Here is a 56,954-nt window from a genome sequence, read left to right on the forward strand (position 1 = left end):
TGGTGGTTGAAGGCGATGTTCATCTCCTCGCCCTCGTAGTCGACCGGCAGCACCTCGACGGCCTGCGCCTCGTCGCCGCTGCCCGCCTCGAGCACGACCTCTCCGCCCCTGAACGCGAGCCGTACGGGAGTGTTGCGCTCGGCGACCAGGGCCACGCGCTTGACCGCCTCGACGAACGGCCCTGTGGACAAGTCGGCGCGCGCGGAGAACTCCGTGGGCAGCAGCGAGCGGTACTTGGGGAACTCGGGGTCGAGCAGCCGCGTGGTCGTGCGCCGCCCGGCGCTGGAGAAGCCGATCATCCCCTCGCCGGTGCCGCCGGCGGAGCTGAGCGCGATCTCGACCTCGGCGCCGGTCGCGCCCAGCGCCTTGGCCGTGTCGGCCAGCGTCTTGCCCGGAATCATCGCGATCGCGGAGAAGTCGGACTGGTCGGGCTGCCACTTCAGCTCGCGTACGGCCAGGCGGTAGCGGTCGGTCGCGGCGAGGGTCACGGTCTCGCCCTCGATCTCCATCCGCACGCCGGTGAGCATCGGCAGCGTGTCGTCACGGCCGGCGGCGACGGCGACCTGGCCGACGGCGGAGGCGAAGACGTCGCTGCCCACGCGTCCGGCGGCCGGGGGCATGGCCGGCAGCGTCGGGTAGTCCTCCACAGGCATGGTCAGCAGGGTGAAGCGGGCACTGCCACAGGTGACGACCGCCTTGGCGCCTTCGAGGACGAAGTCCACAGGCTGTGCGGGAAGGGCGCGGGTGATCTCGGCCAGCAGCTTGCCGGAGACGAGGACGACACCGGGCTCACCGGTGTGGAGTTCGAGCGTGACCTCGGCCGAGACCTCGTAGTCGAACCCGGACAGCTTCAGCCGCTGCTCGTCGGTGACCTCCAGGCGCATGCCGGCCAGGACGGGCACGGACGGACGGGCGGGGAGGCTGCGTGCCGTCCATGCCACCGCCTCAGCGAGGACGTCTCGCTCGATTCGGAACATCACGGTCATCAGCCTCCTGAGTTCGTCGTTGATTCAAGTGTTGCCTCTCCCGCACCTGAGATCCGGGAGAACCCCTCTATGGGTCTTGAGTTTCTTAGTAAGAGAGATGTGTGGTCTTCACAGTAGGGGCTGTGGATACCGTGGATAACCTGTGTTTCCACTGGTCAGGGCCCCTGTTTTTGTCCACCGAGGGTGTGGGTGACGCCTGGGGGTAACTTCGCGGCCTGGGGATGACGCGTCGCTGTGCACAGGCTGTCCCCAGATCTTGGTGTCTTCGTCCACCGGTTATCCACGGGGTTTCCACAGGTTATCCACCGAGTAAACGACCTCTCCAGGGGCGCCAAAAAGACTATGCACAGGCTGTCCCCAGGTCATCCACCGGTTGTCCCCAAGTTCTCCTCAGGTTGTCCCCACCTTTATCCCCAGGCCAGCCGCGGGATTTTCCGGGCCAAGGTGGGGCGTTCTGCGGCCGGCTACGGACGTTTCCCCTGATCCACAGTGTTATCCACAGGCTGTGCATAAGAGTCAGGCTCCGCGCGATGTCTGCTTGATGCGCATTGTCAGCTCGTTGACCTGGTTGTACATCGACCTGCGCTCCGCGATGAGCGAGCGGATCTTGCGCTCGGCGTGCATCACGGTGGTGTGGTCGCGACCGCCGAACTGCTGACCGATCTTCGGCAGCGACAGCTCGGTCAGCTCCCGCGCGAGGTACATCGCGATCTGCCTGGCGTTGACCAGCGCCCTGCTACGCGAGCTGCCGCAGAGGTCGTCGATGCTGATGCCGAAGTATTCGGAGGTCTTGGCCATGATCGTGGCGATCGTGATCTCCTCGCCCGACTCCGAGGTGATCAGGTCCTTCAGCACGACCTCGGCCAGTTGGAGATCCACACCCTGCCGGTTGAGGCTGGCGAACGCGGTGACCCTGATCAGGGCGCCTTCGAGCTCGCGGATGTTGGTGGAGATGCGGCTGGCGATGTACTCGAGCACCTCGGGCGGTGCGGCCAGGCCCTCCTGTATGGCCTTCTTGCGGAGGATCGCGATGCGGGTCTCCAGCTCGGGCGGCTGGACGTCGGTGATCAGGCCCCACTCGAACCGGTTGCGCAGCCGGTCCTCCAGGGTGATCAGCTGCTTGGGCGCCCGGTCGCTGGAGATCACGATCTGCTTGTTGGCGTTGTGGAGCGTGTTGAAGGTGTGGAAGAACTCCTCCTGCGTCTGCTCCTTGCCCTCCAGGAACTGGATGTCGTCCACGAGCAGGATGTCGATCGCGCGGTAACGACCGCGGAACCCGTCGGCCTTGTGGTCGCGGATGCTGTTGATGAAGTCGTTGGTGAACTCCTCGGAGCTCACGTATCTCACCCGCGCGCCGTCGTACAGGCTCTGCGCGTAGTGGCCGATCGCGTGGAGCAGGTGCGTCTTGCCCAAACCCGAGTCGCCGTAGATGAACAGCGGGTTGTACGCCTTCGCGGGGGATTCGGCCACCGCCACGGCCGCCGCGTGCGCGAAGCGGTTGCTGGCGCCGATGACGAATGTCTCGAAGGTGTATTTCTGATTGAGCCGGGCGGGTTCGCTTGGTTTGTTGCTCTTCGCTTCCCACCGGTTCGGGGCCGGCTCCGGCGCCTTCTCCACAGGCGGTGTGTACGACGGGGGCTGTTCAAAAGTGAACGTGGGCTGTGGATAGTCGGTGGACGACTGCGGCGGCTCCGGCTGTGGAGAATAGAACTGCGGAGGCTCGGAGGCCTGGTAGTGCTGGGCCGATGGGGGCTGTGTAAAACGTGGCTGCGGCTCCGGGGTCTGTGGATAACCTTGACCCACAGCCTGTTGATGAAGGTCGGGCACGGGCTGCTCGGGAGCCGTCGTGTCGATCATCACGGCCAGCCGCATGGCCCGGCCGAGCTCCTGGGACAGCGCGTGGGCCACGAGCGGTCGCAGTTTGCCCTCGATGAGGTCCTTGAGGAAGTCGTTGGGGACGCCCAGCACGATCGTGTCGTCGGCCAGGGCGATCGGACGGACCATGGAGAGCCAGGTGCGCTGCTGAACCGGGACGTTCTCGTTGAGGAAGTTGCCCAGGGCCCTCGCCCATACCGTGCCAAGGTCGACACCGTTCATGGTGCGGCTCCCCTCCTTCCTCTCGCGGCCCCCCGCGATCTGTTATCCACAGCGGGCTGTCGCCCCCGACGATTGATCCCACCCGCCCACAGCGTCGCAGCCAGGCTGTATGCCCAGGGCGTCCACAGGAGATCCACAGGATGTCCACAGGCTTCAAACGGGCCCCAGGAGGGCCGACAGTATCTATGTGCACAGCTGTGTTCAAGGCGTTGTCCACAGCCTAGTGGCAGCCGGACGCACATCTGTGGACGCCACCAGGACGGTGGAAAACTCGCCTGTGGATTAGTGGATAACCGCGCGGAGACCGCCGCTGGTTTGACCTGGGACGCCTTTCACCCGTAACGTACGACGGTCGGCATGCTCACGCGACGGCTATTTCGCGTGCCCTCGCTTTCCTGGCAAGCCGGCCATGTGTGTTAAGCGCCCCTGGGCGCATCATCAAGCCTGGAGCCCACCCGTGAGCAAGCGTACTTTCCAGCCGAACAACCGTCGCCGCGCGAAGACCCACGGCTTCCGGCTGCGGATGCGCACCCGGGCCGGTCGCGCCATCCTGGCCGCTCGTCGCCGTAAGGGCCGCGAGAAGCTGTCGGCCTGATCGCCCTGCGCCCGCTAGGTCGCCCGCCGGTGAAGTCCGCCGGCGGGCATTAGGCGTATACGGTGCTACCCCGGCAAACCCGCATGCGGCGCGGGAAAGAGTTCGAAGCGGCGATCAAGCGCGGTAAACGCGCTGGTCGTCCCGCTGTGGTGATACACCTCACCGTTTCTGGGGATGAAACACCTCTAATCGGTTTCGTGGTCAGCCGCGCAGTCGGCGGCGCAGTGGTCCGCAACAAGGTCAAGCGTCGGCTTCGGCACCTGATGCGAGACCGCCTTGACCGGTTGCCGCGAGGTAGCCTGCTTGTGGTACGCGCCAACCCACCGGCCGCGGCCGCGCGATACGAGCAACTTGCCGCCGAGCTCGATCTCGCGTTGGATCGTCTGCTCAGGCGGCGTGAGTCCTCGATGGATGGACAGAGATGACGGAGCAGCCGCAAGGGATGCCGCCGAGCTTCGCCGCTCGGGTGCTGATCATCCCTATTCGGTTCTACCGGGCCTTCATCAGCCCGATGCTCGGTCCGCGCTGTCGTTTCTATCCATCGTGCAGCGCCTACGGGCTCGAGGCGATCACCGTGCACGGAGCGTTGCGCGGCATCTGGCTGACTGTCCGGCGCATCGGGCGGTGCCACCCATTCCATCCCGGCGGTATAGACCCGGTGCCCCCACGCCCGGTTCGGTCCCACGAATTGCAAGGGAGATAGCTCGGTGGAGCTGTCCTGGCTGAGCTGGCTCTATGAAGCCGTAGCCCACGTCATCATCTGGATCCATGGTGGATACAGCACATTCCTCAACCCGGACAGCGGGCTGACATGGGCGCTGACCATCATCACGCTGACCGTGCTGATGCGGATCCTCATCTTCCCGCTGTTCCTCAAGCAGATGCGCTCGTCGCGGAAGATGCAGGAGCTAGCCCCCAAGGTCGCTGAGCTTCGCAAGCGTTACAAGAACGACAAGCAGCGCATGAACCAGGAGGTCATGGCGCTGTACCAGGGGGCGGGTGCCAACCCTCTCGGCGGCTGCCTGCCGATCGTGGCCCAGTTCCCGATCTTCATCTCGATGTTCACCGTGCTGCAGGCCATGGCCAACGGCCGCGCGGTCTACGGCATGAGCCAGGAACTGGTCGACAGCGCCCGGTCCGCGCACATCTTCGGCGCGCCTCTCCCGGCCAACTTCTTCATGTCGGCGAGCGACATCGAGGGCTTCGACGCGACCGTCGTACAGACGAAGATCGTGCTGGCCATCTTCGTGGCGATCAGCTCGCTGACCACGTTCCTCACCGTCCGGCAGAGCGTCACGCGCTCGATGGCCCAGATGCCGGACAACCCCATGGCGCAGCAGCAGAAGATCCTGATGTGGATCTCGCCGCTGTTCGCCTTCTTCAGCCTGAACTTCCCCCTCGGCCTGATCCTCTACTGGGTCACCACCAACGTCTGGACGCTGGCACAGCAGCACTGGTTCTACACCCGCAACCCGATGCCCGAGTTCGACGCCAAGGGCAACGCGATCCCGATGCAGCCCAAGCCGGGCATGCTGGCCAAGCTTCGCAAGACGCCCCCAGAGGAAGCAGCACCTCCCGCGCCGCCGGAGCCTAAGATCATCAGGCAGCAGCCCAGCCGCCAGTCTCGCAGCAAGCGCACCGGCAGCAAGAAGTCGTGAACACGAAGGAGAGGCCGGCGATGACCGAGGCCGAGCAGGAGAAGACTCCTGATGTCAACGCGCTTGAGCAGGAGGGCGAGATCGCGGCCGACTATGTCGAGGGCCTTCTCGACATCGCCGACATCGACGGCGATATCGACATGGACGTCGAGGGCGACCGTGCGCTCGTCTCCGTCGTCGGCGTCCAGGGCAACGAGCTGGTCGGGCCATCGGGCGAGGTTCTCGAGGCCCTGCAGGAGCTCACCCGGCTGGCCGTCCACCGGCAGACGGGGGAGCGGTCGCGGCTGATGCTCGACGTCGCCGGCTACCGCGAGCGGCGGCGCGCCGAGCTCACCAAGCTCGGCACCGAGGTCGCCAACCAGGTGCGGGAGAAGGACGAGCCCAAGTCGCTTCAGCCCATGACGCCGTTCGAGCGGAAGATCGTCCACGATGCTGTGGCGGCCGCCGGGCTCCGCAGCGAGTCGGAAGGGGAGGAGCCCCAGCGGTACGTGGTGGTTCTTCCCGCCTGACCCGTTCTGTGGTTTTTGTGCGGCCGTCAGCCCCTGCGTGGGGACTGGCGGCCGTTCGCATGTCACTCTCCCTCCCGTACGGCTGCCTCCGGAGGGCGGAACGCCTTCCACGGCCCGCCATCTGGGCGGCCCGCTAGTCTTCCTCCGTGATCCCACGCTTAGCCTTGAGACGGACACCGCCCGTGTCCGAGCCGCCGACCAGCCAATGAAAGGGCCACCAACCAGTGAGCGATGAGCTGCCTGCTCCGCCGGACATTGCCAGGGACGTCTTCACCGGCAAGGCCTGGGAGCGGGCGAACTCCTTCGCTGAGCTCCTCGCGGGACCCGGAGTCGTACGTGGGCTGCTGGGGCCGCGGGAGGTGCAGCGGATCTGGGATCGCCACCTGCTCAACTGCGCGGTCGTCGCGGAGGCCGTGCCCGAGGGAGTGCGGTTGGTGGACATCGGCTCGGGCGCCGGACTGCCGGGGTTGGTGCTGGCGATCGTACGGCCGGACATCACGGTCACGCTCCTTGAGCCGTTGCTTCGCCGTACCGTCTTCCTGGAGGAGTGCGTCGAGGCGCTCGAGCTGGAGAACGTCGAGGTGCTGCGCGGGCGGGCGGAGGAACTGGCCGGCAGGCGCGAGTTCGACGTCGCCAGTGCTCGCGCCGTCGCGCCGCTCGATCGGCTGCTGAAGTGGGCCATGCCACTCCTTCGTGAAGGCGGCGAGCTGATCGCCATGAAGGGGGAGCGTGCCGCCGAGGAGCTCGCCGAAGCCGGGCCCCAGTTGCGTGCCAGTGGAGTGAGGACGGCTGAGCTTGTGACCGTCGGGCGCGGTAAGGTCGAGCCGCCTGCAACATTGGTTCGGGTGGTAGCGGGTCGCGCGCCGGAGGTCGGTAGGCGGCGACGAAGGAGGTGACGGTCATGCCAGTCGCAGCATGCGGCCTGGGCTGGCCGGACAGTCCTCCGTCCGAGAGTCTCACAGGGGTTGGCTGGCCCGAAAAGGGCGTGTCGCGACAGCGAATTCCCGGCACCGGCATACCACTGGTTGAAAGGATGGCCATCGTGACCCAGACCCCACTGAACCCCGGCGATTCACCTTTGGTACGAGAGGCGCTCAGCTCTGTGGTTTCACGTGAAACATCCGCGACCCAGGCGGCGGCTCAGGCGGGGGAGGATCTCGGTGGTCGTGACGGCACCTGGCCGCGGCCGGCCAAATGCCGGGTGATCGCCGTGGCGAACCAGAAGGGGGGAGTGGGCAAGACGACGACGTCCGTGAACATTGCCGCCGCGCTCTCCATGCACGGCCAACGCGTGCTCGTCATCGACCTTGACCCCCAGGGCAACGCCTCCACGGCGCTGGCCACCGAGCATCGCGGTGACGTGCCGGATGTGTACCAAGTGCTCGTCGACGATCTGCCCATGGCGGACATCATCAAGCAGGTGCCCGACATGCCGGGCCTCTACTGCGCACCCGCCACCATCGACCTCGCCGGCGCCGAGATCGAGCTCGTCTCGCTCGTAGCCCGCGAAGCCCGCCTCCGCCGGGCGCTTGGCGCCTACACCGGCCTGGAGTTCGACTACATCATCATCGACTGCCCGCCGTCGCTCGGCCTGCTGACGGTCAACGCGCTGGTGGCAGCCGAAGAGGTCATGATCCCCATCCAGTGCGAGTACTACGCGCTGGAGGGCCTGGGCCAGCTGCTGCGCAACGTCGACCTGATCAAGGCTCACCTGAACCCCACGCTCAGCCTCTCCACGATCGTCCTCACCATGTACGACGGCCGCACCCGTCTGGCCTCACAGGTGGCCGACGAGGTTCGCGCCCACTTCGGTGAGACGGTTCTCAACACGTTGATCCCGCGCAGCGTCCGCCTCTCCGAGGCGCCCAGCTATGGCCAGTCGGTCATGACGTACGACCCGGGCTCCAGCGGGGCCATGGCCTACATGGACGCGGCCCGCGAGATCGCCCATCGCGCCGCCGTCTGACCTCCCAGCCCTCGTCCTCCACTTTGCCGGGTTCCGTCACACCAACCTTTCGCCCACTCCCGCCAGCCGGGGCTCTTCGCGCGCGCTGCTGTCTCGATGTGGTCCATGTGGTCCATGCGTCTCATGTGGTCCACAGGACCATGCGTCCCATGCTCGGTCTCATGGCGGTCTCATGCTCGGTCCCATAGCGGTCTCATGGCGGTCTCGTGCGGTCCCATGGCGGTCCCATGCTCGGTCCCATGGCGGTCTCGTGCGGTCCCATGGCGGCACATGCGGTCCCTATGCGATGACCCCATGAGGTCCCATGCCATGCGACCCCATGCGGTCCCATGCGCCATGCGCCATGCGGCGACGGAGACCTGCGTGCGCTCCGAGGCGCTCTAGCGTGAGGCCATGACGGCTTCTCTTCATTTCGTCGCTCACGAACTCATCAACTTCCGCAACGGAAGCTACGCCTGGATCGATGTGAGGCGGTTTCAGCTCGCCGGCTGGTCTGGTGACGATATGGCGGCTCTGGACCTTCTGTTACGCCACGAGCGCTATCGGGATGACTATGCCTCAGGCGATTCCGTCGGTCTCGACAGCCGGAGGCTGCACGGGCCGTTCCTGCTCTCTCGCGTGACCGCGGGTTCGTTCGAGCCTGTTGACGAGGCGTCCGCGCATCAGCTGATCCGGACCTGGGCCAAGGAGATCGGATTCCTCGATCCCGTACCTGAAGAGCTGGCTCCGCGTCTCGAAACGCACGTCTACGACTCCCTCTGTGGGGCGACGGAGCGGTACAAGTTACGTGAGTTGGGAGAGGAAGCCATGCACGACTACGGGTTGGTGCTGTGGGACTTCTGGGAGCTGGTCCTCCTCAACCGTTCGGACGCGTCGCTCACGCTGGTCGTCGGGGCAGTGGATTAGATCTCGTACGTGTCCCTTCACGACCGCATGCTTTTTCAGGAGCAGGAGCTTGATCCCTTGCTGGTCGCTGTGGCCCGCACACGGTCGGATGACGACGGTGGAAGTCTGGGCGGATAGGGGGCCGGGGGCGCAGTTGGGAGGCCGACGGGCGTGTATATGTGTTGATGGTGTAAATCCGGCGCAACCGCGTGTGGCGAGGAGGCGCCGTGTCGCGTTGACGACGGTAACCTCTCCTGGAGTGACCGGAATCAGCCGGGGTGGATGAGGAGACGTAGTGAGCCAGCAGCGGCGGGGATTGGGGAAGGGGCTCGGGGCGCTCATCCCGACCGGTCCCATTGTTGACGGCACCGGCACGGCGGTTGCCACCAACGGTGCGGGAGAGACCAGCCCCCAGCCGATTGCCGGCGCGTACTTCAAGGAGATATCCCTCAGCGCCATCGTGCCCAACCCGCGCCAGCCACGTGAGGTGTTCGACGAGGAGCGCCTCAAGGAGTTGGCGGCGTCCATCTCCGAGGTCGGTCTGCTCCAACCGATCGTCGTGCGATCCGTCGGCGGTGGCCGGTATGAGCTCATCATGGGGGAGCGGCGCTGGCGCGCGTGCCAGCTTGCCGAGCTCGATCCTGTTCCGGCGATCGTCCGCAACACCATGGACAACGATCTCCTCCGTGACGCCCTCATCGAGAACCTGCAGCGGGAGCAACTCAACGCCCTGGAAGAGGCCGCCGCCTACCAGCAACTGCTGGACGACTTCCAGGCCACCCACGACCAACTCGCCCAGAAGGTCGGCCGCTCCCGCTCCCACATCACCAACACCCTGCGCCTGCTGAATCTCCCTCCGGAAGTCCAACTCCGCGTCGCCGCCGGCACCATCAGCGCCGGCCATGCCCGCGCACTCCTCGGCCTCGACAGCCAGGAGGAGCAGATCCAGCTCGCGAAGCGCATCGTCGCCGAGCTTCTTTCCGTCAGAGCGGTCGAAGAGATCGTCGCGCTCGGGAGCTCCAAGGCGGCCCAGAACGCCCCCCGTGAGCGCAAGCCGAACAAGCCCGTCGCTCCTGGTCTGACCCACCTGGCGGATCGGCTCTCCGATCACTTCGAGACCAAGGTCAAGGTCGACCTGGGTCGCCGCAAGGGGCGCATCGTCGTGGAGTTCGCCACGATCGACGACCTTGAGCGCATCATCGGCACCATGGCCCCCGAGGCGGCGCATGCCATGCGGGAGTCCGAAGGCTGACATGTTTCACGTGAAACCGCGCCGTGTTTCACGTGAAACCGTCACGCTCACCTTGCTACCCCTCGGCGTCCCACTACAGGTGTCCGCCATCGGCGCTTGGGCGAGCGCCCCGCGTGACGTTATGCTCGCCCGCCTGTTCCGCGATCACACGCCGGTGAGCATGCGTGGCGCGCTACAGGACGCGATCGCGACGCTGCCGGCCTTCCTGTGTCCCTCTCCGGAAAGCGCGGGTCCTCCTAGGCCACCTGGTCGATCTGCAGCCGGTGCGTTGCTCCAGAAAACCCGTTGCCAGCCGGGATCCGAGCTGCTGTCGTGGCTCCTGCCACTCTTTGATGGACGAACGGAGTACATATCTTGCTGACCGGAGATCTCGTACGGCTGCGCCCCATGGAGCCCTCTGACGCGACGGCCCACCATCGCTGGAACCACGATCCCGACGTGATGCAGTGGTTCGCCCACAGCTATCCGGTAAGCAGGGAGCGGTTCGTCGACGAGTACGCCGACCGCCCGAAGAACTCCTACGAACGCACCGTGCTCGGCATCGAGACTCTCGCCGACGACCGTCTGATCGGTCTGGTGGTGCTCAGTGGCGCAGAGCCGGAGACCGGCGGCGCCGAGCTCGACATCTACATCGGCGAGAAGGACTGCTGGGGCAACGGCTACGGCACCGAAGCCATCCGCCTGATCTGCCGCTACGGCTTCGACGCGATGCGCCTGCACCGGATTGAGCTGTGGGTTGCGGACGAGAACGCGGCAGCCATCCGCGTGTACCAGAAGGTCGGCTTCGTCGAGGAGGGCCGCGCCCGTGACACTCTCCGCAGAAAGGGCCGATGGCATGACATGGTCCTCATGAGCCTGCTGGAGGGCGAGCTCAAGGATTGAACGCGAGCGCAAATCAGCCGGACCACGAGAACGCTCGGCCAGGCTGCCCCAGCCGAGCATTCTCGCTAGCGATCCAGCGTGGAAGACAAGCCACAGCCACCGAGACAGGCGTTCACGATCGGCGCTCTAGTCACCCGCGGCGCGAGCGGCGCAGCGTCGCCGCGCGGCAGGCAGAGCCGCGCAGTATCGCCGCCGCGGTCCCGGGCACCGCCTCCGACGCCGCAGTCCGCCTAGCGAGGATCCGTACGCAGACTGGGGGCAGAGCACGGTGTCCTGGTGCCGCGTTCACAGGTGGTGTGAAGCGGATCGAGGGAGCCGGGGCTGGGTGGACCTACCCGTCGGCTTCAAGAGGGCTGAGCAGGGGGATGCTGCGCGTTGGGCGGGGAGAGACGGGCTGGATCGAGTAGCCAGTCGTGGCCTGGTGCTGCGACCACGATCTTCGGGTTGTTGCAGACGGAGTGGTGCCCGCCGAAATCCGTTTTCGTTTCTGCTGGGCCGCCCCTACTGTGGCGCCGTGATGACTCAGATGATCCTGCTCAATGGCGGTTCCAGCTCAGGGAAGTCCGGGATCGCCCGGTGCCTGCAGGCGGTCCTGCCGGATCCATGGCTGGCCTTCGGGGTCGACACACTGATCCAGGCGATGCCCGCGTCAATGCGCACATCGGATGCGGGGATCGAGTTCGCGCCGGATGGTGAGGTGATCGTCGGGCCTGAGTTCCGGGTGCTGGAAGCGGCCTGGATCGACGGGATCGCCGCGATGGCACGAGCGGGTGCCCATGTCATCGTCGATGAGGTCTTCCTCGGTGGAGCGGCGTCCCAGCAGCGGTGGCAGCAGGCGGTGGGTGAGCTGCACGTGCTGTGGGTCGGCGTCAGGTGTGAGAGTGCGATCGCGGCGGCCCGCGAGATCGCGCGAGGCGACCGGGTTCCTGGGATGGCCGTGTCACAGGCAGATGTGGTTCACCGGGGAGTGTTCTACGACCTGGAGGTGGACACCACGCATAGCGAGTCAATGGAGTGCGCGCGGACCATCGCTGCTCAGATCAAGTGATAGATCGCGCGGCTGCCTTGCGTCGCGTCTGGTGCCGCACCGTCTGGTGCCGCACCGTCTGGTGCCGCACCGTCTGGTGCCGCACCGTCTGACGTCGCACCGTCTGACGTCGCACCGTCTGACGTCGCACCGTCGCGGGTGACGGTGTCAGCCGCAGGAACGTCAACGTCGAGCCGAGTGGCGCCATGGTGGCAAGAGGTTGAGGGAGCGAAAGGGAGGTCGGTGGATCGTGCGTGTTTCACGTGAAACCGCGAGAGAGGTCAGGAGGAAAGCGCCTTGCGGATGTCGGTGAGGAAGTCGTCGATGTGCTCGGGCGTGGTGTCGAAGGCGGTCATCCAGCGGACGATGCCGGCGGCCTCGTCCCAGTGGTGGAAGAGATAGCGCTCCTGAAGCGCCGCTGCCGCCGCTGCGGGAAGTGCGGCGAAGACGGCGTTGGACTGCACCGGGTAGGCGATGGTGACCCCCGGAACGCCGCTCAGGCCCGCGGCCAGCCGACCGGCCATCTGGTTGGCGTGATCGGCGTTGCCGCGCCAGAGGTCGTCGGTGAGGAGAGCCGAGAGCTGAGCCGAGATGAAGCGCATCTTCGAGGCCAACTGGAGGGATTGACGCCGCAGGAACGGCACGGCGTGGGCCAGCGAGCCGTCGAGTACCACCACCGCCTCGGCCGCCAGGGCGCCGTTCTTGGTGCCGCCGAAGCTGAAGACGTCGACCCCGACATCGGTGGTGATCGTGCTCAGGTCACATGAGAGGTACGCGGCGGCGTTGGCCAGGCGGGCACCGTCCACGTGCAGACGCAGGCCAGCGTCGTGGGCGGTCTTGGCCAGGGCCGCGATCTCGTCGGGGGAGTAGCAGGTGCCGAGTTCGGTGACCTGGGAGATGGAGACGACGCTCGGCTGCGACTCGTGGTGGCTGCCCAGCGCGCCCAGGCGGCCGGTGATGTCATGGGGCCGCAGCTTGCCGTTCTCCGTGGGAACGGTGACGAGCTTGGCGCCGAGAAGTCGTTCGGTCGCGCCCGTCTCGTGTGTCGCTATGTGGGCGGTGTCGGCACAGATGATGGCGTCGTACCGGCCGAGCATGAGGGCCAGCCCGACCATGTTGGCGCCCGCGCCGTTGAGCACGGCGAAGCCCTCCGCGCCGGTGCCGAAGGTGTCCTTGATCTGGCTCTCGAAGACGGCGGTCCACCGGTCGTCTCCGTAGGCGAGGGCGTCGCCCTGGTTCGCGGCGGTCATGGCTTGGAGGACGGCAGGGTGTACGCCGGCGTGGTTGTCGCTGGCGAAGCTCTTCGGATATGTCGAATCGATCAGCACACCGAAAGGCTACTTATCCCCGGGACAACCACCCGCGGCACCCGTCAAACCGGCGGCGTCACATCGGAGACGAAGCACCGGCGGCAAAGCACTGCTGGCGTTCCACAGCTGGCGGGCGACGATGCAGCTGACCAGTGCAGGCGAGCAACACAGGTGGCCGATGCAGGCGACCGATGGCGGGCCACCGGGTGGTGAACCGCCGGCGGCGGGGGCAGAGGTCAGGCGCGGGCGCGCGCGGCCGCGTTGTGGAGGAGGATGCGGCACAGGTCGCCGAGGTCCTGCCCGGCGGCCTCGGCCGCCATCGGGAGGAGGCTGGTCTCGGTCATGCCGGGGGCGACGTTGACCTCGAGGAAGTGCGGCTGGCCGGAGGCATCGACGATGAGATCGGTGCGAGAGATGTCGCGCAGGCCGAGCGCCGTGTGCGCGGTGACCGCGGTCTGCGCGCAGGCGGCGGCCGCGTCGGGGGAGAGGCGGGCCGGGGCGAAGAACTCGGTGTGCCCGGCCGTGTAGCGGGCGGCGTAATCGTAGACCCCCTCGTCGGGGACGATCTCGACGGCGGGCAGCGCGATGGGCCCATTGCCGAGGTCGACGACCGACACCGCCACCTCGACACCCTCAACGTAGCGTTCGATCAACGCCGTGTCGCCGTAGGCGAAGCAGCCGACCATCGCGGCGGGCAGCTCCTCGGCGGTGCGCACGATGGAGGCGCCGAGCGCGGAGCCGCCCCGGGCGGGCTTGACGAAGAGGGGCAGGCCGAGCTGCGCCACGATGCGGCCGAGCACCATGGTGGCGCCGAGGTCGTGGAACGTCTCCTTGGGCAGCGTGACCGACTCGGGGGTGACCAGGCCGACCGAGCGGACGACGGCCTTGGCGGTGGGCTTGTCGAACGCGACCCGGCAGGCGTCGGGGTCGGCGCCGACATAGGGGACGTTGAGCAGCTCCAGCACGGAGCGGATCGCGCCGTCCTCGCCCGCGCCGCCGTGCAGGGTGACGAAGACGGCGTCCGGCGGGTCGGCGAGGATCGACGGGACGAGCGACGCGTCGGTGTCGCGGGCCTCGACGTCGACGCCTGCCGCGCGCAGCACCTCGCTCACCCGGCGACCGGAGCGCAGGGACACCTCACGCTCGTACGAGAGGCCGCCGGCCAGCACGAGCACGTGGCCCAGATCGCTCATTGCATCTCCTCCGCTGATGGAACGCTGTCCAACCGTACCGGCGTCGGGGACGGATGGGTGCACACCAGGCGCATTCCCCAGTGTCAGGCCGTCGAAATGTAACGGCCGACGCCCCCCTCGTGGGTGGACGCCGGCCGTACGGAAAAGTCAGGCCAGGTCGGGCCCGGGAGTGTCCACACCGGCGTGGCCGCGGGCGGATCCGGTGCCGAACGTGTCGCGCAGCTGGATCTCCTGCTCGATCACTCCGGCCAGCCGGCGCACCCCTTCGCGGATGCGCTCGGGCTCGGGGAAGCAGAACGACAGCCGCATCTGCCGCGCACCGCTGCCGTCGGAGAAGAACCCGGTGCCCGGGACGAACGCCACCCGCTCGGCCACCGCCCGCGGCAGGATCGCCTTGGAGTCGAGGCCTTCGGGCAGAGTCACCCAGACGAAGAACCCGCCGGCGGGGCGGGTCCAGGTGACCTCGGGCGGCATCAGCGCCTCAAGCGAGTCGAGCAGCGCGTCGCGCCGCTCGCGGTAGAGCTCCTTGAACGACTTGATCTGCTCCCGCCACGGCTGAGTGGTGAGGTACTGGCCGACGGCCAGTTGGGTGAACGACGAGTGCGACAGCACGGCTGACTCCATGGCCAGCACGAGCTTGTCGCGGATGGCGTGCGGCGCGAGCGCCCAGCCGACCCGGAACCCAGGGGCGAGCGTCTTGGAGAACGACCCCAGATAGACCACGCCGTCGGCGTTGTCGGCGCGGAGCGCGCGCATGGGCTCGCCGTCGAAGCCGAGCAGGCCGTACGGGTTGTCCTCGACGATAAGCACGCCGGCCCGCTGGCAGATGTCGAGCACCTGCTGACGCCTGGCCACGTTGAGTGTGACGCCGGCCGGGTTGTGGAAGGTCGGGATCGTGTAGAGGAACTTGATCGGCGCCCCGGCGGTCTCCAGCGCGTAGATGGTCTGCGCCAGCGATTCGGGCACGATGCCCTGATCGTCCATGGCGATATGCACCACTTTGGCCTGATAGGCGGCGAATGTGCCCAGGGCGCCCACGTACGTGGGCCCTTCGGCCAGTACGACGTCACCCGGGTCGATGAAGATCCGGGTGATCAGGTCGAGGGCCTGCTGTGAACCGACGGTGACGACGACGTCGTTCGCCCCGGCGTGTATTCCCTCCAGGCGCATGACCTCGCAGATCTGCTCGCGCAGGTGCGGATCGCCCTGGCCCGAGCCGTACTGCAGCGCGACCGGGCCGCGCCGGGTCACCAGGTCGGAGACCAGCTCGCCGACCATGTCGAGAGGGAGGGCCGTGACGTACGGCATGCCGCCGGCGAGCGAGACCACCTCGGGTCTGGACGCGACGGCGAAAAGAGCTCGGATCTCGGAGGCGACCATCCCGGTAGCTCGTGCGGCGTACCGATCGACGTAGGCGTCGATCCGCGACCCTTGAGTCGCGGGCGTTTGACCGTGATCCTGCTCTGCTGTCACGGTCCACCTCCTGTCTCAGGTAGAGCTGAGATACCAGATTACGCCAGTCCGACATGTCGCCCATGACGGGGCTGGAGCGCCGTGGTATCCGCTGGTGGCACCATCACTGGGCTACGATGCCAGCTGGGGACGTGGTTTTCGCGCGCTTTTCCGGGTCAACGATTGGGGCCGTAGTTGTCGCGTCGGCTGGTCAACATCACCCTGGACAATCTGGACGATCTGCCGCGCCGCTGCCGGCGGTGCGTCTTCTGGGAGCTCGACCCCGTCGGGGGCGAGCGCGCGGTCGACTCAGGCGATCCGGGGCTGGAGAAAGAAGCGTGGATCTCCGGCACGCTGCTCGAATGGGGCAGCTGCGGGAAGGTCGTCTACGTCGACGGAGTGCCCGCCGGATTCGTCCTCTACAGCCCGCCTCTCTACACGCCGCGCTCCCTGGCCTTCCCCACCTCGCCGGTCAGTGCCGACGCGGTCCTGCTGATGACGGCGCACATCATCCCCGAGTTCTCCGGCGGCGGGCTGGGCCGGATGCTGATCCAGGGCGTGGCCAAGGACCTCACGCGGCGCGGGGTGAAGGCCATCGAGGCGTTCGGCGACCTCAAGTGGGAGGAGCCGAGCTGCGTCGTGCCCGCCGAATATTTGCTTTCGGTGGGATTCAAAACGGTCCGACCGCATTTGCGGTTCCCGCGGCTGCGGCTGGAGCTCAAGACCGCCGTCTCGTGGCGTGAGGACGTCGAGGTGGCCCTGGAACGCCTTCTTGGGTCCATGAGCCCGGAACGCGCCCTTCGCCCCGTCTGACGTCTCTCAAGGGCGTCTCTCAAGGGCGTCGCTGAAGGGCGTCTTCCAAGGGCGTTCCTCAAGGGCGTCCTCCCCGTACAGGATCCGAGTGCATGCGAAAGCCCCCTGCGACGGCAGGGGGCTTTCGCGGTGAGTGCGGCGGAGCGGCGGCCTAGATGATGCCGTCGAGCTCCCTCAGCAGCATGGCCTTCGGCTTGGCGCCGATGATCTGCTTGACGACCTCTCCACCCTTGAAGACGTTCATCGTGGGGATCTGGAGCACACCGTAGTCACGCGGAACGTTGGGGTTCTCGTCGATGTTGAGCTTGACGATCTCCAACTTGTCGCCGTGCTCCTTGGCGATCTCCTCAAGGATGGGCGCCACCTGACGGCACGGGCCACACCACTCGGCCCAGAAGTCGACCAGAACGGGCTTGTCGCTCTTGAGGACCTCAGCCTCGAACGTGGCGTCGGTTACTGCCTTCACGGTGCGCTCCTTAACTCTCGTTGTTGGCCAGCCAGCGCTCGGAGTCGAGCGACGCCGCGCAGCCGGTGCCGGCCGCGGTGATGGCCTGGCGGTAGGTGTGGTCGACGACGTCACCCGCGGCGAACACGCCGTCGATGTTGGTCGCGGTGCTCGGCGCCGCCACCTTGATGTACCCCTCGTCGTCGAGATCGATCTGGCCCTTGACGAGTTCGGTACGGGGGTCGTGGCCGATCGCCAGGAACAGCGCGTCGGTGGCCAGCTCGCACTTCTCGTCGGTCTTGATGTTGCGCAGCTTCACCGCCTCGACCCTGCTGTCGCCCAGGACGTCGACGACCTCGCTGTCCCAGACAAAACGGATCTTGTCGTTGGCGAACGCCCGCTCCTGCATGATCTTGCTGGCGCGCAGCTCGTCGCGACGGTGCACGACGGTGACCATGCGGCCGAACCGGGTGAGGAACGTGGCCTCCTCCATCGCCGTGTCACCGCCGCCGACGACCACGATGTCCTTGTTGCGGAAGAAGAAGCCGTCACAGGTGGCACACCATGAGACGCCGCGGCCGGACAGCCGCTTCTCGTTCTCCAGACCGAGCTCCCGGTAGCCGGAGCCCATCGCCAGGATGACCGACTTGGCGTAGTAGGTGTCGGAGTAGGTCTTGATGACCTTGGGGTTGGCTTCGAGGTCGACCTCGACCACGTCGTCCGCGACCAGCTCGGCGCCGAACCGCTCTGCCTGCTTGCGCAGGTTGTCCATCAGGTCGGGGCCCATGATGCCGTCGGGGAAGCCGGGGAAGTTCTCCACGTCGGTGGTGTTCATCAGGGCGCCACCGGCGGTGACCGACCCCTCGAAGACCAGTGGTTTGAGCTCGGCGCGGGCCGAGTAGACCGCCGCGGTGTAGCCTGCGGGGCCCGACCCAATGATGATCACGTTACGAACGTCGCTCAACGCTCCCACGCCTTCCTCGTCTGTGGTTGCCAGTGGCGTCAACAGATCCTAGGCCGCCGTGATTCCCGTGCCTTCACCACCACGCTCCGACAACCGAAAGAGCCCGCCTAGGCGGGCTCTGACGTGGGGGTATTCGTTACCAGCGGCCGAGCATCGGCTTGCGCAGGTTCTTGCAGTTGAACGGATCGACGATGTCGATCCGCAGCCTGCCGGACGCCTTGTCCTTCCAGGACGCCACGATGATGGCCTCCTGACCGTTGTACTGGCCCTGGTCCACGGCGTACGTCGTGAGCTTGGAACGCGTGGCCACCTTGCTCACACACGTGTCGACCTTGTCGACGTCGGGAGAGCCGCCGTTGATGATCGGCGCGGGGGCCAGGAAGCCCTCAAGAGGCTGGCGCAACTCCTGATCGCTGTAGTTGTGGCCGCTGTCGGTCAGAGCGTAGGCCCTGGCCCTGGTCTCTTCCCTGGTCGGCGACGGCGCGTCGGCTTCGAACACCAGGTCGGGCCCGCCGCCACCGGAGGCGAGCAGCCCGCTTGAGACCACCGCGGTGCCCACCACGGCCGCAGCCGCGGCAGCCGCCACCGCAGGCATCGCCCACCGGCGACGTCGTGCGGCCCGGCGGCCCGCTGGGACGATCGTGCCGTCTTCGGCGACCACCCCCAGCCGCGCGGGCTCGGGCGCCTCGGCCGGTCGCTCCCATGGGGAGTCCCGCATGAGCCTGTCCCAGTCAGGTGCCTCCGCGAGGCCCACTCCACCCCGCCGCGCCCCGTGGGACTCGGCTTCAGCGGCGAGCGCCTTGTCGATGCGTAGCGCGACACCCATCGGCATGGCCGGTGTGGGAGTCGCCGCGAGCACCTCGCGAACCGCTGCCAGGTCGGCCAGTCGCTCCCCACAGGGGTCGCATACCGCGAGATGCTCGCGGACCTGGCGGGCCGTGCCAGCGTCTAGGAGATCCTCGGCAAGCTCTGCCAGGACGTCCAGATCGTAGTGCGTATCACCCGTCACGAAGTTCTGCTCCCTTCGCGGATGAGACGCGACTGAGGTCTGATCGGTTCCGCAGATGCGAAAGAATTGGGGCAAGTTTCGCGCGCCCCCGCGCGCACCGGCTCTTCACCGTCCCACTGGGCACGTCGAGCACCTGAGCTGCGTCTTCGACCGAGTAGCCCATCATGTCGACCAGGACGAGCGCCGCTCTCTGATCGGTGGGCAGCAGTTTCAGGGCGGCCGAAACCTCCATCGAGACCTCGCGTTCGACGGTCTGGTCGGGCAGTGGGCTCTCGCGTTCGGCGGCCTCGATGAGCTCGTCGTCGGCCACGGGCCTGATGGACTTGCGGCGCATCCGGTCGAGGCACGCGTTGACGACGATGCGGTGCAGCCAGGTGGTGACCGCCGCCTCGCCGCGGAAGGTGCCGGCCTTGCGATAGGCGGACACGAACGCGTCCTGGACCGCGTCGGCGGCCTCGTCGGGGTCGCCGAGGGTGCGCAGGGCGACGGCCCACATGCGGTCGCGGTGCCTCTTGACGATTTCGCCGAAGGCGTGTGGATCCCCGTTGATGTGCGCGGTCAGCAGGTCGGCGTCGCTGACAGCCGGCCGATCCGCGGGAGAAGGTGTCTCGGGTGGGGAGTTCACAAGAGGGATTCCTGGTTATGCCGATCCGGGAGAATGCACCACTACTTCATAGATGGTGCCATGAAACTTGCCCGCATCTGCCGGAAGGCGCGTAAACCAGATCAAAACGTACTGGCCGGTTGCGGCTTGATCAGGAGTAAGAGTGATCTTGCCTGAGGCGTCCTTCGCCTTGGCCACGGTCTTGAGCGAGGAGAGCTCCGCCTTGTTGCCGACCTTCAGCTCCACGGTCGCCCCCGGCGCGTCGGCCAGCGTGGCGACCACGTCGCTGATCTGCATGGACTTGCCCATGTCGAGGAGCAGGCCCACGCCGGCCTTGAGATTGCCCAGGTCGGCGCTGTTGTAGTTATCGGTCTTCCAGAACGTGCTGGGCTTGCCGTCGATCGTCAGGTGCGCGAGCTCCTGCTTCTCCTCGCGGTCGCCGAGCGGGTCGAAGCCGCTGGCCTCTTCGGCCTTGACGGTCTGCGGCTGGGTGGAGGGCTTGGCACTCGGCGTCGTCGAGGCGTCGCTGGCCTCCGGCGTGCTCGGGCTGCCCAGGCTGCGGCCGATCGTCCAGGCGCCCACGCCGACCGCGGCGATGACCAGCAGCACCACGACGGTCATCAGCACCCGGTTGAGGACGCTGCCGCCGTGGGAGGGCACGTGGTGGCGCTGCATGGTCGGGCGCGGCGGCGGCGCCGCGGGCCGCCGCTCGGTGTCGAGTCCCTCGGAAGGGGACGCCGCCGGCACCGAGGGAGGAGTCTGGGGATAGGAGATGGGGATCGGCATCGGCCGGGCCACGCCGGCCAGCGCCTCGGCGACCTCGGCCGGGCTGGTCAGCGGGCCCTGCCCCCGGCGCGCCTCGGGCAGGCAGGCTCTGACCGTGACCGTCTCCAGGTAGCTGGGCACCCCGGCGGTGACCTGGCGGGGCGTGCAGAAGTGCCCGTCGTTCATGGGAGCGGCCGGCAGGCCGTGCTCCTCCTCGTCGCCGGGCCAGTGGCCGGTCAGTCCGGCGTAGAGCAACCGGCCCAGGCCCTCGGCGTCGTCGAGGGCGGGCTGGTCGGTGGTGAGCCCGGCCAGGGCCGCGTCGACCGCGACGCCCAGCACCTTGACGATGTTGCCGGTGGTCCACACCAGGTGTGCGGGTCGCAGGCACAGGTGGTAGAGGTCGGCCTCGTGGGCGTGGGCGAGCGCTTCGGCGGCCTCGGCGACCAGGCCGGCCGCCCGCTCGGGGTCGAGGGGGCCGGCGGCGAGCAGGTCGGCCAGCGTGTCGCCGGTGACCCACTCGCTGACCACGTAGGAGTAGTCGTCCTCCTGGGCCGCGTCGAAGACCTGGGTCAGGCGCGGGTCGGTGAGCCGGCTGGCCGCCCGGGCCGCGGTGACCACCTCGTGGACACGCGGGAACTCGGGGGCGAAGGTGTGCACGGCGACCGGGCGGGCGAGGATCTCGTCGATCGCCTTCCACAGGGTGGCGCCATCGGATTCGCTGACCCGGTCCTCGAGCCGGAAGCGTTCGGCGAGACGGGTGCCGGGTTCGACGGCAGACGTGCTCACTGACTCACTCCGCTCGGCCGATCGGGTGTGCTAATGACTCGACGCGCCTGCGCGGAGGTGTCCCACGTAGGCATGCTATGCCGGGTGGATCCGCCCACGCGCCTCCTGCTTCCATTCGTGCGTGTCGGAGACCATGCTAGTGCCGCGTTGGTCGGGCCCGCGTTCTTAACGCCCTACCCTCCCGGCGACCATCCCAACGATCGAGTTGACCTCGGGAATGCGCGCCCGGTGGGCGACGGCGAGATACAACAGCATGCCCAGACCGCCGCCGACAGCCAAGATGATCAGAGAATTGAGGAAGTCGAGCTCCCCGAACACCTGCTGGCCGGTCCACACCGCGGCCAGGGCCAGCACGGCGGCGGGCAGAGCCGCGAAATACATCCTGGTCAGCGCCATGCCGACCTCCCAGCCGCCCAGCCCCTGCACCCGTCGGCCGGCCAGCCACCAGGCCACCATCGCGCCCAGGGCGTAGGCGACGGCGTAGGCGAAGGCGAGTCCCATCACGGCGTAGCGGGCGGGCAGCAACTGGTAGAAGACCACCATGAGCACCGCGTTGACCGCGGTCGTGCCCGCGCCGACGAACACCGGCGTGCGGGTGTCGCCGAAGGCGTAGAAGACGCGCAGCAGCAACTGGAAGATCGCGAACGGCACCAGCGCCAGGCCGTACACCTGCAGCACGTTGCCGATGTATTTGGCCGCCTCGACCGAGGTGGCCCCATGGGCGTAGATCGGTACGGTGATCGCCGGGCCGAGCACCATCAGCAGCAGCGACACCGGCACCATCACCGAGCTGATCAGGCGGACACTCGACCCGAACTCTCCGCGTACGTCGTCCAGCCGCCCCTCGGTCACCCCCCGGCTCATCCGCGGCAGCATGGCGGTGATCACCGAGACGCCGATGACGCCGTAGGGCAGCTGGAAGAGCTGGAAGGCGAAGGTGTAGGGGGTGATGCCGTGGCCGGGGACCGCGTCGCCCGCCGCGCTGGACAGGTTGGTGGTCAGCATGAACCCGAGCTGGGTGATGATCACGTAGCCGATGGTCCAGATGCCCGCCCGGCCCATCTCGCCCAGCCGCGCGTTGCGCAGGTCGAAGCGGGGGACGAAGGCGAAACCGACCCGCTTGAGCGCGATGACCAGGACGAGCGCCTGCGCCACGATGCCGGCCGTGGTGCCGAGGCCGAGCAGGGCCAGCTGCCCGTTGGTGACCTTGGAGATGTCGCCGCCGGTCGTGCCGGCGATCACCGCGTAGGCCGCCAGCACGCCGATGACCACGAGGTTGTTGACGACGGGCGCCCACATCGGAGCCGCGAAGCGGTCCCGGGTGTTGAGGATGGCGCCCGCGACCGCTCCGACGCCGAAGAAGGCGAGCTGCGGCAGGATGAACCTGGCCAGCGTCACCGCCACCTCGAACTTACGGGTGCCGGGCTCCCAGTCGGTGGTGTAGAGGTCGATGAGCAGCGGCGCCGCCAGCACCGCCAGCACCGCGACCAGGATCAGCGCGACCGTGGTGATCGTCATCAGCCGTTGCTCGTACGCCCGGCCGCCGTCGGGGTCGTGCTGCTGCGCTCGTACGATCATCGGCACCACGACGCTGCTCAGCACGCCGAGCAGCAGCAGGTCGAGAATGCTGTAGGGGATCGCGTACGCCGCGTTGTAGGCGTCGCCCATCGCCATGGTGCCGATCGCGTAGGCGAGCACCATGGTCCGGACGAAGCCGGTGACCCTGGACACCATCGTGCCCGCGGCCATGATGGCGCTGGCCCGCAGCAAGCGGCTCATACGGTCTCACTTTCCCGTGTCCTGGTGGCTCGCTGCAGGCGTCGCTGCGACCTGCGCCTCAGCACCCGGGTCACGACGGCGGCGAACATGACCGTCAGCGCCGCCCCGACGATCACCAGCGCGATCCCGGTGTAGCCGGTGGTGCGGATCGTCAGCTTCACCGGCTTGCCGTACGGCTTGCCGTCGGCGGTCCTGAGCTGGACGTTGACGGTGGCGTCACCGCTGCCACCGCTCATGGTCGCCTTCATCGGGACCTGGAGGGTGCCGCTCTGCCCGTTGCCTCCGATCACCAGCCGTTTGGGTGCCTGGTAGTCGATCTGCAGCCGCGCGGGGCTGTTGGAGGTGACGTCGATGTCGACCGTGACCTCGTCCGGCAGAGAGTTCTTGACGCTGATGGGCACCACGCCGTCGGCGCCGGCCAGGGTGCGCGGCCGGTCTGGGTCGGCGCCGGTGATCGAGATCTTGTTCATCCGGCTCTGCACCGCGCTGTCGACGATCTTGGTCATCGCGCGGCCGGCCCGCGTCTGGTTGCGCCAGGCGGAGGAGGTCAGCCTGAGCACCGCGGCGTCGAAGTCGGACTGCGGCTTGCCGGTCATGATGCCGGAAGTGAGCTGTGCCCTGCCCGCGACCTCCTTGACCGGGTCGAGGTATTTGGCGCCGAGCTCTTCCTTGCGGTCCTGCTCGGTGTAGGTCAGGCCGGCCCGCGGCACCTGGGTCGTGGCCGGCTTGATCGAGCTGAGCGGGGTGAGCGTCAGCCACGGCAGCTTGGCGGCGGTCTTGAGCAGCGAGGAGACGAGCGTGGGATTGGGGTCCCAGCGCCGCGACGGGGCCATGACCAGCGACCTGGCCTGCGTCTGGCCGGGCTCGGCGGAGATCATCGCCGTCTCGGCGACGAACCGCTGCCTGCTGAGCGCCACCGAGCCGGAGACGCTGGAGTCGGGCTCCAACGCACGGCTCAGCCCCGGGTCGGCGATGAGCGCGGTGACGGGGCCCGCGACGCTGTCGAGCGTCATCGCGGCGTCGGGTGTGTGGCTGACGGGCGGCTGGGGCGGCACATTCGTCGAGTTGAGCAGGACCCTCGTCACACGGGCGACGCCGGGCTTGCCCACGGAGAGCAGGTCGAGCGCGTCGGGGTCGAGCAGGCCGGCGGGCGGCCAGGCGGTGTTCGTCTGCACGTCGGGCTTGAGCAGCTCGCGGGCCTTCTGGCCGCCCAGCTCGATCGCCCGGCCCGTGTGGCTGTCGAAGCCGCGGTGGGCCAGGGCGGCCACGTCGGGGTCGGCGTAGGGGGTGGCCACCACGGGGGAGTTCGCCAGGGCGGAGCGCAGGTCGGTGAGCCACTGGGTGGCGCCGCCGTCGGCAGACTTCTTCTGGAGCCCGTCCTTGGTGCTGACGGAGTACGGCTTGGTCATCGCCTGCGCGTCGTCGAGGAGCGCGGGGTCGACGACCCAGGTGACGTTCTTGGGCGCCGACTTGGCGATGCGGGCCAGGTCGGCGAGCCGGCCCTTGCCGGTCAGGGCCGCGCTCAGCTTGTCGTCGGTGAAGGTGGCGTCGTCGGCGCGATGCGGCTGGTCGATGATCGGCAGGACGACGGCGAGCCGGTTGCGCGGCGGCTTCTGCGGCGTCGGGGGCGCGTACGTGAGCAGCGTGCGCTGCACGCCGAGCGATCGCCAGCCCTGTTGCAGCACTTCGACGGCCACCGGGTAGACGCCGAACGAGTTGAGCTGCAGCTGCGCGGGTGTGCGCGTGATCTCCCAGGTGGCCGACGCGCCCGCCTCCAGCGCGGGGAAGTCCATGCTCGACGAGGTGGAGACGTTGCCCGGGAGCGTCGGAGGGGTCTGGTCGGCCAGGTAGGAGTCGATGGCGGCCCGGTCGGCCAGCCGCTGCGCCGAGTAGCGCAACTGGACCCGCAGGCCGGGCATGGCGGCGCCGGTGTCGTTGCGGATCGTCCCGCTGATCTTGATCTCGTCGGCGGCGCCGGTGGTGTATTCGGGGGTGACGGACGTCACCGTCAGCTCGAGCCCCTGCCGGGCCGTCATCACCGTCGTCGCGGCAGCGGTGTCCGGCGTCGTCGCGACCAAGGGCGCGAGCAACGTGGTGGACAGGGCGGCGAGCACCGTGACCTTACGGATCACGCGTCCGCCTGGGCTGAAGTACGACGCACGCCCGCAATGGTACGGGTTCAGTGCCGCGACGCGACCGCCACACGTGATCCCCTGGGACGTGCGACTGTCAGGTCGACGCTCTTGCCGGGCAGGAGAGTCAGCAGGTCAAGGGCACGTAGGGAGATGGCGGTGTGGCGTTCGCCGGTGGCGGTGAAGATCGGATCCGTGTCCGACCGGAGACGTTCGTCGATCAGCACCCGCAGCTCGCCGGGCAGCAGCAACGGGCTGACCAGCCCGGCCGCGTAGTCGGTGGCGGAGTTGACCAGGAAGGCGGGCGCCGGCCGCACGTTGCGGGCGCCCAGCAGCCAGCCGAGCACCCCGGGCCGGGGCGGCGTGGCCACCGTGGAGACGACGGCGACGACCTCGGTTCGCACCCTGGTGGCGACCTCGAACACCGTGACGGCCACGCACCTTTCGGGTGGTGCGGAGATCATCTCAGGTAGTTCGTCCGCGTGAGTCATAGGACGCGGAAGGCGTACGATCTCATGATGGACCTGGTGTGCGAGGAGCCAGCGGTGGATCGCGAGGGCGTCCTTCATGAACACGCTCCTTCGTTCCTTGGCCCCCGACGGTCCTCTGACCGACGGTAACCCGGACCTGATGTGGCCCGGGGGATATGTTCCGGAATCGAAGGACCTACCCAGCTTGTCCGAGTCAAATCTGACCGAAACCCAGCAGCGGGCCATGAGCGACCTGTTCCGCAAGATCGCTCCCGTGGCCGACGAGCTCGGCCGCCTGTTCGCCACACACGGCTATGAGCTGGCCCTTGTCGGCGGCCCGGTGCGCGACATCCTGCTCGGCCGCGTCGGCAACGATCTCGATCTGACCACCGACGCCCGCCCCGAGCGGGTCCTTGAGCTGGTTAGGGACTGGGCCGATTCCGTCTGGACGATCGGCATCGACTTCGGCACGGTCGGCATCCGCAAGGGCGGCTGGCTGATCGAGATCACCACCTACCGGAGCGAGTCGTACGACCCCAAGTCGCGCAAGCCCGAGGTGATGTACGGCGAGACGCTCGAAGCCGACCTGGAACGGCGCGACTTCGCCGTCAACGCGATGGCCGTGCGGCTGCCCACGCACGAGTTCGTCGACCCCTACGGCGGGCTGACCGACCTGTCGGCCAAGCTGCTGCGCACCCCCGGCAGACCCGAGCGGTCCTTCGAGGACGACCCGCTGCGCATGCTGCGCGCCGCGCGGTTCGCCTCGCAGCTGGGCTTCGCCGTCGACTCCGCCACGGTCGAGGCGATGACGGCGATGGCCGAGCGCATCGAGATCGTCTCCGCCGAGCGGATCCGCGACGAGCTCGACAAGCTGATCTGTGGCGGCAACCCCCGCGAGGGGCTGCGCCTGCTGGTGGAGACCGGGCTGGCCGCCCACGTCCTGCCCGAGCTGCCCAGGCTCCGCCTGGAGATCGACGAGCACCACCGCCACAAGGACGTCTACGAGCACACCCTGACCGTGCTCGACCAGGCCATCGCCCAGGAGGAGGACGGCAAGGCCGACCGGATCCTGCGCTGGGCCGCGCTCCTGCACGACATCGGCAAGCCCAAGACGCGGCGGCACGAGGCGGGCGGGCGGGTCTCCTTCCACCACCACGAGGTGGTGGGGGCGCAGCTGACCAAGAAGCGGATGACCGAGCTCAGGTTCCCCAAGGACGTGGTGGCCGACGTCTCGCGGCTGGTGGAGCTCCACCTGCGCTTCCACGGCTACGGCACGGGGGAGTGGACCGACAGCGCGGTGCGCCGCTACGTCCGCGACGCCGGCCACCTGCTCGACCGCCTGCACAAGCTGACCAGGGCCGACTGCACGACCCGCAACAAGCGCAAGGCCGTGGCCCTGTCGCGCACCTACGACCAGCTGGAGGAGCGCATCGCCCGGCTGGCCGACGAGGAGGAGCTGGCCAAGATCCGCCCGGAGCTCGACGGCAACGAGATCCAGCGCGTCCTGGGCGTGGGGCCGGGGCCGGTCGTCGGGCAGGCGTACAAGTTCCTGCTGGAGCTTCGCCTGGACAAAGGGGTCATCGGCACGGAGGCGGCCACCGAGGCGCTGCTGGATTGGGCCCGCGACCAGGGCTCCACGACCGGCCCGGCGTGACCGGCCCGGTGTGACGGGCATGGGGTGACGGGCCGGACGGCACGGGCTGGACGGCACGGGCTGGACGGCACGGTCAGCGTGACGGGGCCGGACGTGAAGGTCAGCGTGACGCGGGCTCGGTGGCCGAGGTGACCATCCGGTAGCCGGCGGCCGCGACCGGGTAGCCGATCGCGATGATCGCCACCGCCAGGTAGGACTTGCCGTTGGCCGGCAGGATCGCCGCCGCGAGCGCCGCCGCCAGCACGTACATGCCGTTGAAGAGCATGTCGTAGATGGAGAAGGCGCGTCCCAGGTAGGCGTCCTCGACGTCGCGCTGCACGGTGGTGTCGGCGCAGATCTTGACGCTCTGCCCGGCGAGGCCCAGCACGAGCCCGGCCGCCGGCAGCCCCCACGTCTGGAACGGCATCACCAGGACCGCCGTGAGCACGCCGGCGGCGGTCAGCGCGATGGCCACCCACCGCTCGATGGTGAACCGCTCGGTCGCCCACGGTGTGATGAGCACCGCGAAGAAGGAGCCGACGCCGGCGGCGGCCACCACCAGGCTGATCCCGCGCAGCGCCGCGTCGGGGTCGCCGTCGGTGAAGTAGTAGCGGTAGAGGATGATGCCGAGTGCGGTCGCCATGCCGTAGAGGAACCGGTGCGCGGCCATCGCGCCCATCGTGGCGGCGGCGACGCGGTGGCGGCCCAGGTGGCGGACACCGTCGGCGAGACCGACCAGCACGTTGCGCAACGCCTCGCGGGCCTGGGGCCGGTCGGGGTCGTAGGAGGGGCCGAGCAGCGAGCGCTCCATCGTGCGGGCGATCAGCGCGCTGAGCCCGAAGACCACGCCCGAGGTGGCGAGCAGCAGAGCGGTGCCCGCGTTGCCACCGCCGAACACCTCGCGCAGCAGGAACCCCACCCCCGCGCCGACGAACGTCAGCACCGTGCCCGAGGTGGGCGTCACCGCGTTGGCCGCCAACAGCCGGTCGGACGGCACCACATGGGGCAGCGAGGCGCCGAGCGCGGCCAGGAAGAACCGGTTGACGGCGAGGACGCCAAGCGCGGCGACGTAGAACACCGCATCGGGCACGCCGGACGCGACCAGCACGGCCGCGCCGACCAGCAGCACCCCGCGCACCAGCGGTGCGAGCACCAGGATCTGCCGCCGCGACCAGCGGTCGATGAACACCCCGACGAACGGCCCGAGGATGCTGTAGGGCAGCAGCAGCACGGCCAGCCCCGTCGCCACCGCCAGGGCCGTGGTCTGATTCTCGGGGCTGAAGAAGGCGAACCCCACGACGCCGAACTGGAAGATGCCGTCGGAGAACTGGGAGACCAAGCGGGTGCCGAACAGTCGCCGGAAGTCTCGGCCTCTCAGGACCACACGTAGATCGGCGACAAAGGACACCCAGTCAGCCTAGCCCCGTGCCCGCGGTCCGTGGCGCGTGAGAGGTTGGCGCCGCAGGTCCGCGATCGGGTCCGGATCACGCTCATGATCACGTACGCTTCATAGCGTGACGACTGACGAACTCGTGGTGCTGGTCGACGGACAGGGCCACGCGATCGGCACCGCCTCCAAGACCGCGGTGCACGGTCAGCAGACCCCGCTCCATCTCGCGTTCTCCAGCTATGTCTTCGACCACGACGGCCGGGTGCTGCTCACCAGGCGAGCGACCCACAAGCTCACCTGGCCGGGCATCTGGACCAACAGCTGCTGCGGCCATCCGCTGCCCGGCGAGCCTCTTGAGCACGCGGTCGGCCGCCGGCTCTCCTATGAGCTCGGCCTGACCGTCGAGCAGGTCGACCTGATGCTCCCCGGCTTCGCCTATCGAGCGGTCATGGGCAACGGCATCGTCGAGCACGAGCTGTGCCCGGTCTACCGGGCGACGGTCAGCACCCCGGCCATGCCCAACCCCGACGAGGTGGGCGAGATCCTTTGGATGCCGTGGGCCGAGTTCGTGGCGGGTGTGCGGAGCGACCTGCTCGCCATCTCGCCCTGGTGCAAGGAGCAGATCCCCCTGCTGGCCGACCTCGGCCCCGATCCCCTGCGGTGGCCACGGGCCTCGGCCGATGACCTTCCCCCGGCCGCCCGCGTCGCGCACGGGGCCCCGTGACGCGTCCGGCGCCGCGGGAGGCGGCGCCGGGGGAGCGTGCAGACGGTGAGGCCGGAGGTCAGCGCTCGACCTCGCCGCGGATGAACTTCTCCACGTAGTCACGGGCCTCGTCGTCGGAGTGCTGCACCGGCGGAGACTTCATGAAGTAGGAGGAGGCGCTCAGGATCGGGCCACCGATGCCCCGGTCGAGGGCGATCTTGGCGGCGCGGACCGCGTCGATGATGATGCCGGCCGAGTTGGGAGAGTCCCACACCTCGAGCTTGTACTCCAGGTTGAGCGGGGTGTCGCCGAACGAGCGGCCCTCCAGGCGGATGTAGGCCCACTTGCGGTCATCGAGCCACGGCACGTGGTCGGACGGCCCGATGTGCACGTCGGCCTTGCTCATCTCGTGCGGGATCTGCGACGTGACCGACTGCGTCTTGGAGATCTTCTTGGACTGGAGGCGCTTGCGCTCCAGCATGTTCATGAAGTCCATGTTGCCGCCGAAGTTGAGCTGGTAGGTGCGCAGCAGCTCGACCCCGCGGTCCTCGAACAACTTGGCCAGGACGCGGTGCGTGATGGTGGCGCCGACCTGCGACTTGATGTCGTCGCCGATGATCGGCACACCGGCCTCGGTGAACTTCTCGGCCCACTCGGGGTCGGAGGCGATGAACACCGGCAGCGCGTTGACGAACGCCACCTTGGCGTCGATGGCGCACTGGGCGTAGAAACGGTCGGCCTCCTCGGACCCCACCGGCAGGTAGGAGATCAGGACGTCGACCCGGTTGTCGCGGAGCACCCGCACCACGTCGACGGGCGCCTCGTCGGACTCCTCGATGATCTCGGAGTAGAACTCACCCAGCCCGTCGAAGGTATGGCCTCGCTGCACGGTCACCCCCGTCGGGGGCACATCAGTGATCTTGATGGTGTTGTTCTCGCTGGCGACGATCGCCTCGGACAGATCGCGGCCGACCTTCTTGGCGTCCACGTCGAAGGCGGCGACGAACTCGACGTCGCCCACGTGGTAGTCGCCGAACTTCACGTGCATCAGGCCCGGTACCCGGATGTCCGGGTCGGCGTCCTTGTAATAGTGAACGCCCTGGACCAGCGACGCCGCGCAGTTGCCGACACCGACAATGGCCACGCGAACCGAACCCATCGCACTCGCTCCCTTACTCATCAGTTGACGTGGTATCCCTCACGGGCTCTTGCGAGGCCCGTCTCTCTGTCGCGATCAGCTCGTTCAGCCAGCGCACCTCGCGCTCGACCGATTCGAGACCGTGACGCTGCAGCTCGAGCGTGTAGCTGTCGAGGCGCTCCCTCGTGCGGGCCAGGGCCGTGCGCACGCTGTCGAGTCGCTCCTCCAGCCGGCTGCGGCGGCCTTCGAGGATGCGCAGGCGCACCTCGGCCTCCGTGTGCCGGAAGAAGGCGAAGTGAACGCCGAAGCTCTCGTCCTCCCAGGCGGAAGGCCCGGCCTGGGTGAGGAGATCCTGGAGGCGTTCCTTGCCTTCGGCGGTCAGTTTGTAGACGATCTTCGATCGCCCTCCCACGATGGTGGTGGGAGCCGGCTGATCTTCGGCGATGAGGCCCTGCTCCAGGAGCGATCGCAGACATGGGTACAGCGATCCGTAGGAGAAGGCGCGGAACATGCCCAGCAGGGCGTTGAGCCGTTTGCGCAGCTCGTAGCCATGAAGAGGGGTCTCGTGGAGCGACCCGAGGACTGCCAACTCGAGCACTCTGCCCTGTCCGCCGGCCACGCTGATCCGCCCCCTCTCGCATCGATGTATCGAGCCGATACATCCCGAGGATACGTCGGATCGCTATAAGGCCGCAATCAACGACTTTGCCAAGTGGTTGGGATGATTCGGTAAAAAGCCGTAGTCTGGCGCTCATGTGGTCACAGAGAAGGGTGGTGGATTACGGCCTTGCGAAGAAGGCGGTGGTCCGCTCCGTGCGTGCCGGGCGTTCCTCGCCCGTGGACGTCTGTGACGCACAGCCCTACCTCCTTCGCGCGGCGCGCCACTTAGGCGAACCGACCGAACGCCCCTGCCCGGTGTGCGAGAGGGAGAACGTCACCAACGTGACCTATGTCTATGGGGATTCCCTGGGACGGGTTGCCGGTCAGGCAAAGGTCATGTCGGAACTCGTAGAGATGGCCCATGATTACGACGAGTTCCGGGTGTACGTCGTCGAGGTCTGCCAAGGTTGTTCCTGGAACCACCTGACGGTCTCGTTCGTCCTCGGCAACGGGCCGCCGGACCTCGTCGGCAAGCCGTAGAAGACCGAGGGCGGCGAGGTGCCTCACGCCCATCCGCCGTGCTATCCGACGACGATGCGAGGACGTGTGAGTAACAGCATGAACGAGGGGACGGGCCGCCCGGGGAGGCGCCGTCGCTCCAACTCATCCCGTTCCGTTCCCCAGGCATCCGCGCCGCAAACCGGCGATTCCGGCTGGGGCACCACCGAACCTGCGCGCCGTCCGGAAGCCGCCTACGAGCAGACCGGCACGATGTCGGCGCAGCCGTACGAGCCGGGACCGCGTCCCGGACCGCGCGCCCCGGAACCTTACAACCCGGGCCAGCAGCCGGGCCAGCAGCCGGGCAGGCGCGAGCCGGCGCCCCGTGATCCGGCACCCCACCAATCGCCTGAGCAAGCGCCCCGCGAGGTCGCCCCGCGCACCCCCGGCCCGCGCGGGCAGGCGTCGCGCGGAGAGACCGAGACGCGCAGCCGGGCCAACCAGGAGACCATGGTCAGTGACGGCCCGCGCCGGGCGCGCGGCCGCAGTGGTGGTGGCGGTGGCGGCCCTGAGGGACCGGCCGGACCGCGCAAGCCGGGTGGCGACAAGCCCCGCTGGCGCAGGTTCATCCCCAACTGGAAGATCGTCATGGCCGGCTTCGCGGTGCTCGCCGCCGGCCTCTTCGGCATGATCGCCGTGGCCTACGCCAACATGCCGGTGCCCACGCAGGACCAGGTCCAGGAGGGCGTCGACGACCAGGGCAGCGTCATCTACGACGAGAACAAGAAGGTGCTGGCCCGGCTCGGCGTCAAGCGCATCCCGGTGACCTACGACCAGGTGCCGCGCGCGGTCCAGGACGCCGTCATCGCCGCCGAGAACAGCTCGTTCCGCGACGACGCCGGCATCTCGTTCTCCGGCATGATGCGCTCGCTCTGGAGCACGGCCTCCGGCCAGCAGGTGCAGGGCGCCTCGACCATCACCCAGCAGATGGCCCGCAACTACTACGACGGCCTCTCGCAGGAGAGGTCCGTGCAGCGAAAGCTCAAGGAGATCTTCGTCGCGGTCAAGCTGAACAAGCAGCTCAGCAAGGAGAAGATTCTCGAGCAGTACCTCAACACCATTTACTTCGGCCGGGGCGCCTACGGCATCGGCGCGGCGGCCGACGCCTTCTTCGGTAAGAAGGTCGAGAAGCTGACGCCCGAGCAGGGCGCCTACCTGGCCGGCCGCATCCAGAACCCCGACGCCTTCGACCGCGCCGAGCTCGCCGGCAAGATGGGCGACACCGAGTTCCGCTACAACTACGTGATCAAGCAGATGGCCCTGCTCGACCCCACCGCTTACGGCGCGCTGCCCGCCAAGTCGCCGAAGTCGCCCAAGCGGGTCACGTACAAGACGAAGGACTACTTCAAGGGCCTGGCCGGCTACGAGGTCGAGGCGGTGCTCAACGAGCTGAAGGGCCGCGGGATCAGCAGGGAGGACGTCGAGAAGGGTGGTTACAAGATCTACTCGACGTTCAACAAGGAGCTCATGCAGGCCGCCAAGAACGCGGTGAACAAGCACACCGCGGGTCTGCCCGGCGAGATCAACGCGACGCTCGCGGCCGTCGACCCGACCAACGGCCGGGTCCGCGCCTTCTACGGCGGCGACGACTACGAGAAGGACCAGTGGAACGACGCCTTCCTCTCGCAGAAGCAGGCGGCCTCCGCGTTCAAGCCGTACGTGCTCGCCGCCTGGCTCGACGCCGGCTACAGCCTGAACAGCTACGTGCCGACCAAGGGCCCGGTCAAGCTGCCCGGCACCACCGACATCAACAACGACCACTCGATGAAGGCGTCGGCCGTCGACGTCGTCTCCGCCACGGCCCAGTCGGTCAACACCGCCTACGCGAAGATGGGGGAGAAGGTCGGGCTGGACAAGGTCATCGACATCGCCTCCAAGGCCGGGCTCAGCGAGGCCCGGCTCAAGGACGCCGAGTCCCGCCACCACTACCTGATCACCATCGGCAGTAGCCAGGTGACGGCCGTCGAGCAGGCGGGCGGCTACTCGATCTTCGCCAACGGCGGCAAGCACTACCCCAGTCACGTCGTCATCCAGGTGCGCGACAAGAACAACCAGGTCGTCTTCAACGAGAAGAAGACGCCGGTCAGGGTCATCTCGGAGGACGCCGCGGCCGACGCCGTCATTGCGCTGGAGGCCGTGGTCAAGCAGGGCACCGGCCGCAACGCCGCGCTCTACGACCGTCCGGCGGCCGGCAAGACCGGGACGAACAACGAGAACAAGGAAGCCTGGTTCGTCGGCTTCACCCCGCAGTTGTCGACCGCCGTCGGCATGTTCCGCCAGGAATGCCGCACCAAGACCGGCCGGGTCGTCCAGCCGAAACACGACAACTGCCCGTGGGCCAGGGGCAAGAGCAAGAAGTACACGCCCGCGAACCCGTACTCCAAGCCGTACGAGGTGCCGCTGGGCAGCGGCTTCCAGGGCGCCACCTACCCGGCGGCGATCTGGAAGACCTTCATGACCGAGGCCATGAAGGGGGAGAAGGTCGAGCAGTTCCCGCCGCGGGCCGACACCGGCATCGCCGAGAACCTCGCGCCCAAGCCCGTCCCCACGCCCACGGCCACCAAGGACCCGTTCGCCGAGCAGGACCCCGACGAGGTCTGCGGCGAGATCGGCGTCTGCGACGATGACCAGATCGTCTCGATCGACCCCAACCAGAACGACGGCACGCCGCAGGACGAGCCCACCATTATCGAACAGGGGCAGGGTTCCATGCCCGGGGCGCCCGGATCGACGCCCATCAGGCGTGAGAACCAGTGAAGACGGAGGAACGTTCGCCGCTGAGCGAGCGGCTCGCCTCGCGCCTGCCTCCAGGGCTGATCACCGCCCTGGAGCGGGCGCTCCCCTACGTCACGCGCGCCCTGGAGCGGGCGCGCGTCTTCGTCATACCGGCTCTCCCGTACCTCCCCCTGGCGTTGTTCGGGATCCTGGGGGCGACGCTCGCCTACATCGTCCGGCTACCGTGCCGGACCGGCGGCTGGAACGACCAGGTCTCGACCTACACGAACTTCTGCTACACCGACATCTACCCGCTCTACTTCGACCGTCAGCTGGCCACGCAGAACCCCTACTTCGCCGACGTGCCGTTCGACAAGCACGTCGAGTACCCGGTGGTGCTCGGCGAGGTCATGCAGGCGTTCAGCTGGCTCGTACGCCGCCTGGAGCCCGACCACGTCGCCCAGGCGGTCCGGTTCTACGACATCACGGTCATCTTCCTCGGGATCTGCCTGGTGGCCGGCGTCGTGCTGATGGCCCTGGTGGCCGGACCCGCCCGGCGCTGGGACGCCCTCTGGTACGCGCTCGCACCCTCGGTGATCCTGGCCGCCTACATCAACTGGGACCTGGTCGCGGGCGCGCTGTCGATGGGCATGCTGCTGGCCTGGGCGCGCAAGCGGCAGGTGCTGGCCGGCGTGCTGCTCGGCCTGGCGATCGCGACGAAGTTCTACCCGCTGATGTTCGTCGGGGCACTCTTCCTGCTCACGCTGCGGACCGCGCGCTGGCGACCGTTCCTCGTCACGATGGCCGCGACCGTGGGCACCTGGCTCGCGGTCAACCTGCCGTTCATGGTGCTGGCCTGGGACGGCTGGCGCCGGTTCTACGTGTTCTCGCAGGAGCGCGGCGTCGACTGGGGTTCGCCCTGGCTGTTCTTCCAGAACAAGGGCTGGCCCGTCCTCGGCGAAGCCGACGTCAGCATGCTGGGCACGGTCTCGCTGGCCATCCTCTGCCTCGGCATCGCGATCCTCACGCTGGCCGCGCCGCGCAGGCCCCGGCTGGCGCAGATCTGCTTCCTGGCGCTGGCCGCCTTCATGATGACGAACAAGGTCTGGTCGCCGCAGTTCGTGCTCTGGCTGGTGCCGTTCGCGGTGCTCGCCCGGCCCAACTGGAAGCCGATCGCGCTCTGGCAGTTCGCCGAGGTGTGGTACTTCTTCGCGATCTGGCTCTATCTGCTCTCCCAGCCGCCGCTCAGCCGCGACGACCTGGGCATCGGCGACGACACCTACTTCACCGCCGTCTGGGGCCGTGTCATCACGATCTCGATCATGATGGCGTTCGTCGTGCGTGACATCCTCCGTCCCGGCAAGGACGTGGTACGGCAGGCCGACGTGGACGACCAGGTGGGTGGCGTGTTCGACGACGCCCCCGACCGGTTCACATTGGCCTCCTCACCTCGATGATCACGCGTTCGGCCGATCGCGACGCGCTGCTGCTCTGGCTGAGCTCGCGGGCCGGGTTGCTGACGGCGACGCTGCTCGGCGTGACGTTCCACGAGTACCTGGGCAAGTGGCGGCAGTGGGACGCCGGGCTGTTCGTCACGATCGCCCAGCACGGCTACGACGGCGACCCCGACCAGCCGCTCGACCCGGGGCTGCCCGCGTTCTTCCCCGGGTTACCCATGGTGCTGCGCCTGGTCCACCTCGTCGTGCCCGACTGGACGGCCGCCGGGATGATCGTCTCGCTGGTGGCCGGCGCGGTGGCCATGATGGCGCTGGCCCGGCTGGCCGAGTACGAGGGCGCCTCGGGCTGGATCGCGGTGCTGGCGTTGCTGGTGTTCCCGACCGCGGTGTTCCTGGCCTTGGGCTACAGCGAGTCGCTGTTCCTGGCGTTCGCGATCCCCGCCTGGCTGGCCGCCCGCCAGGGCCGCTGGCCGCTCGCCGCCGCCCTCGCCGCGGGCGCCTCCTGTGTCCGCATCACCGGTCTGTTCCTGGCGCTCGCGCTGGTGGTGGAGTTCGTCACCGGCAAGGGCGGCGTGCGCCGGGCGCCCTGGCTGCTGGTGCCGTTCCTGCCGCTGGTGGCCTACTCCGCCTTTCACTACTCTCGCTCGGGAGACTGGCTGGCCTGGAAGCACGCCCAGGAGGCCGGCTGGGGCAGGCAGATGGTCTGGCCCTGGGAGTCGTGGACCACCACCTGGAACGCGGCCATGGGCGCGGACGACTTCGCGGTGGCCTTCCGGATGGAGATCGCCGGGGCCGTGCTGTCCGTCGCCGTGCTCATCTGGCTTGCGGTCGCGCGCCGGTGGAGCGAACTGGTCTACACCGGGCTCCAGGCGGGCGCGCTGATGACCTCGGCGTTCTACCTGTCGATCCCGCGCTCGCTGCTGCTGTGGTTTCCGCTCTGGCTGGCGATGGCGCGGCTGGCCACCAGGAGGCCGTGGGTGATCGTGGTGTACGCCATGGTGTCGGGGCCGCTCATGGTGCTGAACACGGTCCGGTTCATGTCCGGCGCCTGGGCAGGATGATCTCCATACCCACTTCGTGGACTCGGTAATCCAGGGAAGTTATCCACAGGCTGTGTGTATTCTCTGGAGATTCTTTCCCTAGAGGTTCTTCCGCAGGAAGGCGATGTCCTCGGCCTGGCCCTCGGCCGGGGTCTCGACGACGATCGGCGCCCCGGCCGCCCGGCACACCGCGAGGATCAGCTCCGGGTCGATGGAGCCGGCGCCCAGGTTGGCATGGCGGTCGGCGCCCGAGTCGAAGGCGTCGCGCGAGTCGTTGCAGTGCACCAGATCGATCCGCCCGGTGATGGCCTTGACCCGGTCGACCAGGCCGACCAGCTCCTCGCCGCCCGCGTGGGCATGGCAGGTGTCGAGGCAGAAGCCCACGTCGAACCCGTCGAGCGCGTCCCAGAGGCGGGCGATGCGCTCCAGCTTGCGGGCCATCGCGTTGCCGCCGCCCGCGGTGTTCTCGATCAGCACCGGAATCGGGCACTCCAGCCGCTCGAACACCTTGCGCCAGTTGTCGAAGCCGACCTGCGGGTCGTCGTTCTTGTTGACGTGACCGCCGTGCACGATCAGGCCCTTGGCGCCGAGACCGGCGGCCGCCTCCAGATGCTGGGCGAGCAGCTTGCGGCTGGGGATGCGGATCCGGTTGTTGGTCGTGGCCACGTTGATCAGATAGGGAGCGTGGACGTAGATGTCGACGCCCTCCACCGGCTTGGCCGGGAGCACGGGCTTGTCGTAGCCCTGCGGGTCGCCGAGGAAGAACTGCACCACCTCCGCCCCGACTTCGGCGGCGTGGGCCGCGGGATCGTCCTGAGAGACGTGAGCTCCGATGCGCACCATGCCACCGAGCCTATCCGGACCGGCTCGCCCGTTTGATCGACCTGCGGCGGGGCAGTTGCGGTGCACCCCCTACGCGAGGAGAACGATATGGCCCGCTGGCGCTGGCGTTCGTTAATCATCTTGATCTGGGTCGTGATCGGCATCTACGTGGCCTGGGTGTACGACTACATCACACCTGGCATCCTCAAGGACGTCGCCGAGGCTCTGCTGGCGATCTTCCTCTGGTTCCTGGTCCTGCTCGGCGTGGACCTGCACATCGGAGGATGACCTATATATAAGGACAGCTCGTCATGGACCGGCGTACGAAGACGGCCCCGGAAGCCGGGGCCGTCTCCTCATGGCAGATAACCGCCGCGGGCGATGCCGAGCGCGAGGCCGACGAACGACGCCACCAGGCCGATGATGTTGAGGGACCGCTGCGCCGTGGTGGCCGAGACGTACTGCGAGTAGAAGCCCGTCCCGAACCCGAACGTGCCCACCCACGACGCGATCACGTGGCTGGACATGACCAGCGCCGCGACCAAGGCCACGGCCCCGCACACGAGCGTGGTCACCGCGAGAGTGTTCTCGACCGGATGGGCACGGCCGTCGCTGTTGAGTGTGAGCTTGAACCGGTCGCTCTCCGATGATGGATGCAGGATGTGCGGCACGGCTATCACCCCCCATGGGTTTGCCATATGCCTTCCCACCCGGGAGCGGCTGGTAACCTGAGCAGGCTGCGTTGTGATGGGTGACCCGTCACGGCCGGGCGTCGAAATGGGCGCTCCGGTCAACACGTCAGCGTCCTCCTGTCACGGCAGAGTGTCGTGACCGCAAAAGTCCAGAGGAGGTTGGAGTCCCGCATGCGTCGTTACGAAGTAATGGTCATCCTGGACCCTTCGCTCGATGAGCGCACTGTGGCGCCGTCCCTCGACCAGTTCCTCACCGTGGTCCGCAACGACGGTGGCACTGTGGAGAAGGTCGACGTCTGGGGCCGCCGGCGTCTCGCCTACGACATCGACAAGAAGTCTGAGGGCATCTACGCCGTCATCGACATGTCCGCGGAGCCCGCGACGGTCAAGGAGCTCGACCGCCAGATGAACCTCAACGAGGGCATTCTGCGCACCAAGGTGCTCCGCCCCGACGTGCACTAAGCAGCTCGTTGCCCGGCTTTTTGTCGGGCGGCAGCCGTACTCTGAGCCGTATCCCGAAAGCGAAGGCGTGCAGGAAGGCGAGCGCTAGCCATGGCAGCAGGCGACACCGTAATCACCATCGTCGGCAACCTTGTCGACGACCCGGAGCTGCGCTTCACCCCGACGGGTCAAGCGGTGGCTCGATTCCGCATCGCGTCCACTCCGCGGTTCATGGACCGCCAGACCAACGAGTGGAAAGACGGCGAGAGCCTCTTCCTGACCTGCAACGTGTGGCGGCAGGCGGCCGAAAACGCGGCCGAGAGCCTCCAGCGCGGCATGCGGGTCATCGTGCAGGGGCGGCTCAAGCAGAGGTCTTACGAGACCAAGGAAGGCGAGAAGCGCACGGTCTACGAGGTCGAGGTCGACGAGGTCGGCCCGTCCCTGCGCAACGCCACCGCCAAGGTCAACCGCACCACCCGCCAGGGTGGCGGTGGTGGTGGTGGCTTCGGCGGCGGCCCCGCCGACGACCCGTGGGCCTCCGCCACTCCCGCTTCGCCGCAGGGTGGCGGCGGCTTCGGCGGTGGTGGTGGCGGCGGTTACCAGGGCGGTGGCCAGGGTGGCGGCCAAGGTGGCGGCCAGCAGTCGGGCGGCTTCGGCGGCGGCAACGACTTCAGCGACGAACCGCCTTTCTAGATCCATTCACCAGTCCGAGACCATTCCCGCCCTGACGGCGGGGCTCTGAAAGGAGCACCACGATGGCCAAGCCGGCACTGCGCAAGCCCAAGAAGAAGGTTTGCCTGTTCTGCCACGACAAGATCTCCTACGTCGACTACAAGGACACGGCCCTGCTGCGGAAGTTCATCTCCGACCGTGGCAAGATCCGTGCGCGCCGGGTGACGGGCAACTGCACCCAGCACCAGCGCGACGTGGCGACCGCGATCAAGAACGCCCGTGAGGTGGCTCTGCTGCCCTACACGAGCACCGCGCGCTAAGGAGGCCTGTCGATATGAAGCTCATCCTCACCAACGAGGTCTCCGGCCTCGGCACCCCTGGTGACGTCGTCGAGGTCAAGGACGGCTACGGCCGCAACTACCTCATCCCGCGGGGCTACGCCATGCGCTGGACCCGCGGCGCGGAGAAGCAGATCGAGTCCATCAAGAAGGCTCGTGACGCTCGCGAGATCCGTGACCTCGGCACCGCCAAGGAGGTCGCGGGCCAGCTCGGCGCCCTGCGCGTCCGGCTGTCGACCCGCGCGGGCGACTCCGGCCGCCTGTTCGGCTCGATCACCACGGGCGACATCGCCGACGCCGTCAAGGCCGCCGGTGGCCCGATCCTCGACCGCCGCCGCATCGAGATCGTCAACCCGATCAAGAGCGTCGGCTCCCACAAGGTCAGCGTCAAGCTGCACCCCGAGGTCTCGGCGTCCGTCGACGTCGAGGTCATCGCCGGCTGACCACTCCGGCACCAGCCCGGCCCTCTCCCTCATCGCAGGGAGGGGGCCGTCGCTTTGCGCGACTTGGGGCGGCATGAGCGCGGTGTCAGGCATGACCGCAGGTGGGGCGATATGTCGATGTGCCGGCAGCGTACAATCGGCTTCGTTTCTCCCCGCGTTCTTCCCCTGGAGGCCAGCCATGGTCCGTCCCTCGATGCTGCTCGCGATCGGCGCGCTGGCGGCAGCGGTCGTCGCGTGCGCGCCCGCCGACGAGCCGGCGAGCACGGCCGGATCGGCTGACTCCACCGGCACCGCCACCGCCTGCACCAAGGACCAGCTCAAGCTCGTCAACGCGGGCAAGCTGACCATTGGCACCGACAAGCCCGCCTACGAGCCGTGGTTCAAGGACGACGATCCGAGCAACGGTCAGGGCTTCGAGAGCGCGGTGGCGTTCGCCGTGGCGGGGGAGCTCGGCTTCGACCGCGACGAGGTGCAGTGGAGCACGGTCAAGTTCGACTCGGCCTTCGCGCCGGGTGCCAAGCAGTTCGACTTCGACATCAACCAGGTCTCGATCACCCCTGACCGGGCCAAGGTGGTCGACTTCAGCAACGGCTACTACACGGTCAAGCAGGCGATCGTGGCGATCGACGGCAGCAAGTTCGCCGGCGCGAAGAGCCTGGCCGAGCTCAAGGACGCCAAGATCGGGGTCCAGGTCGGCACCACCTCGCTCGACGCCGTCCGCAACGTGATCAAGCCCGCTGACGACCCCAACGTCTACAACGATCAGATCGACGCCATCACCGCGCTGAAGAACGACCAGGTCGAGGCGCTGGTCGTCGACCTGCCGACCGCGTTCTACGTCACGGCCGCCCAGGTGGAGAAGTCCAAGATCGTGGGCCAGTTCAGCTCCACGGGCGGCGCTCCCGAGGAGTTCGGCGTGGTCATGGAGAAGGGCAGCCCGCTCAAGTCCTGCGTGGACAAGGCGGTCGACGCCCTCAAGTCCAAGGGTGAGCTGGCCAAGATCGAGCAGGAGTGGCTCGGCTCGGCGGCGGGCGCGCCGGAGCTGACGTGACACGTCCATTCGCCGCCCGGTGAGTGACATGACCACCGACCCGGTCTGGGTCAAGAGCGAACGCCAGCAGGAGCGCGAGCGGGTCCGCAGGTCGCGGGCCCGCCGCTCGGCGTCCATCGCCACGACCTCCACGATCGTGTTCCTCGCGCTGGTCGTGTGGATCGTCACCAACTCACCCGGCTGGCCTCGGGTTCAGGCGTCGTTCTTCAGCGCCGACGCGTTCGTCGAGGCGCTGCCCGACGTGCTCGACGGTTTCCTGCTGAACATCAAGATCTTCCTGATCGCCGAGCCGCTCATCCTCGTCGTCGGCCTGCTCGTGGCGCTGGCCAGAGGGATCAAGACTCCGGCGTTCTTCCCGATCCGGGCACTGGCGACGCTCTACACCGACGTCTTCCGCGGGGTGCCGACGCTTCTGGTGATCTTTCTCGTCGGGTTCGGGCTGCCCGCCCTGAAGCTGCAGGGCATCCCGAACGACCTGGTCACGCTCGGCGTCATCGCGCTGACGCTCTCCTACGGCGCGTACGTGGCCGAGGTCCTCCGGTCGGGCATCGACTCCGTCCATCCCAGCCAGGTCGCGGCGGCCCGCTCCCTCGGGCTGAGCCACGGCAAGGCCATGCGGTTCGTGGTGCTGCCCCAGGCCGTCCGCCGGGTGGTGCCCCCCCTGCTCAACGACTTCGTCTCGCTGCAGAAGGACACCGCGCTGGTCGCCACCCTCGGGCTGCCGGAGGCGCTGCGGCAGGCGCAGATCTACGCCTCCGGCAAGTTCAACTACACCTCCTACCTGGTGGCGGCGCTGCTGTTCGTCCTGCTGACGATCCCCATGGCCAGATTCACCGACCACCTTGCCGAGCGCACCCGAAGGAGGCGCGGCGCATGAGCCTGCTGACCGTCGAGGGCGTGTGGAAGAGCTTCCACGGTCACCCCGTGCTGCGCGGCATCGACCTGGAGGTGAGTCCGCACGAGGTGGTCAGCCTGATCGGCCCCTCCGGCTCGGGCAAGTCCACGCTGCTGCGCTGTGTCAACCTGCTGGAGACCGTCGACGACGGGGTCATCCTGCTCGACGGCGACGAGATCACCGACCCGCGGGCCGACGTCGACGACGTGCGCAAGCGGATCGGCATCGTGTTCCAGGCGTTCAACCTCTTCCCGCACATGACCGTGCTCGACAACATCACGTTGGCCCCCCGCCAGGTGCATCGGGTCGCCAGGGCCCAGGCCGAGGAGGAGGCGCATGACCTGCTGGCCAGGTTCGGGCTGGCCGAAAAGGCCCGTGCCTATCCCGACCAGCTCTCCGGCGGCCAGCAGCAGCGGGTGGCCATCATCCGGGCACTGGCCACGCAGCCCAGGCTGATGCTGCTCGACGAGGTCACCTCCGCGCTCGACCCCGAGCTCGTCGTCGAGGTGCTGGGCATCGTCAGGGAGCTCAAGCAGTCGGGCATGACGATGATCCTGACGACCCACGAGATGGGCCTCTGCCGCGACCTCTCCGACACCGTGTGCTTTCTCGACGACGGTGTCCTGCTGGAGAAGGGCCCTCCGGAGAAGATCTTCGGCGATCCCGACCACGCCCGCACCAGAGAGTTCCTGCGCAGCGTGCTCGAAGCCGGCCGGTCCTAACGACGGTGCCGGCCCCGTCCGGAGGCCACCGGCTCACGCCGCGGTGCCAGCAGGCTGTGCGTACGCCCGTACACGAGGTAGGCGATCAGGCAGAAGGCCATCCACAGGCCGAACCACAGCCAGGTGAGCACCTCCAGGTTGACCATCAGCCAGAGGGTCGCGAACAGCGACAGGGCGGGCAGCAGCGGTGACAGCGGCACCCGGAAGCCGCGCTCCAGGTGCGGCATCCGGCGCCGCATCACGATCACGCCCGCCGCCACGAACAGGAACGCGAACAGCGTCCCCATCACCACGAGCTGCTGCAGCGTGAACACCGGCACGAACTCGGCCAGCAGGATCGCCACCAGCCCGATCAGCAGCGTCACCCGCGAGGGCGTGTGGTATTTGCGGCTGATCGTGGCCAGCCCGCGCGGGAGCAGGCCGTCGCGGGCCATCGAGAACAGCACCCGCGTCTGCCCCACGATCATCACCAGGATCACCGTCGTCAGGCCGAGCACGGCGCCGATGTCGATGACGTGCACCATCCAGTCGACCCCGGCCACCCGGAACGCTCCCGACAGCGGCGCGTCCAGCGAGATGCTCGTGTAGGGCACCATGCCCACCATGACCACGGCCACGGCGATGTAGATGATCGTGGCGATGACCAGGCTGCGGATCATGCCCTTCGGCACCGCCTGAGGCGCGTTGACGGTCTCCTCGGCGGCGGTGGCGACGATGTCGAAGCCGACGTACGCGAACGCGATGGCGGGGGCGGCGGCGAAGATGCCGAACCAGCCGAAAGCCTGGCCCTGGCCTGCGAACAGGCTGAGCACGGTCGTGGACGGCGTCGCCAGCGGCTGGGGATCGACGTACAGGTCACCGAAGTTGGCCGCCTCGACGTGCAGTGCGCCCACGACGATGACGGCGCCGATGGCGAGCAGCTTGGCCGCCACCATCACCCACAGCGCCCGCAGCCCGATCCGCGCGCTCAGCGCCACGACGGCCGTGAGCAGCCCGAGGATCAGCAGCACCAGCAGGCTGGCCACCAGGTCGTGCTGGGGCAGGCGGATGCCGAAGTTGGTGATGGCGCCGATCGCGAGCTCGGCCCAGGCCTTGGCCACCACGGCCGCGGCCAGCTGTAGCTCCAGGATCAGCGCGCAGCCGATGATCCACGCCCACACCTCGCCGAAGATCACGTAGGTGAACGTGTAGGCGCTGCCGGACGTCGGCATCGTGGACGACAGCTCGGCGTAGCACAGGCAGGCGAGCAGGCACGCGATGCCCGCGATCATGAAGGACAGGACCACTCCGGGGCCGGCGGTGGTCGCGGCCTGCCGTCCCGCGATGCTGAAGATGCCGGCGCCGATCATCACGCCCAGCCCGAGCACGACGAGATCGGCCGGGCGGTACAGCTCGGCCAGGCTGTGGCGGGCACCGGTGCGCAGCCCGGTCGCCTCGCTGGGGGGAAGACGTCGGAGAATAGTGGACAAAAGCACACCCCGCTCGTGTAGCTCGCCCACAGTGCCTCACCCCATGTGCAACAGCAAGCACAGGACGGTTACGCCCCGGTTACCAGCCAGGCAGTGCCCGCGGCCCGGCGGCCCAGCGTGATCAGACGTGCGATCATCCACACCCCGAGTGCGCACCAAAGAGCAACGATGCCGAAATCCGCCGCGAAGAGGGCGGCGGGCAGGTACGCCGCCGTCGTCCACACGCCGGCCCACGCGAGGTAGCGCTGATCTCCGGCGCCGATCAGCACCCCGTCGAGCACGAACACCACACCACAGATCGGCTGGAACAACGCCACCGGCCAGAGCACGGCCAGCAGCTGCTCGGTGACCTGCGGGTCGGCGTCGAACAGGCCGGGCAGCACCGGCCTGGCCACGAGGACCAGCGCCCCGAGCACCACCCCCGACCAGACGCCCCACCACACCATGCGCCGGGTCGCCTCCCGGGTCGCCGCCGGGTCGCCCGCGCCGAGCGTGCGGCCGGTGATGGCCTGGCCGGCGATGGCGATCGCGTCCAGCGCGAAGGCGAGCAACGTCCAGACCTGGGTGGCGATGGCGTACGCGGCCAGCTCCGCCTGGCCCATCCTGGTGGCCAGCACGGTCGCCACGACCAGCACGACGCGCAGGCACACGGTGCGGATGAGCAGGGCGAAGCCGGCCGTACCGGCCTGCCCGACGCCGATCAGGCTGGGCTTGAGCGAGGTGCCCAGCCGCCGGGCGCCCCTGACCACCACGACCAGGTAGACGGCCGCTCCCAGCGTCTGGGCCAGTACGGTGCCCCAGGCCGACCCGGCGATGCCCCAGTGCAGCCCGAGCACGAACCACGCGTTCAGCACCGCGTTGAGCGCGAACGAGCCCCCCGCGACGGCCAGCGGCGTCACCGTGTCCTGCAGCCCGCGCAGCACGCCGGTGCCCGCCAGCACGACCAGCAGGGACGGCGCGCCGATCAGGCTGATGCGCAGGTACGTCACGGCCTGCTCGGCCTGTTCGGGGCCGGCGCCGAACAGGTCCACCATGGCCGGGGCGAGCGGCCAGCCGACGGCGATGAGCGCGACGCCGATGGCCAGCGCCAGCCAGATGCCGTCCAGGCCGCTGCGCATGGCCCGCTCGTGGTTGCCCGCCCCGGTCTGCCGCGCCACGGACGCCGTCGTACCGTAGGCGAGGAAGACGCAGAGGTTGACCATCGTCGCCAGGATCGTCCCGGCCACGCCCAGCGCGCCCACCGCCGAGGTGCCGAGGCCGTGGCCCACGATGGCGTAGTCGGCGAGCAGGAACAACGGCTCGGCGACCAGCGCGCCGAAGGCGGGCACGGCCAGTCGCAGGATCTCCCGGTCCTGGCGTGTAATGGGCATTTAGCTATTATGCCCATTACCGGGCATGTCGGGCCAACTTTCTTTCCTCCACAGCCGGTGGATATCGTTTTCGCAGGTCAGGCATGGTCTAGTGGATAAGCTTCAGAGTTATCCCCAGGCTTGTCCACAGAGCTTTCACAGGCTAGGCGCAGTAGTGCACAGCTTGACCACAGGGTTGTCCACAGGCCGCGTTGCCCTCGGCCCCCGAACCGGCGAAACTGTCACCCCGGTCGACTACAAGTGGGGGTGGTGCGACCGCCGCACGGTGTTGAGGGGGCGCGGTGAGCATTGACGAAGAGGTGGGCGCAGGCCCTGGTTTCGAGCGCACACCGCCCAGCAACATCGAGGCCGAGCAGTCGGTCCTCGGTGGCATGTTGCTGTCCAAGGACGCGATCGCCGACGTCGTCGAGATCGTGCGCGCCGACGACTTCTACCGCCCCGCCCACCAGATGGTCTACGACGTCATCACCGACCTCTACGGCAGGGGCGAGCCGGCCGACGCGGTCACCGTCTTCGACGAGCTGCAGAAACGCGGCGAGATGGCCAGGGTCGGGGGCGCCGCCTACCTCCACACCCTGACGGCCGTCGTCCCCACCGCCGCCAACGCCGGCTACTACGCCAAGATCGTCCGTGAGCAGGCCATCCTCCGCCGCCTCATCGAGGCCGGCACCCGCATCGTCTCCTTCGGCTACGGCGGCCAGAACGAAGAGGTCGACGACCTCGTCGACCGGGCCCAGGCCGAGATCTACAAGGTCACCGAGCGCCGCACCTCCGAGGACTACGCCCCGCTGGCCGACATCATGCCGGGCGCCCTCGACGAGCTCGAGGCCATCGGCAGCCGCGGCGGCCAGATGGTCGGCGTCCCCACCGGCTTCCAGGACCTCGACCAGCTCACCAACGGCCTCCACCCGGGCCAGATGATCGTCGTCGCCGCCCGTCCCGCCATCGGGAAGGCTCTCGCCCTCGACACCCCCCTGCCCACGCCGACGGGCTGGACCACCATGGGCGAGGTGCAGCCGGGCGACTACCTGATCGGCGCCGACGGCAAGCCCATCCGCGTCGTCGCGGCCACCGATGTCATGCATGGCCGGCCCTGCTACGAGGTGGAGTTCAGCGACGGCACGGTGATCGTCGCTGATGCTCAGCATCAGTGGCTCACCGACACGCGCGCGTCCCGCGAGTCGGCTCAGTCGGCGGCGACCGGCTACGACCGGCACCAGAATCAGCCGACGTTCGCGCAGGTGCGCACGACGGAGGAGATCGCCGCCACGCTGCGGTGCGGCACCGCCGAAAAGCGGCTCAATCACACGGTCGTCAACGCCCGGCCGCTGCGACTACCCGACCAGGACCTGCTGATCCCGCCGTACGCGCTGGGCGTCTGGCTGGGTGACGGCGACTCCGCCAGTGCGCGGTTCACCACCGCAGATCCGGAGATCGCCGACCATGTGGCCGCCGAAGGGCTCCGGGCGGAGCACCGTGGCGGACTGCTGTACGCGATGCTGCTGCCCGAGCCCGAGCCCGAGCCCGAGCCGATCGCGGAGCGAGAGTGCATCGTGTGCGACAAGCCGTTCACGCCCCAAACCTCGCAGGTGCGCACCTGCGGCAGGGTGTGCGGCTGCAAGTCGAGAGGGTCCGTCCACGGGCCGTCTCAGCCGCCCCGGTGTCCTGACTGCGGCGGCCCGTCCAGCGGGATGCGCCTTTGCCAGGGCTGCCACAACGACCACGGCACCTTGGGGGCGCGGCTCAGGAAGCTGGGCGTGCTGAACAACAAGCACATCCCGGGCGAGTACCTACGCGCGTCCGAAGAACAGCGCAGGGCGCTCCTGGCCGGTCTCCTGGACACCGACGGCTACGTCAACACCTCCGGGACGGTGCAGTTCGCCGTCACCGACCGGCGCCTGGCAGAGGACGCCTGGGAGCTGATCCTGAGCCTCGGCTACAAAGCGAACTGCACGTCCAAGCGGGTGGCGGGGCGCAGCGAGGCCAGCTATACGATCACGTTCGCCCCGTCCGACAAGGTCTTCCGGCTGGAGCGGAAGAACGCCCGTGTCAAGACCAACGCCCACCCGAAGGCGACCTACCGGAACATCGTGGACGTCCGGCCGGCGCCTTCGGTGCCGGTGCGGTGCGTCGAGGTGGACAACGCCGATCACATGTACCTGGCGGGGCGGACGTGGATCCCCACCCACAACTCCACTCTCGGTCTGGATTTCGCCCGGTCTGCGGCCATCAAGCATGGGATGAGCACCGTCATCTTCTCGCTGGAAATGTCGCGCAACGAGATCACCATGCGTCTGCTGTCGGCCGAGGCTCGGGTGGCCCTGCACGCCATGCGTTCCGGCATGATGGGCGACGACGACTGGACGAGGCTGGCACGCCGGATGAGCGAGGTCGCCGAGGCGCCGTTGTTCATCGACGACTCGCCCAACATGTCGATGATGGAGATCCGGGCCAAGTGCCGGCGCCTCAAGCAGCGCAACGACCTGCGGTTCGTGATCATTGACTACCTCCAGCTGATGAGCTCGCCGAAGAAGACCGAGAGCCGCCAGAACGAAGTGTCCGAGATCTCCCGAGCCATCAAGCTGCTGGCCAAGGAGCTCGAGGTTCCGGTCATCGCCATCTCCCAGCTCAACCGAGGCCCCGAACAACGCACAGACAAACGCCCACAGGTGTCCGACCTGAGGGAGTCGGGCTGTTTGACTGCAGACACTCGGGTTCTTCGGGCCGACACCGGCGCGGAGGTGTCGCTGGGTGACCTGCTGGAGTCCGGGGCGCGTGACGTTCCGGTGTGGTCGCTCGACGACGGGCTCCGGCTGGTCCAGCGGACCATGACGCACGTCTTCCCTAGCGGGGTGAAGGAAGTTTTCCGGCTCAAGCTCAAGTCCGGCCGGGAGATCAAGGCGACCGCGAATCACCCCTTCATGACCTACGAAGGCTGGCTCCCGCTGGGGAAGCTTTCCCCCGGCGAGCGCCTGGCCGTCCCCCGGCGCATACCCGCTCCGCAAAACACGAAGGCGTGGCCCGAGGAAGAGATCATTCTCCTCGGGCACATGATCGGAGATGGCGCATTCGTCAAGAGGCAGCCGATCAGTTACGCGAGCAAGGACGAGGAGTGCCTGAAGACGGTGGCCGAAGCGGCGCAGCACTTCGGCATCACCGCGATCCGGGATGACTACCCAGCCGCTCGCGTCACCACTCTGCGACTGCCCGCTCCCTATCGGCTCACCCACGGCAAGCCGAACCCAATCGCCGCATGGCTCGACGAACTCGGGCTGTTCGGGCTTCGCAGCCACGAGAAGTTCCTTCCCGGCGGCTTGTTCTCCCTGCCCGAAGACCAGACCGCGCTGTTCCTGCGGCATCTGTGGGCAACTGATGGATGCGTCTGGTGGGACGAGAAGGTCGGTCAGGCTCGTGTCTACTACGCCTCGACAAGCCGCCGCCTCGTGGACGATGTTTCGCAACTTCTCCTGCGGCACGGTATCGCCGCACGGGTGAAGGAGACCCGCAAGGGCGACCACCGACCCTGCTTCCAACTGCACATCTACGGCGCGGAAAACCAGCTCCGCTTCCTGCGGGATGTCGGCGTCCACGGAGAGCGATCCAAGCAGGCCGAGCGGTGCGCCGCCGAACTGGAACACTGCGTGATCAACACCAACAATGACACCATTCCCCGAGAGGTATGGGGTCGTGTTCGAGACCTCCTGACAGAACAGGGCATGACTCACCGGCAGTTCGCTGCAGAGCTGGGTACCCAGTTCTGCGGCAGCACCCTGTGGAAGCACGCGCCGAGCCGGGAACGGCTGGGCAGGGTGGCCGCGATCCTCAACGATTCCGGCCTGGAGATGTTGGCGGTGAACGACGTGTTCTGGGACGAAATCGCCTCCATCGAAAGCCTGGGCGAGGAGCCGGTCTACGACGCCACCGTCCTCGGCACCCACAACTTCGTGGCGAACGGGATCTCGGTCCACAACAGCATCGAGCAGGATGCCGACATGGTCATCCTGCTGCACCGCGAAGACGCCTACGAGCGAGAGTCGCCCAGGGCCGGTGAGGCCGACCTCATCGTGGCCAAGCACCGCAACGGCCCCACGGCCACCGTCACGGTCGCGTTCCAGGGCCACTACAGCCGCTTCGTGGACATGGCCCAGCACTGACTTCGCGACTCGTAGGGTCTTGAAGGATCTTGGCATCGACATGGCACATGTGCCATGTCGGTGAGACGGCCTGCCCGTACGAGGCTCACCGCCCACCCTTGACGCGGCGCCGGCTGCCGGCCGAGGAATGAGCCGGTGGCTCACTCCATATGCGGGCGATCTCCATATGCGGGCGATGCTGCGGGCCTGGTGGACTCCTGGCTGCGGGCGGCGACCGCATCGCGTCATCGTGCCGGCCGGTCTGCCGTCACCATCGGGCTCCGCGGGAGGTCGACAGTGATGTCGAGGCCGCCGCCGGTGCGGGCGGTGACCGCGATCCGTCACCGATCGGTGCCGGCCGGTAGATGTGGTCACCCTCCAAGTCCCGGAAAGGGTGATCGACCATGACAACCACGCGTCAAGAAAAGAAGGTCTCGACGATGAGGCGTGGGAGGACCGCTGGCCTGACCTTCGGGGTTGCCTGCGCGGTGCTGGCGTTGAGCGTCCCGGCTCCCGCAACCGCTGCCGACGAGGTCAAGCTGGGAGATGTCCAGCAGGCCATGGCGAACCTGGCGAAGATCGACGGGGTGGTGGGAGCCATCGGAGAGGCGTATGTCGACGGCAAGCGGGTGGGCCAGGGAACGGCGGGTTCTCGCCTGCTCAACGGCAAGGGCGGCCGCATCCCCGCGAGTTCCCGTTATCGCATCGCATCGCAGACCAAGCTCATGGAGGCCGCGGTCGTCCTGCAACTGGTCAAAGAAGGCAAGCTCGGCCTGGATGACAAACTCGGCGACCTCCTGCCCGAGGTGACCAAGCACGACTGGGTGGATCGGGCCGACGACATCACCGTGCGGCAGCTGGTCCGCCACACCTCCGGCATCCCCGACTTCATCGCCAGTGGGAAGTTCGACGTCTTCGACTTCACCACCCCCTACCGCCCGATCGATCTGGTGAAGGCGGCACGTACCGTGCCTCGTCAGGGCGAACCGGGACAGTACTTGTACTCCACCACCAACTACGGTCTCCTCGGCATGATCATCGAGAAGGTGACCGGTCACGATCGGGCCACCGAGTTCGCGCAGCGCCTGTTCGCCCCGCTCGCATGAACCGCACCTATCTGGCCACCAAGGTCTCCGACCGGATCAAGGGGCCGCACGGGCACGGCTACCACCCCGATGCCAAGGGCAGGCCACGCGACGTCGACCGGCTCAACGCCACCAGTTGGGGCGCCGAAGGAGCGATCTCCACCGCGCAGGACGTCAGCGCCTTCTACCGCGCGTTGAACCAGGGCCGGCTGCTGCCGCCGGACCTGCGACGAGAGCTGCCACGGCCGTTTCCCGTCCTGTGCGGCGGAACGGTCGCGTCGGCTACGGGCGGCGCGCCCGGGATCACCTCCGTCACCTTCACCTCGGCCGACGGCCGGTTTCAGTTCGCGGTCGCCGCCACGCTGAAGATCAAGAATGAGCAGACCATAGCCGTCGGTGAGGCCATGGACAAGGCCGCCGAAGCCGTGCTCTGCCCCGGCCAGTAACCGCGGGCCATCCGCCGACCGCCCCCATCCGCGCAGGATGTGACCCACGAGACACCTCAGGCAGGGAATCCCAGATGATCAATCGGACGCTCTAAAGAGGAGAAGACCGAAGGGAAATGACCTCATGACCATCCTCATCGCCTACGACGGCTCGGCGAATTCACGCACCGCGATCGAGGTCGCGGCCAAGCACCTGACGCCCCAGCCGGTGGTCGTTCTGACCGTGTGGGAGCCGCTTCTGGTGCAGCTCAGGAAATATCCGATCGCAGCGCCGGCACTGGTGACCGACGACTCCGGCGAATGGGGAGCGCTGGCGGAGCAGCAGGCCAAGGAGGGGGCCGAACTGGCCGTCGCGGCGGGGTTCACCGACGTCTCCCACCGGGCAGTGGCCGACGACGAGTCGATCTGGAAGACGATCGTGGACGTCGCCGACCAGCTTGACGCCTCGATGATCGTCTTCGGCTCCCGCGGTCTTTCGACGGTCCGGTCCGTCCTGCTGGGCAGCGTCTCCAACCACGTGCTGCACCACACCCGCCGCCCGACGCTCGTGGTGCCGCCCCCCGCGTCCTAGCGGCAGCAGGCTTCGGCGGGGGTGAGCCGGGTGTCGATGCGCCGGGCACCCGGTCCCTCCTCGCCGAGCCGGTCGTGCGGGTTGGCCAGCGCGCACCGGTCGAGTGACAGGCAGCCGCAGCCGATGCAGTCGGTCAGGTCGTCGCGGAGCCGCTGGAGTTGCTCGATGCGGTCGTCGAGGTCGGCGCGCCAGGCGGCCGACAGGTGCGCCCAGTCGTCGCGCGTGGGAGTGCGGTTCTCGGGCAGTGTGGCCAGCGCCTCTTTGATCGTCTTCAGCGGGATGCCGAGGCGCTGGGCGAGCCGTACGAACGCGACCCTGCGGAGGGTGTCACGGGTGTAGCGGCGCTGGTTGCCCGTGGTGCGGCGGCTGCTGATGAGGCCCTTGGTCTCGTAGAAGTGCAGTGCCGACACAGCCACGCCGCTACGCTCGGCGAGTTGCCCGACGGTGAGCTCCCGGGTGTTCCACACGACCTTGGTCATGACCTGAAGCTTACTTGGGGAATCTACTCCCACCTGAACAGCCGCACGGCCAGGCCCCCGAACAGCGCCAGCCCCACGAGCATCACGGCCAGGTGCGGAAGCTGCGGCCAGTCGCCCGCCCAGGTGTCGCGCATGGCGTTGATGAACGGCCCAACCACCGAGTAGTCGCTGACCGTGCGCAGCGTGTCCGGCATGATCTCGCGGGGGATCCACATGCCCGCGACGAACATCAGCGGGAACATCACGATCGACCCGATGCCGGGCGCGGACTTGGCGTTGGGCGCGACCGAGGCGATCACCAGCCCGATGGCCAGCATGGCGGCGGTGCCGAGCAGGCACACCAGGGCGAACCCGAAGATCTGCGCGGGCGGTGTCGAGCCGAACGCCAGCCACCCGGCCACGATCACGAGCACGATCGCCACCGCCGCGACGCCGAGATTGATCAGCAGGTGCGCGCCCAGCAACCGGGAGGGGTGCACGGGCGTCGTGGACATCCTTCTGAGGACGCCCTGCTCCCGGTACGCGGTCAGCACGCCGGGGAGCACGGTGAAGGAAGTCGTCAGCAACGCCAGCAGGATCATCTGGGCCGGTAGCTGGGCGTCCACGAACCGCTGCCCGCCGAACTCGGGATTGGGCTTCGCCAGGTCGGGGATCTGGCCCAGGATCACCAGCAGGCCGACGGGCAGGGCAAGGCTGAACACGATGGCGGGCCAGTCGCGCAGGAGCAACTTGGTCTCGACGGCCAGGATCTTCTTCATGCGAGCTTCCTTCCGGTGAGCGCGAGGAACGCGTCGTCCAGCGTGGCCTGCTCGATGCGCAGGTCGCCGGGGATGATCTGCTGCTGGGCGAGGGCCAGCGTGACGGCGGGCGCCAGGTTTCCGGTGCCGGTCACCACCACCTGCTCGCCGCTGCGGCTGACGGCCGTCACCTCGGGCAACGCCGTCAGGAGGGAGTCCTCGACGGGGGCGGAGGGCCGGAACCGTACTCGCTGCTCGCCGCCCACCCGGGCGACCAGCCCGGCCGGCGAGTCGGTGGCGACGACGCGGCCGGCGTCGATGAGCGCGATGCGGTCGCAGAGCCGGTCGGCCTCCTCCATGAAGTGGGTGACGAGCACGATCGTCACGCCGGACTCGCGCACCTGCTCGACCAGTTCCCAGGTGTCCCTGCGGGCCTGCGGGTCGAGCCCGGTGGTGAGCTCGTCGAGCACCGCGACGCGCGGTCTGCCGACGAGCGCGAGCGCGACCGACAGCCGCTGGCGCTGGCCACCGGAGAGCTTGCCGAACCGGGCGTCCCGCTTGTCGGCCAGCCCGACCTGCTCCAGCAGCGCCTGCCAGTCGGCGGGGCCGGGGTAGAAGGAGGCGTACAGGTCCAGCGCCTCCCAGACCTTGATCTTCTCGGGCAGCGCGGAGCTCTGCAGCTGGACGCCCAGCACCTGGCGCAGCGCGTCGCGGTCCTCGGTCGGGTCGATGCCGGCGACCCGGACGGTGCCACCGTCGGGGGTGCGCAGGCCGGAGACGCATTCCACGGTGGTGGTCTTGCCGGCGCCGTTCGGACCGAGGATGCCGAAGATCTCGCCCTCGGCCACCTCGAACGACACGTCGTGCACCGCCACGTGGTTGGGGTAGCGCTTGTGGAGGTTTCTGACCTCGATGACCTTCATGTTTCGACCGTAGGGAGCACGGTACGCGCGGGGAATCCGGCTGGATGCCGGGTCAGGGTGTACCTAGGTGCATCGACGGCGCATGTCCGGTTCGAGCACACTAGAGGCATGCTCAGAAGGTTCGGTCAGGCGACGGTGCTGCTCGCGTTGATCCTCGTGCAACTGCCGGCGATCGTGATCTCCTTCCTCGCTCTCCTCGGCACCTTCGCGCTCGGCATGGTCTTCCTCTATCCGCCGCACGTCCGGCTGGTGCGCCGGCTGGCGGAGGACACCCGGCGCCGGGTCGGCGCATGGACGGACATCGAGATCGCCTCGCCCTACCTGCCCAAGCCGCCGCCACCGCGGCCTCAGGCCGACGGGATGTACCGCCACGACCGGACGCTCTACAAGACGCCACGGATACCCGCCTGGAGCGACCGGTGGAAATGGATGCTGTCCGATCCGGCGACCTGGCGCGACGGGCTCTGGCTGCTGCTCGACCCCCTGCTCAAGCTGCTTCTGCTGCCGGTGCTCGTCACGATGCCGGCGCGCGGTCTGCGGTTGTACGGGTTCTGGTGCGAGGTACTGCTGTCCGCGACCCGCGCCAGCAGGCTGGCCGGGCAGGTCTCCCACCTCAACCGGGTACGCAACCTGACCGTCGACTCCCAGGCGGCCGAGATGCGCAGGATCGAACGCGACCTGCACGACGGCACGCAGGCCAGGCTCGTCGCCATCGGCATGACGCTCGGCGCCGTCGAGGAGCTCGTCGAGAAGGATCCCGCGGCGGCCAGAGCATTGCTGGCCAAGGCCAGGGCAGCGTCCGCCGACACGCTGACAGAGCTGCGCAGGGTCATCCGCGGCATCCACCCTCCGGTGCTGGCCGAGCGCGGGCTCGCCGACGCCGTGCGAGCCCTCGCGCTGGACAGCGCGTTGCGGGTGACCGTGGACGTCGACCTGCCGCACCGGCCGGAGCCCCCGGTGGAGGCGGCGGTCTACTTCGCGGTCAGCGAGCTGCTCTCCAACGCCGCCAGGCACAGCGACGCCCGCGTGGCCACGGTCGACATCAGCGGTGACGGGTCGTACCTGAGGGTCACCGTGACCGACGACGGCATGGGCGGTGCCGAGCCCGGCAAGGGCAGCGGCCTGCTCGGCATCGAACGGCGGCTGGCCGCCTTCGACGGAGTGCTCGCCATCAGCAGCCCGCCGGGCGGCCCGACGACCGTGCACATGGAGCTGCCCCGGGTGTTGCCCGAGCATTGGGCGGGCACCCTGCCCAAGCTGCCGCGCTGGAAGGCCATCACGGTGGCGGTGTGCTGGGGTACGGCTTGGTGCCCGTTGTTCCCGCAGGGCCTCGTGGCCGGCGTCTTCAAAATGGTCGGAGCCGAGAACAAGAGCTGGTTTCTGGCGTTGTACCTGCCCGGCCCCTGGCAGTGGCCCTTCATCCTGGGCATGATCTCACTCGGTATCGCCATGTACGTGCTGGCCTCCGTCATACCCAACCAGTACGACCGGCGGCACCGGCTGGCTTGGGCCACCTCATCGCCGACGGGATGCGGCCGGTGAAGCGCGTACTCATCGCCGAAGATCTCTACCTGCTCAGAGACGGCCTGGTCCACCTCCTGCAGGCCCATGGCTTCACCGTCGTGGCCGCAGTGGAGAGCGGGCCGGAGCTGCTCAAGGGCCTGGTAGAGCTCCGCCCCGACGTTTCGATCGTGGACGTACGCCTGCCGCCCACGTTCACCGACGAGGGCCTGCAGGCGGCGCTGGCGGCCCGCGCACAGGTGCCGGGGCTGCCGATCCTGGTGCTGTCCCAGCACGTCGAGCAGCTCTACGCCCGCGAGCTGCTGGCCGACGGCTCGGGCGCGATCGGCTACCTGTTGAAGGACCGGGTGTTCAACGCGGAGCAGTTCGTCGACGCCGTCCACCGGGTGGCCGAGGGCGGCACCGCGATGGACCCCGAGGTCATCGCCAAGCTGCTGGCCAGCAACGCCCGGCACGAGCCGCTGACCGCGCTCACCCCGCGCGAGCGGGAGGTGCTGGAGGCGATGGCCGAGGGGCGCTCCAACGCGGCGATCTCCCAGCGGCTCTATCTCAGCGAGAGCGCGGTGGCCAAGCACACCGCCGGGATCTTCGCCAAGCTCGGTCTCGCGCCTTCCGACGACGACAACCGGCGGGTGCTGGCCGTGCTGGCCTATCTGAACAGCCGTTAGGCATGCTTTGTCGGTCGGACCCGCTACCTTCGTAGAAGTCAGGCGCGACGAAAGGGGCGATCAGGTGAAGATCCGGGTTAACCGTGATGTTCTGGCGGACGCGGTGGCGTGGGCCGCCAGAGTTCTGCCCAGCCGCCCTGTGATGCCGGTGCTGTCCGGGCTGTTGCTGGAGGCCGGCGAGGAGCTGAGCCTGTCCGCGTTCGACTACGACGTCTCGGCGCAGGCCCGGATCGAGGCGGAGGTCTCCGAGCCCGGCAGCGTGCTGATCCCCGGCCGACTGCTGGCCGAGATCAGCCGCAGCCTTCCCGGCGACGACGTCGAGATCGTCACCGAAGGGGCCGAGGCGGTGCTGACCTGCGGCAGTGCCGAGTTCGGGCTGGTGACGATGCCGGTCGAGGACTTCCCGACCATGCCCACGATGCCGCCGAGCATCGGGGCCATCGGCGGCGGGGTGTTCGCCTCGGCCGTGGGCCAGGTCGCGCCCGCGTCCAGCCGCGACGACACACTGCCCATGCTCACCGGCATCAGGGTCGACATCGAGGGCGAGACGGTGACGATGGCGGCCACCGACCGCTACCGCATCGCGGCCCGCGAGTTCGCCTGGCGCCCTGCCCGGCCTGACCTCGCCATCTCCGCCATGGTGCCCGCCCGCGTGCTGGTCGA

General features: G+C 68.2%; 56 protein-coding genes (2 of these 56 running past the window's edge). 33 read left to right on the top strand and 23 right to left on the bottom strand.

The genetic code is table 11. From position 1 onward, the window contains the following. On the bottom strand, positions 1-980 hold the 5' portion of the coding sequence (gene dnaN, locus AB0I38_RS18115) for a DNA polymerase III subunit beta (protein WP_358469180.1). The gene continues 160 nt to the left of window position 1, outside the view; only the first 980 of its 1,140 coding nucleotides appear in the window; its start codon is at positions 978-980; its stop codon lies off the left edge, out of view. Between the two features lie 522 nt (positions 981-1,502). Further along, positions 1,503-3,083, bottom strand: a complete 1,581-nt coding sequence (dnaA, locus tag AB0I38_RS18120; RefSeq protein ID WP_358468682.1) for a chromosomal replication initiator protein DnaA — start codon at positions 3,081-3,083, stop codon at positions 1,503-1,505. Between the two features lie 457 nt (positions 3,084-3,540). Between dnaA and rpmH the strand changes: the two genes are divergently transcribed. From rpmH to cpt, 11 genes are all read left to right on the top strand, one after another. After that, the gene (rpmH, locus tag AB0I38_RS18125; RefSeq protein ID WP_043614899.1) at positions 3,541-3,678 is read left to right on the top strand and encodes a 50S ribosomal protein L34; all 138 of its coding nucleotides are present in this window, start codon (positions 3,541-3,543) and stop codon (positions 3,676-3,678) included. 62 nt (positions 3,679-3,740) lie between these two features. Next, positions 3,741-4,103: a ribonuclease P protein component gene (gene rnpA / locus AB0I38_RS18130; protein WP_189122415.1), complete on the top strand. Its 363-nt coding sequence runs from the start codon at positions 3,741-3,743 to the stop codon at positions 4,101-4,103. Between the two features lie 17 nt (positions 4,104-4,120). Further along, entirely contained in the window at positions 4,121-4,381 is a 261-nt protein-coding gene (yidD, locus tag AB0I38_RS18135; RefSeq protein WP_358469183.1) for a membrane protein insertion efficiency factor YidD, read from the top strand. Between the two features lie 4 nt (positions 4,382-4,385). After that, on the top strand, positions 4,386-5,336 hold the full coding sequence (gene yidC / locus AB0I38_RS18140) for a membrane protein insertase YidC (RefSeq protein ID WP_358468686.1): 951 nt from the start codon (positions 4,386-4,388) through the stop codon (positions 5,334-5,336). A gap of 20 nt (positions 5,337-5,356) precedes the next feature. Then, positions 5,357-5,845 (top strand): protein jag, encoded by a 489-nt coding sequence (locus AB0I38_RS18145; RefSeq protein ID WP_358469186.1) that lies wholly within the window; start codon positions 5,357-5,359, stop codon positions 5,843-5,845. 224 nt (positions 5,846-6,069) lie between these two features. After that, positions 6,070-6,741, top strand: coding sequence for a 16S rRNA (guanine(527)-N(7))-methyltransferase RsmG (rsmG, locus tag AB0I38_RS18150; RefSeq protein WP_358468689.1), 672 nt, complete (start codon positions 6,070-6,072; stop codon positions 6,739-6,741). A gap of 137 nt (positions 6,742-6,878) precedes the next feature. Then, complete coding sequence (locus AB0I38_RS18155) at positions 6,879-7,811, top strand: ParA family protein (protein ID WP_358469189.1); 933 nt, start codon at positions 6,879-6,881, stop codon at positions 7,809-7,811. 393 nt (positions 7,812-8,204) lie between these two features. Further along, a complete protein-coding gene (locus AB0I38_RS18160) occupies positions 8,205-8,717 on the top strand; it encodes a hypothetical protein (RefSeq protein WP_358468692.1) in 513 nt (170 codons plus the stop codon). A gap of 274 nt (positions 8,718-8,991) precedes the next feature. After that, the gene (locus AB0I38_RS18165; RefSeq protein ID WP_358468695.1) at positions 8,992-9,948 is read left to right on the top strand and encodes a ParB/RepB/Spo0J family partition protein; all 957 of its coding nucleotides are present in this window, start codon (positions 8,992-8,994) and stop codon (positions 9,946-9,948) included. Positions 9,949-10,302: 354 nt separating this feature from the next. After that, entirely contained in the window at positions 10,303-10,830 is a 528-nt protein-coding gene (locus tag AB0I38_RS18170; RefSeq protein ID WP_358468697.1) for a GNAT family N-acetyltransferase, read from the top strand. 421 nt (positions 10,831-11,251) lie between these two features. Next, positions 11,252-11,878, top strand: a complete 627-nt coding sequence (gene cpt, locus AB0I38_RS18175) for a chloramphenicol phosphotransferase CPT (protein WP_358468700.1) — start codon at positions 11,252-11,254, stop codon at positions 11,876-11,878. Positions 11,879-12,138: 260 nt separating this feature from the next. Here the strand turns inward: cpt and AB0I38_RS18180 are convergent, their stop codons facing one another. The 3 genes from AB0I38_RS18180 to AB0I38_RS18190 form a co-directional block, all read right to left on the bottom strand. Next, positions 12,139-13,185, bottom strand: coding sequence for a threonine aldolase family protein (locus tag AB0I38_RS18180; RefSeq protein ID WP_358468703.1), 1,047 nt, complete (start codon positions 13,183-13,185; stop codon positions 12,139-12,141). 218 nt (positions 13,186-13,403) lie between these two features. Next, a complete protein-coding gene (locus tag AB0I38_RS18185) occupies positions 13,404-14,360 on the bottom strand; it encodes a D-alanine--D-alanine ligase family protein (RefSeq protein ID WP_358468706.1) in 957 nt (318 codons plus the stop codon). 147 nt (positions 14,361-14,507) lie between these two features. Further along, entirely contained in the window at positions 14,508-15,740 is a 1,233-nt protein-coding gene (locus AB0I38_RS18190) for a PLP-dependent aminotransferase family protein (protein WP_358469191.1), read from the bottom strand. Between the two features lie 267 nt (positions 15,741-16,007). Between AB0I38_RS18190 and AB0I38_RS18195 the strand changes: the two genes are divergently transcribed. After that, entirely contained in the window at positions 16,008-16,625 is a 618-nt protein-coding gene (locus tag AB0I38_RS18195; protein WP_358468709.1) for a GNAT family N-acetyltransferase, read from the top strand. Positions 16,626-16,776: 151 nt separating this feature from the next. Here the strand turns inward: AB0I38_RS18195 and trxA are convergent, their stop codons facing one another. The 8 genes from trxA to AB0I38_RS18235 form a co-directional block, all read right to left on the bottom strand. After that, positions 16,777-17,091, bottom strand: coding sequence for a thioredoxin (gene trxA / locus AB0I38_RS18200; RefSeq protein WP_189122403.1), 315 nt, complete (start codon positions 17,089-17,091; stop codon positions 16,777-16,779). A gap of 10 nt (positions 17,092-17,101) precedes the next feature. Further along, positions 17,102-18,034 carry a thioredoxin-disulfide reductase gene (gene trxB, locus AB0I38_RS18205; RefSeq protein ID WP_358468713.1) on the bottom strand — a complete coding sequence of 311 codons (933 nt, stop codon included), beginning with the start codon at positions 18,032-18,034 and terminating at the stop codon, positions 17,102-17,104. Between the two features lie 136 nt (positions 18,035-18,170). Further along, complete coding sequence (locus AB0I38_RS18210) at positions 18,171-19,043, bottom strand: anti-sigma factor family protein (RefSeq protein WP_358468716.1); 873 nt, start codon at positions 19,041-19,043, stop codon at positions 18,171-18,173. After that, entirely contained in the window at positions 19,033-19,668 is a 636-nt protein-coding gene (gene sigM / locus AB0I38_RS18215; RefSeq protein ID WP_358468719.1) for an RNA polymerase sigma factor SigM, read from the bottom strand. Before sigM ends, AB0I38_RS18210 begins: the two co-directional genes overlap by 11 nt. A gap of 15 nt (positions 19,669-19,683) precedes the next feature. Continuing rightward, positions 19,684-21,198 (bottom strand): protein kinase family protein, encoded by a 1,515-nt coding sequence (locus tag AB0I38_RS18220; RefSeq protein ID WP_358468721.1) that lies wholly within the window; start codon positions 21,196-21,198, stop codon positions 19,684-19,686. Between the two features lie 165 nt (positions 21,199-21,363). Further along, a complete protein-coding gene (murJ, locus tag AB0I38_RS18225; protein WP_358468724.1) occupies positions 21,364-22,977 on the bottom strand; it encodes a murein biosynthesis integral membrane protein MurJ in 1,614 nt (537 codons plus the stop codon). After that, positions 22,974-25,109 (bottom strand): DUF6049 family protein, encoded by a 2,136-nt coding sequence (locus AB0I38_RS18230; protein ID WP_358468727.1) that lies wholly within the window; start codon positions 25,107-25,109, stop codon positions 22,974-22,976. Before AB0I38_RS18230 ends, murJ begins: the two co-directional genes overlap by 4 nt. Before the next feature lie 47 nt (positions 25,110-25,156). Beyond that, a complete protein-coding gene (locus tag AB0I38_RS18235) occupies positions 25,157-25,678 on the bottom strand; it encodes an aminoacyl-tRNA deacylase (protein WP_358468730.1) in 522 nt (173 codons plus the stop codon). 145 nt (positions 25,679-25,823) lie between these two features. Here AB0I38_RS18235 and AB0I38_RS18240 point away from each other — a divergent pair, with 145 nt between their 5' ends. Further along, positions 25,824-27,233, top strand: coding sequence for a CCA tRNA nucleotidyltransferase (locus tag AB0I38_RS18240; protein ID WP_358469194.1), 1,410 nt, complete (start codon positions 25,824-25,826; stop codon positions 27,231-27,233). A gap of 100 nt (positions 27,234-27,333) precedes the next feature. On the opposite strand, the gene AB0I38_RS18245 is transcribed toward AB0I38_RS18240, so the two are convergent. After that, a complete protein-coding gene (locus AB0I38_RS18245) occupies positions 27,334-28,620 on the bottom strand; it encodes an MFS transporter (RefSeq protein ID WP_358468733.1) in 1,287 nt (428 codons plus the stop codon). Between the two features lie 106 nt (positions 28,621-28,726). Between AB0I38_RS18245 and idi the strand changes: the two genes are divergently transcribed. Further along, on the top strand, positions 28,727-29,326 hold the full coding sequence (idi, locus tag AB0I38_RS18250) for an isopentenyl-diphosphate Delta-isomerase (RefSeq protein ID WP_358468736.1): 600 nt from the start codon (positions 28,727-28,729) through the stop codon (positions 29,324-29,326). A 58-nt stretch (positions 29,327-29,384) separates the two neighbouring features. Here idi and AB0I38_RS18255 read toward each other — a convergent pair whose 3' ends face one another. Continuing rightward, entirely contained in the window at positions 29,385-30,464 is a 1,080-nt protein-coding gene (locus AB0I38_RS18255; protein WP_358468739.1) for an inositol-3-phosphate synthase, read from the bottom strand. A gap of 13 nt (positions 30,465-30,477) precedes the next feature. After that, positions 30,478-31,062, bottom strand: coding sequence for a PadR family transcriptional regulator (locus AB0I38_RS18260; RefSeq protein ID WP_358468742.1), 585 nt, complete (start codon positions 31,060-31,062; stop codon positions 30,478-30,480). A 134-nt stretch (positions 31,063-31,196) separates the two neighbouring features. Between AB0I38_RS18260 and AB0I38_RS18265 the strand changes: the two genes are divergently transcribed. The 4 genes from AB0I38_RS18265 (at position 31,197) to AB0I38_RS18280 (ending at position 36,834) form a co-directional block, all read left to right on the top strand. Next, positions 31,197-31,583 carry a DUF5318 family protein gene (locus tag AB0I38_RS18265; protein ID WP_358468745.1) on the top strand — a complete coding sequence of 129 codons (387 nt, stop codon included), beginning with the start codon at positions 31,197-31,199 and terminating at the stop codon, positions 31,581-31,583. Positions 31,584-31,814: 231 nt separating this feature from the next. Then, the gene (locus AB0I38_RS18270; protein WP_358468748.1) at positions 31,815-34,358 is read left to right on the top strand and encodes a transglycosylase domain-containing protein; all 2,544 of its coding nucleotides are present in this window, start codon (positions 31,815-31,817) and stop codon (positions 34,356-34,358) included. Continuing rightward, positions 34,355-35,773, top strand: a complete 1,419-nt coding sequence (locus tag AB0I38_RS18275) for a glycosyltransferase family 87 protein (protein ID WP_358468751.1) — start codon at positions 34,355-34,357, stop codon at positions 35,771-35,773. Before AB0I38_RS18270 ends, AB0I38_RS18275 begins: the two co-directional genes overlap by 4 nt. After that, positions 35,770-36,834, top strand: a complete 1,065-nt coding sequence (locus tag AB0I38_RS18280; protein ID WP_358468754.1) for a mannosyltransferase family protein — start codon at positions 35,770-35,772, stop codon at positions 36,832-36,834. The genes AB0I38_RS18275 and AB0I38_RS18280 overlap by 4 nt, the downstream gene beginning before the upstream one ends. A gap of 78 nt (positions 36,835-36,912) precedes the next feature. On the opposite strand, the gene AB0I38_RS18285 is transcribed toward AB0I38_RS18280, so the two are convergent. Further along, on the bottom strand, positions 36,913-37,656 hold the full coding sequence (locus AB0I38_RS18285) for a deoxyribonuclease IV (protein WP_358468757.1): 744 nt from the start codon (positions 37,654-37,656) through the stop codon (positions 36,913-36,915). A gap of 120 nt (positions 37,657-37,776) precedes the next feature. On the opposite strand from AB0I38_RS18285, the gene AB0I38_RS18290 reads away from it, so the two are divergent. Next, positions 37,777-37,923, top strand: coding sequence for a hypothetical protein (locus AB0I38_RS18290; protein ID WP_358468760.1), 147 nt, complete (start codon positions 37,777-37,779; stop codon positions 37,921-37,923). A gap of 68 nt (positions 37,924-37,991) precedes the next feature. Here the strand turns inward: AB0I38_RS18290 and AB0I38_RS18295 are convergent, their stop codons facing one another. After that, a complete protein-coding gene (locus AB0I38_RS18295; protein WP_358468763.1) occupies positions 37,992-38,333 on the bottom strand; it encodes a hypothetical protein in 342 nt (113 codons plus the stop codon). A 165-nt stretch (positions 38,334-38,498) separates the two neighbouring features. Between AB0I38_RS18295 and rpsF the strand changes: the two genes are divergently transcribed. The 7 genes from rpsF (at position 38,499) to AB0I38_RS18330 (ending at position 42,889) form a co-directional block, all read left to right on the top strand. Beyond that, a complete protein-coding gene (gene rpsF / locus AB0I38_RS18300) occupies positions 38,499-38,789 on the top strand; it encodes a 30S ribosomal protein S6 (RefSeq protein WP_189122386.1) in 291 nt (96 codons plus the stop codon). A gap of 90 nt (positions 38,790-38,879) precedes the next feature. Next, entirely contained in the window at positions 38,880-39,461 is a 582-nt protein-coding gene (locus AB0I38_RS18305) for a single-stranded DNA-binding protein (RefSeq protein WP_358468766.1), read from the top strand. Between the two features lie 62 nt (positions 39,462-39,523). Then, complete coding sequence (gene rpsR / locus AB0I38_RS18310) at positions 39,524-39,760, top strand: 30S ribosomal protein S18 (RefSeq protein WP_020543048.1); 237 nt, start codon at positions 39,524-39,526, stop codon at positions 39,758-39,760. Positions 39,761-39,774: 14 nt separating this feature from the next. Further along, positions 39,775-40,221: a 50S ribosomal protein L9 gene (gene rplI / locus AB0I38_RS18315; protein ID WP_358468768.1), complete on the top strand. Its 447-nt coding sequence runs from the start codon at positions 39,775-39,777 to the stop codon at positions 40,219-40,221. A gap of 178 nt (positions 40,222-40,399) precedes the next feature. Further along, the gene (locus AB0I38_RS18320; RefSeq protein WP_358468771.1) at positions 40,400-41,272 is read left to right on the top strand and encodes an ABC transporter substrate-binding protein; all 873 of its coding nucleotides are present in this window, start codon (positions 40,400-40,402) and stop codon (positions 41,270-41,272) included. 28 nt (positions 41,273-41,300) lie between these two features. Next, complete coding sequence (locus AB0I38_RS18325; protein WP_358468774.1) at positions 41,301-42,149, top strand: amino acid ABC transporter permease; 849 nt, start codon at positions 41,301-41,303, stop codon at positions 42,147-42,149. Further along, the gene (locus AB0I38_RS18330) at positions 42,146-42,889 is read left to right on the top strand and encodes an amino acid ABC transporter ATP-binding protein (protein ID WP_358468777.1); all 744 of its coding nucleotides are present in this window, start codon (positions 42,146-42,148) and stop codon (positions 42,887-42,889) included. Before AB0I38_RS18325 ends, AB0I38_RS18330 begins: the two co-directional genes overlap by 4 nt. Here AB0I38_RS18330 and AB0I38_RS18335 read toward each other — a convergent pair. Next, the gene (locus tag AB0I38_RS18335; RefSeq protein WP_358468779.1) at positions 42,886-44,358 is read right to left on the bottom strand and encodes an APC family permease; all 1,473 of its coding nucleotides are present in this window, start codon (positions 44,356-44,358) and stop codon (positions 42,886-42,888) included. The genes AB0I38_RS18330 and AB0I38_RS18335 overlap by 4 nt on opposite strands. A gap of 68 nt (positions 44,359-44,426) precedes the next feature. Next, the gene (locus AB0I38_RS18340) at positions 44,427-45,728 is read right to left on the bottom strand and encodes an MATE family efflux transporter (protein ID WP_358468782.1); all 1,302 of its coding nucleotides are present in this window, start codon (positions 45,726-45,728) and stop codon (positions 44,427-44,429) included. Positions 45,729-46,009: 281 nt separating this feature from the next. Here AB0I38_RS18340 and AB0I38_RS18345 point away from each other — a divergent pair, with 281 nt between their 5' ends. From AB0I38_RS18345 to AB0I38_RS18360, 4 genes are all read left to right on the top strand, one after another. Beyond that, entirely contained in the window at positions 46,010-49,882 is a 3,873-nt protein-coding gene (locus AB0I38_RS18345; protein ID WP_436838755.1) for a replicative DNA helicase, read from the top strand. A gap of 419 nt (positions 49,883-50,301) precedes the next feature. Then, a complete protein-coding gene (locus AB0I38_RS18350) occupies positions 50,302-50,967 on the top strand; it encodes a serine hydrolase domain-containing protein (RefSeq protein WP_358468785.1) in 666 nt (221 codons plus the stop codon). Next, positions 50,964-51,392: a hypothetical protein gene (locus AB0I38_RS18355; protein WP_358468788.1), complete on the top strand. Its 429-nt coding sequence runs from the start codon at positions 50,964-50,966 to the stop codon at positions 51,390-51,392. The genes AB0I38_RS18350 and AB0I38_RS18355 overlap by 4 nt, the downstream gene beginning before the upstream one ends. A 124-nt stretch (positions 51,393-51,516) precedes the next feature. Next, positions 51,517-51,963 (top strand): universal stress protein, encoded by a 447-nt coding sequence (locus AB0I38_RS18360; protein WP_358468791.1) that lies wholly within the window; start codon positions 51,517-51,519, stop codon positions 51,961-51,963. Here the strand turns inward: AB0I38_RS18360 and soxR are convergent. Genes soxR through AB0I38_RS18375 form a run of 3 tightly spaced genes read right to left on the bottom strand, consistent with a single transcriptional unit; the run spans position 51,960 to position 54,102 of the window. Then, a complete protein-coding gene (gene soxR, locus AB0I38_RS18365; RefSeq protein ID WP_358468794.1) occupies positions 51,960-52,442 on the bottom strand; it encodes a redox-sensitive transcriptional activator SoxR in 483 nt (160 codons plus the stop codon). The genes AB0I38_RS18360 and soxR overlap by 4 nt on opposite strands. A 23-nt stretch (positions 52,443-52,465) precedes the next feature. Further along, positions 52,466-53,200: an ABC transporter permease gene (locus AB0I38_RS18370; RefSeq protein ID WP_358468797.1), complete on the bottom strand. Its 735-nt coding sequence runs from the start codon at positions 53,198-53,200 to the stop codon at positions 52,466-52,468. Beyond that, positions 53,197-54,102 carry an ABC transporter ATP-binding protein gene (locus AB0I38_RS18375; protein ID WP_358468800.1) on the bottom strand — a complete coding sequence of 302 codons (906 nt, stop codon included), beginning with the start codon at positions 54,100-54,102 and terminating at the stop codon, positions 53,197-53,199. Before AB0I38_RS18375 ends, AB0I38_RS18370 begins: the two co-directional genes overlap by 4 nt. Before the next feature lie 108 nt (positions 54,103-54,210). On the opposite strand from AB0I38_RS18375, the gene AB0I38_RS18380 reads away from it, so the two are divergent. From AB0I38_RS18380 to dnaN (AB0I38_RS18390), 3 genes are all read left to right on the top strand, one after another. Then, the gene (locus tag AB0I38_RS18380; protein WP_358468803.1) at positions 54,211-55,644 is read left to right on the top strand and encodes a sensor histidine kinase; all 1,434 of its coding nucleotides are present in this window, start codon (positions 54,211-54,213) and stop codon (positions 55,642-55,644) included. Continuing rightward, the gene (locus tag AB0I38_RS18385) at positions 55,641-56,291 is read left to right on the top strand and encodes a response regulator transcription factor (RefSeq protein ID WP_358468806.1); all 651 of its coding nucleotides are present in this window, start codon (positions 55,641-55,643) and stop codon (positions 56,289-56,291) included. The genes AB0I38_RS18380 and AB0I38_RS18385 overlap by 4 nt, the downstream gene beginning before the upstream one ends. 64 nt (positions 56,292-56,355) lie before the next feature. Next, positions 56,356-56,954, top strand: partial view of a DNA polymerase III subunit beta gene (dnaN, locus tag AB0I38_RS18390; protein WP_358468808.1) — the 5' portion only. Its footprint extends 502 nt past the window's final position; the window shows 599 of its 1,101 coding nt (coding positions 1-599); it begins with the start codon at positions 56,356-56,358; the stop codon falls past the right edge of the window.

The sequence above is a fragment of the Nonomuraea cavernae genome, assembly GCF_040655715.1.
GTDB lineage: Bacteria > Actinomycetota > Actinomycetes > Streptosporangiales > Streptosporangiaceae > Nonomuraea > Nonomuraea cavernae_A.

Bases quoted from the DNA above. Each gene is read 5' to 3' on its own strand.
- AB0I38_RS18340 (WP_358468782.1), bottom strand. From the start codon at position 45,728: ATGCCCATTACACGCCAGGACCGGGAGATCCTGCGACTGGCCGTGCCC.
- rpsR (WP_020543048.1), top strand. From the start codon at position 39,524: ATGGCCAAGCCGGCACTGCGCAAGCCCAAGAAGAAGGTTTGCCTGTTC.
- AB0I38_RS18145 (WP_358469186.1), top strand. From the start codon at position 5,357: ATGACCGAGGCCGAGCAGGAGAAGACTCCTGATGTCAACGCGCTTGAG.
- yidD (WP_358469183.1), top strand. From the start codon at position 4,121: ATGCCGCCGAGCTTCGCCGCTCGGGTGCTGATCATCCCTATTCGGTTC.
- AB0I38_RS18235 (WP_358468730.1), bottom strand. From the start codon at position 25,678: ATGAAGGACGCCCTCGCGATCCACCGCTGGCTCCTCGCACACCAGGTC.
- soxR (WP_358468794.1), bottom strand. From the start codon at position 52,442: ATGACCAAGGTCGTGTGGAACACCCGGGAGCTCACCGTCGGGCAACTC.
- AB0I38_RS18370 (WP_358468797.1), bottom strand. From the start codon at position 53,200: ATGAAGAAGATCCTGGCCGTCGAGACCAAGTTGCTCCTGCGCGACTGG.
- AB0I38_RS18160 (WP_358468692.1), top strand. From the start codon at position 8,205: ATGACGGCTTCTCTTCATTTCGTCGCTCACGAACTCATCAACTTCCGC.
- AB0I38_RS18325 (WP_358468774.1), top strand. From the start codon at position 41,301: ATGACCACCGACCCGGTCTGGGTCAAGAGCGAACGCCAGCAGGAGCGC.
- AB0I38_RS18360 (WP_358468791.1), top strand. From the start codon at position 51,517: ATGACCATCCTCATCGCCTACGACGGCTCGGCGAATTCACGCACCGCG.
- AB0I38_RS18265 (WP_358468745.1), top strand. From the start codon at position 31,197: ATGTGGTCACAGAGAAGGGTGGTGGATTACGGCCTTGCGAAGAAGGCG.
- AB0I38_RS18295 (WP_358468763.1), bottom strand. From the start codon at position 38,333: ATGGCAAACCCATGGGGGGTGATAGCCGTGCCGCACATCCTGCATCCA.
- AB0I38_RS18305 (WP_358468766.1), top strand. From the start codon at position 38,880: ATGGCAGCAGGCGACACCGTAATCACCATCGTCGGCAACCTTGTCGAC.
- AB0I38_RS18285 (WP_358468757.1), bottom strand. From the start codon at position 37,656: ATGGTGCGCATCGGAGCTCACGTCTCTCAGGACGATCCCGCGGCCCAC.
- AB0I38_RS18255 (WP_358468739.1), bottom strand. From the start codon at position 30,464: ATGGGTTCGGTTCGCGTGGCCATTGTCGGTGTCGGCAACTGCGCGGCG.
- AB0I38_RS18190 (WP_358469191.1), bottom strand. From the start codon at position 15,740: ATGGTCGCCTCCGAGATCCGAGCTCTTTTCGCCGTCGCGTCCAGACCC.
- AB0I38_RS18355 (WP_358468788.1), top strand. From the start codon at position 50,964: ATGAACCGCACCTATCTGGCCACCAAGGTCTCCGACCGGATCAAGGGG.
- AB0I38_RS18155 (WP_358469189.1), top strand. From the start codon at position 6,879: ATGGCCATCGTGACCCAGACCCCACTGAACCCCGGCGATTCACCTTTG.
- rplI (WP_358468768.1), top strand. From the start codon at position 39,775: ATGAAGCTCATCCTCACCAACGAGGTCTCCGGCCTCGGCACCCCTGGT.
- AB0I38_RS18320 (WP_358468771.1), top strand. From the start codon at position 40,400: ATGGTCCGTCCCTCGATGCTGCTCGCGATCGGCGCGCTGGCGGCAGCG.
- AB0I38_RS18280 (WP_358468754.1), top strand. From the start codon at position 35,770: ATGATCACGCGTTCGGCCGATCGCGACGCGCTGCTGCTCTGGCTGAGC.
- AB0I38_RS18380 (WP_358468803.1), top strand. From the start codon at position 54,211: ATGCTCAGAAGGTTCGGTCAGGCGACGGTGCTGCTCGCGTTGATCCTC.
- dnaA (WP_358468682.1), bottom strand. From the start codon at position 3,083: ATGAACGGTGTCGACCTTGGCACGGTATGGGCGAGGGCCCTGGGCAAC.
- rpsF (WP_189122386.1), top strand. From the start codon at position 38,499: ATGCGTCGTTACGAAGTAATGGTCATCCTGGACCCTTCGCTCGATGAG.
- murJ (WP_358468724.1), bottom strand. From the start codon at position 22,977: ATGAGCCGCTTGCTGCGGGCCAGCGCCATCATGGCCGCGGGCACGATG.
- AB0I38_RS18375 (WP_358468800.1), bottom strand. From the start codon at position 54,102: ATGAAGGTCATCGAGGTCAGAAACCTCCACAAGCGCTACCCCAACCAC.
- AB0I38_RS18240 (WP_358469194.1), top strand. From the start codon at position 25,824: ATGAGCGACCTGTTCCGCAAGATCGCTCCCGTGGCCGACGAGCTCGGC.
- AB0I38_RS18330 (WP_358468777.1), top strand. From the start codon at position 42,146: ATGAGCCTGCTGACCGTCGAGGGCGTGTGGAAGAGCTTCCACGGTCAC.
- AB0I38_RS18270 (WP_358468748.1), top strand. From the start codon at position 31,815: ATGTCGGCGCAGCCGTACGAGCCGGGACCGCGTCCCGGACCGCGCGCC.
- AB0I38_RS18185 (WP_358468706.1), bottom strand. From the start codon at position 14,360: ATGAGCGATCTGGGCCACGTGCTCGTGCTGGCCGGCGGCCTCTCGTAC.
- AB0I38_RS18350 (WP_358468785.1), top strand. From the start codon at position 50,302: ATGAGGCGTGGGAGGACCGCTGGCCTGACCTTCGGGGTTGCCTGCGCG.